Annotated in this window: 56 protein-coding genes (2 of these 56 cut by a window edge); 33 read left to right on the forward strand and 23 right to left on the reverse strand. The window is 62.7% G+C overall.

All coding sequences use genetic code 11. The features are described from left to right. Window positions 1-84, forward strand: the final stretch of a protein-coding gene (ruvX, locus tag ACODR8_RS04110; RefSeq protein ID WP_489006067.1) for a Holliday junction resolvase RuvX. It extends 387 nt beyond the left edge of the window; 84 of the gene's 471 nt are visible here — the last part of the coding sequence; its start codon lies off the left edge, out of view; its stop codon occupies window positions 82-84. 185 nt (window positions 85-269) lie between these two features. Here the strand turns inward: ruvX and ACODR8_RS04115 are convergent, their stop codons facing one another. From ACODR8_RS04115 to serB, 3 genes are all read right to left on the reverse strand, one after another. Further along, window positions 270-1,874 (reverse strand): L,D-transpeptidase family protein, encoded by a 1,605-nt coding sequence (locus tag ACODR8_RS04115; RefSeq protein WP_489006068.1) that lies wholly within the window; start codon window positions 1,872-1,874, stop codon window positions 270-272. Then, the gene (locus ACODR8_RS04120) at window positions 1,823-2,077 is read right to left on the reverse strand and encodes a hypothetical protein (RefSeq protein WP_119744250.1); all 255 of its coding nucleotides are present in this window, start codon (window positions 2,075-2,077) and stop codon (window positions 1,823-1,825) included. Before ACODR8_RS04120 ends, ACODR8_RS04115 begins: the two co-directional genes overlap by 52 nt. A gap of 181 nt (window positions 2,078-2,258) precedes the next feature. After that, window positions 2,259-3,137 carry a phosphoserine phosphatase SerB gene (gene serB, locus ACODR8_RS04125; RefSeq protein WP_489006069.1) on the reverse strand — a complete coding sequence of 293 codons (879 nt, stop codon included), beginning with the start codon at window positions 3,135-3,137 and terminating at the stop codon, window positions 2,259-2,261. On the opposite strand from serB, the gene miaA reads away from it, so the two are divergent. The 7 genes from miaA (at window position 3,136) to leuA (ending at window position 10,856) form a co-directional block, all read left to right on the forward strand. Further along, entirely contained in the window at window positions 3,136-4,080 is a 945-nt protein-coding gene (miaA, locus tag ACODR8_RS04130; RefSeq protein ID WP_489006070.1) for a tRNA (adenosine(37)-N6)-dimethylallyltransferase MiaA, read from the forward strand. The two genes, serB and miaA, sit on opposite strands and share 2 nt — an antisense overlap. A gap of 100 nt (window positions 4,081-4,180) precedes the next feature. Beyond that, a complete protein-coding gene (locus ACODR8_RS04135; protein ID WP_489006189.1) occupies window positions 4,181-5,932 on the forward strand; it encodes an acetolactate synthase 3 large subunit in 1,752 nt (583 codons plus the stop codon). Next, complete coding sequence (locus ACODR8_RS04140; RefSeq protein ID WP_489006071.1) at window positions 5,929-6,288, forward strand: hypothetical protein; 360 nt, start codon at window positions 5,929-5,931, stop codon at window positions 6,286-6,288. Before ACODR8_RS04135 ends, ACODR8_RS04140 begins: the two co-directional genes overlap by 4 nt. Beyond that, window positions 6,288-6,803 carry an acetolactate synthase small subunit gene (ilvN, locus tag ACODR8_RS04145; RefSeq protein ID WP_489006072.1) on the forward strand — a complete coding sequence of 172 codons (516 nt, stop codon included), beginning with the start codon at window positions 6,288-6,290 and terminating at the stop codon, window positions 6,801-6,803. Before ACODR8_RS04140 ends, ilvN begins: the two co-directional genes overlap by 1 nt. Before the next feature lie 220 nt (window positions 6,804-7,023). Then, window positions 7,024-8,043, forward strand: a complete 1,020-nt coding sequence (gene ilvC / locus ACODR8_RS04150) for a ketol-acid reductoisomerase (protein ID WP_489006073.1) — start codon at window positions 7,024-7,026, stop codon at window positions 8,041-8,043. A 168-nt stretch (window positions 8,044-8,211) separates the two neighbouring features. Further along, complete coding sequence (locus ACODR8_RS04155; RefSeq protein WP_489006074.1) at window positions 8,212-8,838, forward strand: YceI family protein; 627 nt, start codon at window positions 8,212-8,214, stop codon at window positions 8,836-8,838. Between the two features lie 347 nt (window positions 8,839-9,185). Next, window positions 9,186-10,856 carry a 2-isopropylmalate synthase gene (gene leuA / locus ACODR8_RS04160; protein ID WP_489006075.1) on the forward strand — a complete coding sequence of 557 codons (1,671 nt, stop codon included), beginning with the start codon at window positions 9,186-9,188 and terminating at the stop codon, window positions 10,854-10,856. 100 nt (window positions 10,857-10,956) lie between these two features. Here the strand turns inward: leuA and ACODR8_RS04165 are convergent, their stop codons facing one another. Continuing rightward, on the reverse strand, window positions 10,957-12,330 hold the full coding sequence (locus tag ACODR8_RS04165; protein ID WP_489006076.1) for a M20/M25/M40 family metallo-hydrolase: 1,374 nt from the start codon (window positions 12,328-12,330) through the stop codon (window positions 10,957-10,959). Window positions 12,331-12,519: 189 nt separating this feature from the next. On the opposite strand from ACODR8_RS04165, the gene ACODR8_RS04170 reads away from it, so the two are divergent. Further along, on the forward strand, window positions 12,520-13,824 hold the full coding sequence (locus ACODR8_RS04170; protein WP_489006077.1) for a dicarboxylate/amino acid:cation symporter: 1,305 nt from the start codon (window positions 12,520-12,522) through the stop codon (window positions 13,822-13,824). Between the two features lie 186 nt (window positions 13,825-14,010). Here ACODR8_RS04170 and ACODR8_RS04175 read toward each other — a convergent pair whose 3' ends face one another. Continuing rightward, the gene (locus ACODR8_RS04175; protein WP_489006078.1) at window positions 14,011-15,120 is read right to left on the reverse strand and encodes an SEC-C domain-containing protein; all 1,110 of its coding nucleotides are present in this window, start codon (window positions 15,118-15,120) and stop codon (window positions 14,011-14,013) included. 120 nt (window positions 15,121-15,240) lie between these two features. Further along, a complete protein-coding gene (locus tag ACODR8_RS04180) occupies window positions 15,241-15,906 on the reverse strand; it encodes a hypothetical protein (RefSeq protein WP_489006079.1) in 666 nt (221 codons plus the stop codon). Between the two features lie 299 nt (window positions 15,907-16,205). On the opposite strand from ACODR8_RS04180, the gene ACODR8_RS04185 reads away from it, so the two are divergent. Both ACODR8_RS04185 and trmFO read left to right on the forward strand, forming a co-directional pair. After that, window positions 16,206-16,388: a hypothetical protein gene (locus ACODR8_RS04185; RefSeq protein ID WP_489006080.1), complete on the forward strand. Its 183-nt coding sequence runs from the start codon at window positions 16,206-16,208 to the stop codon at window positions 16,386-16,388. Between the two features lie 355 nt (window positions 16,389-16,743). After that, window positions 16,744-18,087: a methylenetetrahydrofolate--tRNA-(uracil(54)-C(5))-methyltransferase (FADH(2)-oxidizing) TrmFO gene (gene trmFO, locus ACODR8_RS04190; protein ID WP_489006081.1), complete on the forward strand. Its 1,344-nt coding sequence runs from the start codon at window positions 16,744-16,746 to the stop codon at window positions 18,085-18,087. 19 nt (window positions 18,088-18,106) lie between these two features. Here trmFO and ACODR8_RS04195 read toward each other — a convergent pair whose 3' ends face one another. Together ACODR8_RS04195 and ACODR8_RS04200 are read right to left on the reverse strand one after the other, a co-directional pair. After that, on the reverse strand, window positions 18,107-18,571 hold the full coding sequence (locus ACODR8_RS04195) for an EF-hand domain-containing protein (RefSeq protein ID WP_489006082.1): 465 nt from the start codon (window positions 18,569-18,571) through the stop codon (window positions 18,107-18,109). Between the two features lie 35 nt (window positions 18,572-18,606). Beyond that, complete coding sequence (locus ACODR8_RS04200; RefSeq protein WP_489006083.1) at window positions 18,607-19,290, reverse strand: hypothetical protein; 684 nt, start codon at window positions 19,288-19,290, stop codon at window positions 18,607-18,609. A gap of 74 nt (window positions 19,291-19,364) precedes the next feature. Between ACODR8_RS04200 and ACODR8_RS04205 the strand changes: the two genes are divergently transcribed. The 4 genes from ACODR8_RS04205 to ACODR8_RS04220 are packed head-to-tail and all read left to right on the forward strand — an operon-like array spanning window position 19,365 to window position 22,892. Continuing rightward, entirely contained in the window at window positions 19,365-19,682 is a 318-nt protein-coding gene (locus tag ACODR8_RS04205) for a hypothetical protein (protein ID WP_489006084.1), read from the forward strand. Window positions 19,683-19,687: 5 nt separating this feature from the next. Continuing rightward, entirely contained in the window at window positions 19,688-20,350 is a 663-nt protein-coding gene (locus ACODR8_RS04210; RefSeq protein WP_489006190.1) for a TadE/TadG family type IV pilus assembly protein, read from the forward strand. Continuing rightward, window positions 20,323-21,018, forward strand: a complete 696-nt coding sequence (locus ACODR8_RS04215) for a TadE/TadG family type IV pilus assembly protein (protein ID WP_489006085.1) — start codon at window positions 20,323-20,325, stop codon at window positions 21,016-21,018. The genes ACODR8_RS04210 and ACODR8_RS04215 overlap by 28 nt, the downstream gene beginning before the upstream one ends. Window positions 21,019-21,026: 8 nt before the next feature. Further along, window positions 21,027-22,892, forward strand: a complete 1,866-nt coding sequence (locus tag ACODR8_RS04220; RefSeq protein WP_489006086.1) for a TadE/TadG family type IV pilus assembly protein — start codon at window positions 21,027-21,029, stop codon at window positions 22,890-22,892. Window positions 22,893-22,962: 70 nt separating this feature from the next. Here ACODR8_RS04220 and ACODR8_RS04225 read toward each other — a convergent pair whose 3' ends face one another. The 4 genes from ACODR8_RS04225 to eno all read right to left on the reverse strand — a co-directional run bounded on the left by ACODR8_RS04225 (window position 22,963) and on the right by eno (window position 27,284). Beyond that, a complete protein-coding gene (locus tag ACODR8_RS04225; protein ID WP_489006087.1) occupies window positions 22,963-24,315 on the reverse strand; it encodes a pyruvate dehydrogenase complex E1 component subunit beta in 1,353 nt (450 codons plus the stop codon). Then, window positions 24,315-25,391, reverse strand: a complete 1,077-nt coding sequence (pdhA, locus tag ACODR8_RS04230) for a pyruvate dehydrogenase (acetyl-transferring) E1 component subunit alpha (RefSeq protein WP_489006088.1) — start codon at window positions 25,389-25,391, stop codon at window positions 24,315-24,317. Before pdhA ends, ACODR8_RS04225 begins: the two co-directional genes overlap by 1 nt. Before the next feature lie 228 nt (window positions 25,392-25,619). Beyond that, window positions 25,620-25,931 carry an FtsB family cell division protein gene (locus ACODR8_RS04235; protein WP_119744283.1) on the reverse strand — a complete coding sequence of 104 codons (312 nt, stop codon included), beginning with the start codon at window positions 25,929-25,931 and terminating at the stop codon, window positions 25,620-25,622. 78 nt (window positions 25,932-26,009) lie between these two features. After that, window positions 26,010-27,284, reverse strand: coding sequence for a phosphopyruvate hydratase (eno, locus tag ACODR8_RS04240; protein ID WP_489006089.1), 1,275 nt, complete (start codon window positions 27,282-27,284; stop codon window positions 26,010-26,012). A gap of 231 nt (window positions 27,285-27,515) precedes the next feature. On the opposite strand from eno, the gene ACODR8_RS04245 reads away from it, so the two are divergent. The 5 genes from ACODR8_RS04245 to ACODR8_RS04265 all read left to right on the forward strand — a co-directional run bounded on the left by ACODR8_RS04245 (window position 27,516) and on the right by ACODR8_RS04265 (window position 29,780). Beyond that, on the forward strand, window positions 27,516-28,157 hold the full coding sequence (locus ACODR8_RS04245; RefSeq protein ID WP_489006090.1) for a hypothetical protein: 642 nt from the start codon (window positions 27,516-27,518) through the stop codon (window positions 28,155-28,157). 40 nt (window positions 28,158-28,197) lie between these two features. Next, the gene (locus tag ACODR8_RS04250; protein ID WP_119744286.1) at window positions 28,198-28,587 is read left to right on the forward strand and encodes a phage holin family protein; all 390 of its coding nucleotides are present in this window, start codon (window positions 28,198-28,200) and stop codon (window positions 28,585-28,587) included. Then, entirely contained in the window at window positions 28,584-28,907 is a 324-nt protein-coding gene (locus ACODR8_RS04255) for a hypothetical protein (protein ID WP_489006091.1), read from the forward strand. Before ACODR8_RS04250 ends, ACODR8_RS04255 begins: the two co-directional genes overlap by 4 nt. Then, a complete protein-coding gene (locus ACODR8_RS04260; RefSeq protein WP_489006191.1) occupies window positions 28,900-29,454 on the forward strand; it encodes a hypothetical protein in 555 nt (184 codons plus the stop codon). Before ACODR8_RS04255 ends, ACODR8_RS04260 begins: the two co-directional genes overlap by 8 nt. Window positions 29,455-29,558: 104 nt before the next feature. Further along, window positions 29,559-29,780 (forward strand): DUF4170 domain-containing protein, encoded by a 222-nt coding sequence (locus ACODR8_RS04265; protein ID WP_294137210.1) that lies wholly within the window; start codon window positions 29,559-29,561, stop codon window positions 29,778-29,780. 311 nt (window positions 29,781-30,091) lie between these two features. Here ACODR8_RS04265 and ACODR8_RS04270 read toward each other — a convergent pair whose 3' ends face one another. The 3 genes from ACODR8_RS04270 to carB form a co-directional block, all read right to left on the reverse strand. Next, window positions 30,092-30,730 (reverse strand): rhomboid family intramembrane serine protease, encoded by a 639-nt coding sequence (locus ACODR8_RS04270; protein ID WP_119744290.1) that lies wholly within the window; start codon window positions 30,728-30,730, stop codon window positions 30,092-30,094. Window positions 30,731-30,753: 23 nt separating this feature from the next. Further along, on the reverse strand, window positions 30,754-31,230 hold the full coding sequence (gene greA / locus ACODR8_RS04275) for a transcription elongation factor GreA (protein WP_006963282.1): 477 nt from the start codon (window positions 31,228-31,230) through the stop codon (window positions 30,754-30,756). 80 nt (window positions 31,231-31,310) lie between these two features. Then, a complete protein-coding gene (gene carB / locus ACODR8_RS04280; protein WP_489006092.1) occupies window positions 31,311-34,646 on the reverse strand; it encodes a carbamoyl-phosphate synthase large subunit in 3,336 nt (1,111 codons plus the stop codon). Window positions 34,647-34,824: 178 nt separating this feature from the next. Between carB and ACODR8_RS04285 the strand changes: the two genes are divergently transcribed. Next, the gene (locus tag ACODR8_RS04285) at window positions 34,825-35,157 is read left to right on the forward strand and encodes an endonuclease domain-containing protein (RefSeq protein WP_489006093.1); all 333 of its coding nucleotides are present in this window, start codon (window positions 34,825-34,827) and stop codon (window positions 35,155-35,157) included. A gap of 169 nt (window positions 35,158-35,326) precedes the next feature. On the opposite strand, the gene ACODR8_RS04290 is transcribed toward ACODR8_RS04285, so the two are convergent. The 3 genes from ACODR8_RS04290 to carA are packed head-to-tail and all read right to left on the reverse strand — an operon-like array spanning window position 35,327 to window position 37,654. Then, window positions 35,327-36,013 (reverse strand): hypothetical protein, encoded by a 687-nt coding sequence (locus tag ACODR8_RS04290; protein WP_489006094.1) that lies wholly within the window; start codon window positions 36,011-36,013, stop codon window positions 35,327-35,329. A 13-nt stretch (window positions 36,014-36,026) separates the two neighbouring features. Next, window positions 36,027-36,395 carry a ribonuclease E inhibitor RraB gene (locus ACODR8_RS04295; protein ID WP_006963288.1) on the reverse strand — a complete coding sequence of 123 codons (369 nt, stop codon included), beginning with the start codon at window positions 36,393-36,395 and terminating at the stop codon, window positions 36,027-36,029. After that, the gene (gene carA / locus ACODR8_RS04300; RefSeq protein ID WP_489006095.1) at window positions 36,392-37,654 is read right to left on the reverse strand and encodes a glutamine-hydrolyzing carbamoyl-phosphate synthase small subunit; all 1,263 of its coding nucleotides are present in this window, start codon (window positions 37,652-37,654) and stop codon (window positions 36,392-36,394) included. Before carA ends, ACODR8_RS04295 begins: the two co-directional genes overlap by 4 nt. A 157-nt stretch (window positions 37,655-37,811) precedes the next feature. On the opposite strand from carA, the gene ACODR8_RS04305 reads away from it, so the two are divergent. From ACODR8_RS04305 to ACODR8_RS04340, 8 genes are all read left to right on the forward strand, one after another. Further along, window positions 37,812-38,264 (forward strand): GatB/YqeY domain-containing protein, encoded by a 453-nt coding sequence (locus tag ACODR8_RS04305; protein WP_489006096.1) that lies wholly within the window; start codon window positions 37,812-37,814, stop codon window positions 38,262-38,264. A gap of 68 nt (window positions 38,265-38,332) precedes the next feature. After that, the gene (locus ACODR8_RS04310) at window positions 38,333-38,713 is read left to right on the forward strand and encodes an endonuclease domain-containing protein (protein WP_489006097.1); all 381 of its coding nucleotides are present in this window, start codon (window positions 38,333-38,335) and stop codon (window positions 38,711-38,713) included. Then, window positions 38,714-40,615 carry a DNA primase gene (gene dnaG / locus ACODR8_RS04315; RefSeq protein ID WP_489006098.1) on the forward strand — a complete coding sequence of 634 codons (1,902 nt, stop codon included), beginning with the start codon at window positions 38,714-38,716 and terminating at the stop codon, window positions 40,613-40,615. A gap of 77 nt (window positions 40,616-40,692) precedes the next feature. Continuing rightward, window positions 40,693-42,747 (forward strand): RNA polymerase sigma factor RpoD, encoded by a 2,055-nt coding sequence (gene rpoD, locus ACODR8_RS04320; protein ID WP_489006099.1) that lies wholly within the window; start codon window positions 40,693-40,695, stop codon window positions 42,745-42,747. A gap of 357 nt (window positions 42,748-43,104) precedes the next feature. Next, window positions 43,105-43,785, forward strand: a complete 681-nt coding sequence (locus tag ACODR8_RS04325; RefSeq protein ID WP_489006100.1) for a DUF6975 family protein — start codon at window positions 43,105-43,107, stop codon at window positions 43,783-43,785. 85 nt (window positions 43,786-43,870) lie between these two features. Next, window positions 43,871-44,716 carry an AAA family ATPase gene (locus tag ACODR8_RS04330; RefSeq protein ID WP_119744298.1) on the forward strand — a complete coding sequence of 282 codons (846 nt, stop codon included), beginning with the start codon at window positions 43,871-43,873 and terminating at the stop codon, window positions 44,714-44,716. 2 nt (window positions 44,717-44,718) lie between these two features. Next, entirely contained in the window at window positions 44,719-45,132 is a 414-nt protein-coding gene (locus ACODR8_RS04335; RefSeq protein WP_489006101.1) for a GFA family protein, read from the forward strand. A gap of 89 nt (window positions 45,133-45,221) precedes the next feature. Then, window positions 45,222-46,241, forward strand: a complete 1,020-nt coding sequence (locus tag ACODR8_RS04340) for a hypothetical protein (RefSeq protein WP_489006102.1) — start codon at window positions 45,222-45,224, stop codon at window positions 46,239-46,241. A 9-nt stretch (window positions 46,242-46,250) separates the two neighbouring features. Here ACODR8_RS04340 and ACODR8_RS04345 read toward each other — a convergent pair whose 3' ends face one another. From ACODR8_RS04345 to ACODR8_RS04355, 3 genes are all read right to left on the reverse strand, one after another. Further along, the gene (locus ACODR8_RS04345; RefSeq protein WP_489006103.1) at window positions 46,251-47,045 is read right to left on the reverse strand and encodes a sugar phosphate isomerase/epimerase family protein; all 795 of its coding nucleotides are present in this window, start codon (window positions 47,043-47,045) and stop codon (window positions 46,251-46,253) included. Next, on the reverse strand, window positions 47,042-47,839 hold the full coding sequence (locus tag ACODR8_RS04350) for an SDR family NAD(P)-dependent oxidoreductase (RefSeq protein WP_489006104.1): 798 nt from the start codon (window positions 47,837-47,839) through the stop codon (window positions 47,042-47,044). The genes ACODR8_RS04345 and ACODR8_RS04350 overlap by 4 nt, the downstream gene beginning before the upstream one ends. A gap of 96 nt (window positions 47,840-47,935) precedes the next feature. Next, on the reverse strand, window positions 47,936-48,658 hold the full coding sequence (locus ACODR8_RS04355; protein ID WP_489006105.1) for a TetR/AcrR family transcriptional regulator: 723 nt from the start codon (window positions 48,656-48,658) through the stop codon (window positions 47,936-47,938). An 87-nt stretch (window positions 48,659-48,745) separates the two neighbouring features. Here ACODR8_RS04355 and ACODR8_RS04360 point away from each other — a divergent pair, with 87 nt between their 5' ends. From ACODR8_RS04360 to ACODR8_RS04370, 3 genes are read left to right on the forward strand one after another with little or no spacing between them, the layout of a single operon-like run. Beyond that, a complete protein-coding gene (locus ACODR8_RS04360) occupies window positions 48,746-50,059 on the forward strand; it encodes an aromatic ring-hydroxylating oxygenase subunit alpha (protein ID WP_489006106.1) in 1,314 nt (437 codons plus the stop codon). Continuing rightward, entirely contained in the window at window positions 50,052-50,582 is a 531-nt protein-coding gene (locus ACODR8_RS04365) for a nuclear transport factor 2 family protein (protein ID WP_489006107.1), read from the forward strand. The genes ACODR8_RS04360 and ACODR8_RS04365 overlap by 8 nt, the downstream gene beginning before the upstream one ends. Beyond that, window positions 50,579-51,595 carry an NADP-dependent oxidoreductase gene (locus ACODR8_RS04370; RefSeq protein WP_489006108.1) on the forward strand — a complete coding sequence of 339 codons (1,017 nt, stop codon included), beginning with the start codon at window positions 50,579-50,581 and terminating at the stop codon, window positions 51,593-51,595. Before ACODR8_RS04365 ends, ACODR8_RS04370 begins: the two co-directional genes overlap by 4 nt. Window positions 51,596-51,638: 43 nt before the next feature. Here the strand turns inward: ACODR8_RS04370 and putA are convergent, their stop codons facing one another. Further along, a complete protein-coding gene (gene putA / locus ACODR8_RS04375) occupies window positions 51,639-55,238 on the reverse strand; it encodes a trifunctional transcriptional regulator/proline dehydrogenase/L-glutamate gamma-semialdehyde dehydrogenase (RefSeq protein ID WP_489006109.1) in 3,600 nt (1,199 codons plus the stop codon). Between the two features lie 92 nt (window positions 55,239-55,330). Here putA and ACODR8_RS04380 point away from each other — a divergent pair, with 92 nt between their 5' ends. After that, complete coding sequence (locus ACODR8_RS04380; protein WP_489006110.1) at window positions 55,331-55,816, forward strand: Lrp/AsnC family transcriptional regulator; 486 nt, start codon at window positions 55,331-55,333, stop codon at window positions 55,814-55,816. Window positions 55,817-55,822: 6 nt separating this feature from the next. Here ACODR8_RS04380 and ACODR8_RS04385 read toward each other — a convergent pair whose 3' ends face one another. Next, on the reverse strand, window positions 55,823-55,855 hold the end of the coding sequence (locus tag ACODR8_RS04385; protein ID WP_489006111.1) for a mannitol dehydrogenase family protein. 1,437 nt of this gene lie beyond the right edge of the window; 33 of the gene's 1,470 nt are visible here — the last part of the coding sequence; its start codon lies beyond the right edge, outside the window; the stop codon is at window positions 55,823-55,825.

Raw genomic sequence — 55,855 nt, forward strand, 5'->3', positions numbered from 1 at the left:
GCCCGGCGCGAGGTGCTGGTGGACAAGCTGGCGGCGAGTTACATTTTGCAGGGCGCGATCGACGGGCTGGTGGCGGGACTTTAGGGGCGGGCGTCCTTGCGTTCGTTTGAGCCAGCCTCATAACCGTTCGTCCTGAGTAGCCATTGAGCTTGTCGAAATGGCGTATCGAAGGACCGCGTTTGGGCGCTGCCCCTTCGATACGGGCCTTCGACTTCGCTCAGTCCCTACTCAGGACGAACGGTCGTGGTTCAAATCAATCTTGCTCTGACCTACTCCCCATCTCGCCCGTAAACATCGGGCAGAAACTGCACCCCCTGCGCCGTGGGCACCGCCGTCAGGTAGGTGAGAAACACCGGCACCGGCTGAGGCAATGGCTGATGCTGTTCCGGCGCGCTGCCGTCCGCCACCGGCTGCTTACCGAAGAACCAGCGGCCCAGACGCTGGGCATCCTCCAATCGCACGCAGCCATTGCTGAAATGGCGTGAGGGCTTGGCGAACAGGTCGCGCGAGGGGGTGTCGTGCAGGTAGATGCCAAGGTCGTTGGGGAACATGAACTTGACCCGGCCCATCGCATTGTCGCCGCCGGGCAACTGGCGAACGCGCACTTCGCTGCGCCCCGCCGCGACCGACCGCCAGTCGATTGCGCTCTGGGCCAGTGGCGCAGGATTGGCGCTCCAATCGGTCAGCGCTTCATAATGCAGGCCTTTGAGCGATGCGCCATTCAGGATTTTGGGCGCGACCCGGCTTTGCACCAGGTCGGGCGGGATGTTCCAATAGGGGTTGAGCGTGGCGTAGCGGATCATCCCCGCCATCATCGGCGTCTGCGTGTCCTTCGCGCCCACCACGACCTTCATCGTGCCGTCGAGCGAACCCTTGCTGTAATACCATAGCCGCGCCGAGGCGGCATCGACCACGACATGGCGCACCCAGGGTCCAGGGAGCAGCCGCGTCCGCTCCATATTGAGCGCCAGCAGCCGCTCATAATAGGACACGCCCCGGTTGAGCGCAATGATGGTCTGCGCGCCCGCAACGCCATCGGCATTCAGGCCATGGTCGCTCTGAAAGCTGCGCACCCGTGCCGCCAGCGCCTTGTCATAGGCGGTGCCGTCGGGCAGGCCGAGCCGGTGGCGCAGCAGCGCGATCTCCGGCACGCGGCCGCCGGGGCGCAGCTTGACGCCTTCCGGCACGGTCACGTCGGGCAGGTCGCCCCACTTCGCCTGATAGTCGGCGCGGGCGGTGCGCAACTGCATGTAGAAGGGACTCATCCAGCCTGCGGTCTGGATATAGTCGGTCAGCGACGGGGTGATGGCGGCGGCGCGCAGCAGGTCGGACGGATCGGGATCGCGCGGCTCGACCTCCGGGTCGAGATAGCGCATCCCCATGCCGCGCGCCGGGCGACGCATGTCCGCGACCAGCGCGGCGAACGCCTTGGACAGGGCCAGATCGGCGCGGGCCAGTGCCTTGGGCGTGGGACTGGCGTCGGCTTCCTCGATCAGGCGCTGGAGGCCGCGCGGGTCATAGTCGCGCGGGTCGAGGCCATCGACATCGACGCTGGCGATCAGCGCCAGCAGCGCGTCCGCCTGCGGCCCGATCGCGTCCTTTTCGACCCAGAGCGGCCAATAGCCACGGGGGGCGTAAAATTCCTTGAGCTTGCCGCTGACGCCTGCGCGGATTTCGGTCGCGACGCTGGACTTCGCGGCCTCGGCGGGCGCTGCCGGTTGGGCGCGCGCGGCCAGCGGCATGACGGCGCACGCGGTCAGCAGCAGGGCGAGGGGCAAGGTGCGGGCGCGGCGGTGGTGCCGCGCCCGGTTCAACTTACGGATCAGCCGCGTTCTCCGCGACGGGGCGCTGGCGGCGGGGGTGGCGGCGGGCAAGGCGGACCCTGCACGGCATGATACATGCCGTCCGACGTATAATAGCCATCGACATAGCCGTCGCCATCGCGGTCGGCGGCAACGGTGCCAGCGATCGCGCCGGGGCCGACGGGCGGCGCGACGGTGACGGGGGCTTCATTCGTCGCGCAGGCGCTCAGTGCGAGCAACCCGGCAGCAGCCAAAGCCATATGGTTGATTTTCATATCTTCTCCCTGGGCGCGATGGCGGGGATCGCCGGACGCCGCGTTGAACCTCTTGCCGCAGCAACTGCGACAGCAGCTACGACGCGGGGCCAACGTGCGAACCGCGCAAAAAATCCATTACCGGAGCGAAATGACGGCGAATAGTGGCTTAACCACGATAATGTGCGGACAGTGCCGAAAATCAGTCCTGCATCCAGTCGGCGGATGCAATGCCCTGCGCATAAAGCAGCACCGACAGGTCGCCATGGACGATCTCCGCCGCCGCCGCCGCGCGGGTCTTGGGCTTGGCATGATAGGCAACGCCCAGCCCTGCCCCTTCGATCATCGGAATGTCGTTCGCGCCATCGCCCACCGCCAGCGTCAGCGCCCGGTCGATACCGCCAGCGATCATGGCTTCGAGTTCCGCCCGCTTGCGCGCGGCGTCGACGATCGGGCGGGAGACGGTGCCGAGCAGCGCGCCATCGGCAATCTCCAGCACATTGGCGACGGCGGCATCGAAGCCGATTTCCTCCGCCACTGGTCCTGTAAAACGGGTGAAGCCGCCCGACACCAGCAGCGCCCGTGCGCCGCGCGCCTTCATCGTGCGGACCAGCGCCTTGGCCCCCGGCATGATTTTCACCCGTTCGGCGCGGCAGCGGTCGATGGCGCTGTCGTCCAGTCCTTTGAGCAGAGCGACCCGCTCGTCCAGCGCGCCTGCAAAGTCCAGTTCGCCGCGCATCGCCCGTTCGGTAATCTCGGCGATCTGCGGCTTGATCCCGGCATAGTCGGCCAGTTCGTCGATACATTCGACGGTGATCATGGTCGAATCCATGTCGGCGATGATCAGCGCCTTTTCGCGGGTGGCTTGCGGCTGGACGATGATGTCGATCCCCTGCCCCAGACCCATCAGCGCCGCGCGGGCCGCGACGGAATCGGCGGCGAAGAAGATGTCGGCGGCCTTGTCCGCGTCCAGCCAGATGGTATCGCCCGGCTGGCAACCCGCTTGGGCAAGCCGATCGAGCGCCTCTGCAATATCCCCCTGCCCCATCGAGGCGCTTGCCACTAAGGTCGCGACGAACATGCTACACTCCGAACCAAGAACCGGCGAATCCCGCCCACGGGTCGCGCTTATTGCCGGGCCGACCGCCAGCGGCAAGAGCGCGCTTGCCATTGCACTGGCCAAGGCCACGGGCGGCGTCGTCATCAATGCCGATGCCAGCCAGGTCTATGCCGACCTTGCCATCCTGTCCGCCCGCCCTTCGCCAGAGGAAATGGGCGATGTCCCGCACCGGCTGTTCGGCCATATCGACGGGGCGGAGGCCTGCACCGCACCGCGCTGGGCGGCGGAGGCAAAGGCGGAGATTGCCGCCGCCCATGACGCCGCCCGCCTGCCGGTGCTGGTTGGCGGGACCGGCCTCTATATTCGCACGCTGCTGGACGGGATCGCCCCGGTGCCGGAGATCGACCCGGAGATTCGCGCGACGGTGCGGGCGCTGCCGGTCGCAGACGCCCATGCGGCGCTGAGCGTCGAAGATCCCGAAGCCGCCGCGCGCCTCGCCCCTGCCGACACGACGCGGGTGGCGCGGGCGCTGGAGGTGGTGCGATCGACCGGCAGGCCGCTCAAAGCCTGGCAGCAGCATAAGAGCGGCGGGATTCGCGACACCATCACCCTGTCGCCGATGATCCTGCTGCCGCCGCGCGACTGGCTGATGGAGCGGTGCGACCGGCGGTTCGGGCTGATGATGGAGCAGGGCGCGGTGGCGGAGGTGGAGGCGCTGCTGGCGCGTAACCTGCATCCCGACCTGCCGGTAATGCGGGCGATCGGCGTGCCGGAAATCCGCGGCTGGATCAAAGGCGACACTGAGCTGGACATAGCAATTGAAAAAGGTCGGCTGGCGACGCGGCAATATGCCAAGCGGCAATATACCTGGTTCTCCAACCAGCCCCCGCCGGGCTGGGAGCGGGAGAGACAGCATATTGATGACAAAATTATCGAAGAATTAGCAATTAAATTACAACAATAATATTTGACACGTCATTTTATGTCAGATAGTGGCCGCCACCTTGCCATTTCGCGTCGCTTGACGCAAAGGGCGCAGCTTGAACAATGCGAAGGAATCTATCGTGGCCGAAAAGAGCGGCGCGGACATTTTGGTCGAATGCCTGCTGGATCTGGGCGTCGAAGTCGTGTTCGGCTATCCGGGCGGCGCGGTGCTGCCCATTTACGACGCGCTCTTCAATCATCCCACGATCAAGCATGTGCTGGTCCGCCACGAACAGGGCGCGACCCATATGGCGGAGGGCTATGCCCGGTCGACCGGCAAGCCCGGCGTCGTCCTGGTCACGTCCGGCCCCGGCGCGACCAATGCCGTCACCGGCATCACTGACGCGCTGATGGATTCGATCCCCATGGTCGTCATCACCGGCCAGGTTCCAACGCAACTGATCGGCACCGACGCTTTTCAGGAAGCGGACACGGTCGGCATCACGCGCCACTGCACCAAACATAATTATCTGGTGAAGGACCCGGCCAAACTGGCGGGCGTCATTCATGAGGCGTTCCATATCGCTACCACCGGCCGCCCCGGCCCGGTCGTCATCGACATTCCCAAAAATGTCCAGATCGCCACGGCACCCTACAAGCGTCCCGAACCGGTCGCCCATGCCAGCTATCGCCCGCAGACAAAGGCGGACGCCGCCGGGATCGACGCAGCGGTCGAGATGCTGGCGGCCGCGGAACGCCCGATTTTCTACACCGGCGGCGGCGTCATCAACAGCGGACCGGAAGCCTCCACCCTGCTGCGCGAACTGGCCGCGATGACCGGCGCGCCCGTCACCTCCACGCTGATGGGTCTGGGCGCCTATCCCGCAACCGGGCCGCAATGGCTGGGGATGCTGGGGATGCACGGCACCTATGAAGCCAATTTTGCGATGAATCAGGCCGACCTGATCGTCTGCGTCGGCGCGCGCTTCGATGACCGGGTGACTGGCCGTCTGGATGCCTTCGCGCCCAACAGCCGCAAGGTCCATATCGATATCGACCGCAGCAGCATCAACAAGATCGTCGATGTCGACGTCGCCATCGTCGCCGACGTTGGCAGCGCGCTGACCGATATGGTGGCGCTGTGGAAGGCCCGCGGCCATGAAGCCGCCGACCTGTCCGCCTGGTGGGCGCAGATCGACGGCTGGCGCGCGAAAAAGTCGCTCGACTATGCCGAAAACGCGACCGAGATCATGCCCCAGCGCGCGATCGCGGATCTTTACAAGGCATGCACCGCGACCGGCAAAGACATCATCATCACCACCGAAGTCGGCCAGCACCAGATGTGGGCGGCGCAGCATTTCGGTTTTGATGCGCCCAATAAATGGCTGACGTCCGGTGGCCTTGGCACGATGGGCTATGGCTTTCCGGCAGCCATCGGCGCGCAGATGGGCAATCCCGACAGTCTGGTCATCTGTATCGCTGGCGATGCGTCGATTCAGATGAACATTCAGGAAATGGGGACCGCGACCCAGTACCGTCTGCCGGTCAAGATTTTCATCCTGAACAATGAATATATGGGCATGGTCCGCCAGTGGCAGGAACTGACCTATCAGAGCCGCTATTCCAACAGCTATTCCGACAGCCTGCCCGATTTCGTGAAGCTGGCGGAGGCCTATGGCTGGACCGGCATCCGTATCGACGGACCCGCCGATCTGGAAAGTGGCATCCGCGCTATGATCGACACGCCCGGCCCGGTGATCGTCGATTGCCGCGTGGCCAAGCTGTCCAACTGTTTCCCGATGATCCCGTCGGGCGCGGCGCATACCGAGATGCTGCTCGATCCCAGTCAGGTGAAGGGCAGCATGACGGACGAAGCCAAGGCGCTGGTGTGACCCAACACCTCAAGCTTCGCATCCACGTTACGGAACCATGGGATTTCGAGCGGAACGCGGGCAGCGCCGAGCTGACCGGATGGACCATCGACCATGCCGACCCGGACAATGAGGAATGGGAAGTGCATCTGGACCATGGGTTCGAACATCATGGCGACCATATCGGCACGCTGCTGATCGGGCCGCGCTATGTGGGCGAGCATCTGAGCCGCATGTTCGATGCGGTGACGGGCTTTCCCGTCCGCCTCGCCCACCGGCAGGATGGTAGCTGGCATTATGCCTTTACGGCGATGATTTCGCAGCGCCCCGACAATGCGGACGGGCACGCTGAACAGGATAACGGGACAAGCATCTGATGCATATTCAGGAAGAACTGAGCCAGCGGCACGTCCTGTCGCTGACCGTCTCCAACGAGGCGGGCATATTGGCGCGCATCGCCGGGCTGTTCACCGCGCGCGGCTATAATATCGACAGCCTGACCGTGGCCGACATCACCCCCGACCATGGCGTGAGCCGCATCACCATCGTCACCAGCGGCCCGCCCAAGGTGATCGACCAGATCATGGCCCAACTCGATCGGCTGGTTTCGGTCCACAAGGTCACCGACCTCACCGAAAGCGGCCCCTTCGTCGAGCGCGAACTGGCGCTGGTCAAGGTCGCGGGCGTTGGCGAGGACCGGATCGAGGCGCTGCGCCTGGCCGATGTGTTCCGCGCCAAGGTGGTCGACACGACCATCGAAAGCTTCATTTTCGAGATTACCGGCACCACCGACAAGGTGGACAATTTCGTGGGGCTTATGCGCCAGATCGGCCTGGTCGAGGTTGGCCGCACCGGTGTGGTCGGCCTGATCCGGGGGAAAGAAGCGATTTAACCTGAATTCTCCTCTCCCCGGCGGGGAGAGGAAGCGAGACTTGGCAGTCGATTCAGAGGCACGTGACTCTGATCGACTGCCTAGTCGCAGCTGGAGAGGGGGCCGGCACAGCGGTCCCCCTCTCCAACTTCATCTAGGCACGGCTTCGCCGCGCCAAGATTTCGTATCCTCTCCCCTGAAGGGGCGAGGAAAATGGCACGGTTCGAGGGAAGAGACACTCATGAAGGTTTATTACGATCACGACGCGGACATCGGCCTGATCAAGGGCAAGAAGGTCGCCATTCTGGGTTACGGGTCGCAGGGCCATGCCCATGCACAGAATCTGCGTGACAGCGGCGTCGCTGAAGTCGCCATCGCGCTGCGCCCCGGTTCGGCGTCGGCCAAGAAGGCGGAAGGCGCGGGCTTCAAGGTATTGCCCAACGCGGAAGCTGCCGCCTGGGCCGACGTCCTCATGATCCTGGCCCCCGACGAGCATCAGGCCGCCATCTATGCCGACGACATCCACGCCAATCTGCGCCCCGGCGGGGCGCTGGCCTTTGCCCATGGCCTGAACGTCCATTTCGGCCTGATCGAAACCCGCAAGGACGTGGACGTCATCATGATCGCGCCCAAGGGTCCGGGCCACACTGTCCGTTCCGAATATCAGCGCGGCGGCGGCGTCCCCTGCCTGATCGCGGTCCATCAGGACGCGACCGGCAACGCGCATGATATTGCCCTGTCCTACGCCAGCGGCGTCGGCGGCGGTCGCAGCGGCATCATCGAAACCAACTTCCGCGAGGAATGCGAAACCGACCTGTTCGGCGAGCAGGCCGTGCTGTGCGGCGGCGCCACCGCGCTGGTCCAGGCCGGTTTCGAAACGCTGGTCGAGGCGGGCTATGCGCCGGAAATGGCCTATTTCGAGTGCCTGCACGAACTCAAGCTGATCGTCGACCTGATGTACGAAGGCGGCATCGCCAATATGCGCTATTCGATCAGCAACACCGCCGAATATGGCGACATCAAGACCGGCCCGCGCATCATTACCGAAGAAACCAAGAAGGAAATGAAGCGCGTGCTGGCCGACATCCAGTCGGGCCGCTTCGTCAAGGACTTCGTCCTCGACAACCGCGCCGGCCAGCCGGAACTGAAGGCCAGCCGCATCGCCGCCAAGCGTCACCCGATCGAGGAAACCGGCGCCAAGCTGCGCGCGATGATGCCCTGGATCGGCGCCAACAAGCTGGTGGACCAGGAAAAGAACTGACGGCCAAGCATTGGCCGTCACCCCGGCGAAGGCCGGGGTCCAGGGCGGCTAAAGCGCAGGTGGCATAGCGCACGCACCGGAACGATCCGTTTCCGGTTACGGCTCTGGAACAATTTAGGGGCGTAGCTTATTCAAGCTGCGCCCCTTGATCGTTTTGGAGAGTCCCCCATGCAAAAATATCTCATTCCCGCCGCCGCCCTGATCGCCCTGACCGGCGGCACCGTCCTGATCGCGCAGGGGCCGATGACCGCGCCCGGCACCAAAGATGCCGCGAAGGTGACCGGCGGCACTTACACCGTCGATCCGGGCCATACCCAGGTCGTGTTCGCTTGGGACCATATGGGTTTCACCAGCAATATGGGCACCATCGCCGAACCGACCGGCACCCTGACCCTGGACAAGGCGAACCCGGCCGCGTCCAAAGTATCCGTCACCTTCACGATCGCCAATCTGCGCACCGGTGTGCCCAAGCTGGACGAGCATCTGATGAAGGCGGATTTCTTCGACGCCGCCAAATTTCCGACCGCAACCTTCGTATCGACCAGCGTGAAGCCCGACGGCGCGACCGGCGCGGACATCACCGGCAATCTGACGATCAAGGGCGTGACCAAGCCGGTGACGCTGGACGCTGAACTTTACGGCGCGGGCAAGGCCCCGGCGATGGCGGGCGGCAAGGAAAATGTCGGCTTCGTCGCGACCGGCGCGATCAAGCGCAGCGATTTCGGCATGGGCTATGGCGTGCCGATGGTCGGCGATACTATCGAACTGAAGATCGTCGCCGCGTTCCAGAAGTAAGACGACTACCTACTCCCTCTCCGTCACCCCGGACTTGCTCCGGGGTCCAGGGCGTCGGGCGCTGTGTGCCGGACCCTGGATCCTGACTTTCGTCAGGATGACGGATCTGGGTTGGGCAATAAGCACTGGACGCCCCGCCCCAAAAGCGGCTATGCCGACCCCATCATGCAGAGCGCGACGCTTCTTTCCCTGCTACGACTTACACGCCCTTAGGCGTGGTTTTTGCGCTGCCTTTCGATTATGGGCAGCAACGATACGCCTAAGGGCTTCCTTTTCGCTGATCATCGTTAACCGGGCCGCGCGCCATTCATAGCTGCGCGCCCGTTCGCAAAAGAAGTAGCTGTCCCATGATGCTGACCGATCCGTCCCAGAAATATCGCGCCTTCCCCCAGATCGACCTGCCCAATCGCCAATGGCCCGGCAATGTCATCACGTCGCCCCCGCGCTGGCTCTCGACCGACCTGCGCGATGGCAATCAGGCGCTGATCGACCCGATGAATGCGGAGAAAAAGAGCCGCTTCTTCGACCTGCTGGTCAAGGTTGGCGTCAAGGAGATTGAGGTCGGTTTCCCCTCGGCCGGTGCGACCGAGTTCGACTTCATCAGCGGGCTGGTGAAGGATGGGCGCATCCCCGACGATGTGATGGTGCAGGTGCTGACGCAAGCGCGCGAGGATCTGATCGCGACGACGTTTGAATCGTTGCGCGGCGCGAAGAAAGCCATCGTCCATGTCTATAATGCGGTGTCGCCCGCCTGGCGGCGGATCGTGTTCGGGATGGAAAGGCCGCAGATCAAGGAGATCGCCGTCACTGCCGCCAAGCTGCTGCGCGACAATGCGGCGGCCCAGCCCGACACGGACTGGCATTTCGAATATTCGCCCGAAACCTTCTCCACCGCCGAGCTGGATTTCAGCCTGGAGTGTTGCGAGGCGGTGATGGACATACTGATGCCCACGCCGGACAAGCCGCTGATCCTGAACCTGCCAGCGACCGTCGAATGCGCCACGCCCAACATCTATGCCGACCAGATCGAATGGATGTGCCGCCATATTTCGCGCCGCGACAGCGTCGTCATCTCGCTCCACCCGCATAATGATCGTGGCACCGGCGTGGCGGCGGCGGAACTGGGGCTGATGGCGGGCGCGGACCGGGTCGAAGGCTGCCTGTTCGGCAATGGCGAACGCACCGGCAATTGCGATCTGGTGACCGTCGCGCTCAACATGTACACGCAGGGGATCAACCCCGGTCTGGACTTCAGCGACATTGACGAGGTGATCCAGACAGTCGAATATTGCAACCAGTTGCCCGTCCATCCGCGCCACCCCTATGCTGGCGAACTGGTGTTCACGGCGTTTTCCGGCAGCCATCAGGACGCGATCAAGAAGGGTTTTGCCGCGCAGGAAGCGCGCAACGACCTGATCTGGGACGTCCCCTATCTGCCGATCGATCCCAAGGATCTGGGCCGCGATTATGAGGCGGTGATCCGCGTCAATTCGCAGTCGGGCAAGGGCGGCGTCGCCTGGGTGTTGCAGCAGGACAAGGGCTTCAAACTGCCCAAGCGGATGCAGGCCGATTTCAGCCGCGTGGTGCAGGGCATGGCCGACAGCAGCAGCCGCGAACTCAACGCCGCGGACATCTGGACCGCCTTCCAGGACCATTATCGCCTGGGTGGCGAGCAGGCCTATCGCCTGATCGACTATCAGGAGGGCGGCGCGGCGGGCGACCGCATCTTCACCGGCAAGATTGCGCACAAGGGCGGCGAGCGGAGCATTTCGGGGCGCGGCAACGGCCTGCTCTCGTCGGTGCTGGCGGCGCTGCGCGACGAACTGGGCGTCGAGCTGGAGATTGCCGACTATAGCGAACATGCGATCGGATCGGGCAGCGACGTGAACGCCGCCGCCTATGTCGAATGCCGCACGCCCGACGGGCGCACGGTGTTCGGCGTGGGGACGGATGCGGACGTTGCGACCGCTTCGGTGCAGGCAGTGCTGTCGGCGGCGAATGCGGTGGCGCGAGGGTAAGCAAATATGGTGTTCCCGCGCAGGCGGGAACCCAGTCCAGACCTTGCGAGACGATCCGAGGTCGGAACTGGGCTCCTGCCTGCGCAGGAGCACGGTTTTTCTACTTCGCCAAAGCCCGCACCACCGCGTCCCACTGCACCAGCGACTCCCCGATCCCCGCGACCGGCACCCGCTCGTTCAGACCGTGGGCGAAGCCGTCCTCGGCCTTCATGAACAGGCTGGACACGCCGTAACTTGGCACGCCCAGCGCGCGGAAATACAGGCTGTCGGTCGCGCCCGCCGACATGCCGGGCATTACGGTGATGCCCGGCGAACGGGCGGTCACCGCGTCGCGCACCGCCTTCATGACGTCAGCGCGCAGAGGCGACGCATCGCTGGCCAGCGGATCGCCCAGCGTGGTCACGGCCGCGCTGCTGTCCGCCACCACTTTCACCAGTTCCGCCTTCACCGCGTCGATCGCCACGCCGGGGAAGATGCGGCAATTGACCATCACCTTGGCGCTTTGCGGCAGGGCGTTGAGCGCATGGCCCGCTTGCGCCATGGTCGCGACGCAGGTGGTGCGGACCTGGCCGACAAATTCCGGCTTGGTCGACAGCAACTCCGCCGCCGCCATGTCGCCCGTCTCCGCATAACGCTGCATCGCCGCGCCGACCTCGCCGCCGATCCGGCCCGCCGACAGCGACAGCGACGCCTTTGTCAGTTCATTGCGCATCGGCGGGAATTGATAGGCGGCGATCCTGTCGATCGCCTTCGCCAGCCGGTAGATGGGATTGCCCGGCGTCGGCGCGCTGCTATGCCCGCCCGGATCGGTAAAGCCGATCTCGAAATCGGCATAGGTTTTCTCGCCCGCCTGCAATTGGTAGAGGACGGGCTTCCCTTCCTCATTCAGCAGCCCGCCGCCGCCATCGCCGTTCAGCAGCAATTCGGCATCTTTATACTGCGCCGCCAGCGCCTTGGTCGTCACCATCGCGGTCTCTTCGTCGCCCGACAAGAGCAGGGTGACGGTGCGGCGGGGGGTCCAGCCCTGTTTCTTCAGCTGCGCCAGCGTCGCGACCATCATCGCGACGTCATATTTATTATCCTCCGACCCGCGCCCGAAAATATAGCCATTTTCTTCGACCGGCACGAAAGGATCGCGGGTCCAGTCCGCCCGGTCGGCTGCCACCACATCCATATGGCCGATCATCAGCAGGGGTTTGAGTTTGGCATCGCGCCCCTTGATCGTCGCGGCCAGCGTCGCCGTTTCGCCCATCGGCGTGATGACGATGTCGGCGTCGGCAAAGCCCGCCGCCTTCAACACCGACGCATAATAAGCCGCCAGCTTTGGCACCTGCCCTGCCCCCTCCACCGTGCGAAAGGCGACCGAGCGCATCAATATGTCCTTCGCCACTGCCGGGTCCGCCGCCGCCATCGCGCCATGGGGCAGCATCAACGCCGCGCCCGTCATCGCCACTGTCATGCGCCGCAACATCATCTATTTGCACTCCCTGATGGACCGTTACGCCCTGTGTGGCATAGCGGATTGCGTCGGCCAATGCGTTTGACCCGACGACAAGCGGAAAGAGGGCCACCTTATCCACCTTGTCCCCCCTCAAGATTTGCTTGCGCGCAATCGGCCCGGTCGATCCCATATCACCGGCCGATCGCCAAAGGACGGTACAACATGGCCCTACCCTATCGCAGTTTCGGATTTCAGGTGCTGGTCGGCATGGTCGCGGGACTCGCGCTGGGCCTTGTCGCACGCCAGATCGGCGCGGGGCCGGATGGCGATCTCAACTGGCTGGCGACCACGCTCAAGACGGTCGGATCGATCTTCGTCTCCTTGCTCAAGGCCATCGTGCCGCCCCTGGTGTTCGCGGCCATCGTCGCGTCGATCGCCAATCTGCGCGCGCTTGATAATGGCGCGCGGCTGGCGGGGCAGACATTGTTGTGGTTCGCCATCACCGCGCTGATCGCGGTCCTCATTGGCCTCGCCATCGGTATCGTCACCCAGCCGGGCGTGGGCCTGAGCAACGTCGCGCTGGTCGCCAAGCCGCCATCGTCGGTCGGCGGCTGGCTCGATTTCCTCAAAGGGCTGGTGCCGGGCAACAGCCTGGCGTTGTCAGGCAGCACCAAGATCGGCGAGGATGGCGCGGCCAGCACCAGCATCAGCTTCAACATATTGCAATTGCTGGTCATCGCCATCGCGGTGGGCCTGGCGACGCTGAAAGTCGGGGAGAAGGCCGACCCCTTCCTCGCCTTCATCCGCTCGCTGCTGGCGGTAGTGCGTGCGCTGCTCGGCTGGGTCATTCGCCTGACGCCGATCGGGTCGGCGGGGCTGATCGGGGCGGCGGTCGCCACCTATGGCTGGGACGCGCTGGCGCGGCTGGGTGTGTTCACCGGCGCCATCTATCTGGGTTTGGCGATCGTCCTGCTGATCGTTTACCCAACGCTATTGATCGCCCATGGTTTGAAGCCCCTGCCCTTCTTCGCCAAGGCCTGGCCCGCGATCCAGCTGGGCTTCGTCTCCCGCTCCTCGGTCGGCACCCTGCCCGTCACCGAAGCCGTGACCGAGCGGCTGGGCGTCGACAAAAGCTACGCCGCCTTCGCCATTCCGCTGGCCTCCACCACCAAGATGGATGGCTGCGCGTCGATCTACCCCGCGCTGGCGGCGATCTTCGTCGCGGGCTTTTACGGCATCCCGTTAGGCGTGGTCGATTATGCGCTGATCGCGGTGGTGTCGGTGATCGGCTCGGCGGCAACGGCAGGCCTGACCGGCGCGACCGTGATGCTGACGCTGACCCTGTCGACGCTGGGCCTGCCACTGGAGGGCGCGGGGCTGCTGCTGGCGATCGACCCGATTTTGGACATGGGCCGCACGGCGGTGAATGTCGCGGGGCAGGTGCTGGTGGGCGTGGTCGTCGCCAAACGCGAGGGGATTTTGGACGAGGGCGCTTATTATGGCGAGGGGGCGTTGGTGGCTGGGTAGCGCCAATCCTCGCCGTTCGTCGGCGGTTTTCCTGCACCTGAAAGCGGTCGTTCAGATTATGACAGAGTCTGGGACATCTCGGGACGGCAGCAACCGAAAAGCGATCTGGTCAAAGTAGCCTCTCGGTCAAACGGTAGCCTGGGACAGAGGTGCGACTTAACAAAGATAGCCTTTTTTGACTGAAGATCAGATCCACGTCGAACGGATAGCTTTGGGGAGCACAAATCCAATATCTGGCTTGAGGGCGACAGCGGGTGCTGCACCCAGATTGTCAACGCCACTAAAAGCAAGGCTGTCGAGAAGAGTGCGCTGCCCTCGGTTCAGCCCTTCAAACCACGTCGGGTTAAAGAAGATATTTTCGACATGTTTGACAACGAACTGAAGGCAGAGACTTGCCCTCTGGTCTCCGGATACCAGATCGATTTGATCGGCGATGATCTTCGCGGGCGCATCTGGAGTGTCGCGCCAAGACACGCAGATGTAGTCTCCTGGATCGCCTACAAAGGATGCGAAGAAGATCTGCTGAAGCAACTCGTCGCCATACCCGTTCTGAAGCGTTGCGCCATGGAGATCGCTGAGGGGGGACCAAGCCCCAGCGAACATGAAGGGAAGCCGACCATCAAGTTCGATGACGAGCGAACGCAGCACCCCGAACTGCTGATGAACGACCGCGTTTGTGATGACTTGGTACGTCGCGCGCAATTCCCGTCTCGCGGCCTCATTCCCCTGATCCAACTGCTGAATAATAGCCTGAATCATGATCTGAGTCTGCAAGTCTCGCCCTTTGTCTGCGTCGCGCAGAATAGTCTTCAGTTCTGAAGAGGCATCCTTGCCGAAAAGTTCGCGACTTAATGTCCGATAAGCGACTGCCAAATTTTGATCGGCACGACCGGCATACGGCTCGTTCTCGATGCAAGAAAAAATGCGCCGATCATGATCGGCGCAGAAGCCGTTGAAAACAGAAGCGTCTTTGATACCGATTGATTTAACCCGCAACTTTCCGCCGTTCTTATTAAGATCGGCTACGCTCGCACCGTAGTGCAGTACATGGCCATTTTTCGCAATTTTGCTAAGATTGGGCCCCTTGGATACAGTGTGAGCTCGGATGATCGCCCCTTTACACGGGCCAAACCCAGCATTCAGGGCCCAGCACGTTTTCTTCTGGAAAGCTCTGTGGTTTGCGGCGACAGCATCCCATGCGTTCCCTCTATCCTGCTCTTCGCGATTGAGGTGACATTTCTTGTACTTTAGCCCGGACCCGCACCAACATGGTCCATTTCTGTCTCGCCCTTTCATCCCTGCCCATTCATCCTTTGGCTAACGCGGCTTCGTATTCACACACCTCATGCGGATGCAAACGAGCTTGATGAAGTGGCAGTTGTGAACGAAATTCTGCAATTTCTGTGATGAGACCTGCTATATAAGCGGCCCAGCGTAGTTCTTCCAATTGCTCGTGTCCGACGCCTGCTTCAGATGGGTACCGAAGTCGACAGTGTTTCGTAGTCGCCGACGCCAAGGATTTTGCAAAATCTCTTCTGCCTTCACAAGCGGAAACGCAGTCGATGCATCTACAAGTGCAGACGCCTCCGGAACATTCCAAACGACACATGGATGAAGTGCAATCGCGCCAGCCTTGAATGGTGGAGGATAACAAACCAGTCCATCCTTCCCCCAGCAACTTTCAGCGTCTGGTAGTTGACTGCTACAAGCAACGCCAATCCAGTCTTGCGACATCTCTAACTCATGTGCGGCAATCACGGCTTTGCCGTAGGTCAGCCTACCCCACTGGTAAGGACCGAACGTGATCGCCCCCCGTATGAGTATGGACTGCTTAACACCTTCATTGAGTAGATGACGAGCAAAGGCTATTAAGCTCATGAGCCCCGCCCTACCCTCATTTGCCTTACAGAAAACAGTATCGGATATAAGTTGCGGCTTAATTCTTGACTTTGAAACTTCAGCAGCCTCATCAACCAACCTAAGCCAAGCGTCCACTTTTCCGTCTAATTGGTGACCTTTAGAGTTATTAACAATATTTTTAAAACCTAAAACATCACCAATGAAAAAATAGCCATTTTCCATTATCGCCCCGCAATATTTCTTTCTGCATGCGTGCATTATGAGATTAAAAAGAGCAACCCAATCCGTGCTGAGAGCGCTGATAGGCCGATAGTTCTGAGCCGGTTGGTGAGTTGACTACCCAGTTGCAGAGATTGAAAATCGGCAAATGAGGGATTCGGTGCGGTCGGCAGTCGAAGCCGCGTGAATGGCGACTATGCTCACATCCAGGCTCCGTACCGGACATTCCACAATCGGCCAATAGCCACGCCTCCTGCGCAAAATGTGCGTGCCATGACAGCCCTGTTGAAGGAGACATCGCGATGAAGAGTGCGGATTTCGACGGGATCATGGCCGGTCTGGCCGATGCGGTTGCCTATGCCAAGGGTGATGGCGCGCGCGGTCGCATAGTCGCTGGCCCGGATGTCAAGGCGATCCGTCAGATGACGAAGCTGGCACAGGATCCGTTCGTCAAGGCCGCTATATCCCCTTCTTCGTCATCCTGAACTTGTTTCAGGATCCATTTCTCGTCACGAGCCGAGGCTTTTGGGGCACGATGGATGCTGAAACAAGTTCAGCATGACGTTGGAGGGATAACGAAAGGGTCAGCTGCAATTCGCTTGCCCTTGGGGGAGATAAAACTGCCCCCCCCCGTGCTACCCCAATCCCAACACAAGCCCCCACTTCGCAAAACCCTCTTACTACAAAATCCGCCCTGCAAAGCCGCACCCACGCAAAACCAAACCCTAGGACACTCTATCCTTCGCAACTTTCGCACCCTCACGCCGCCCTGTCCTACCACGCCTCTATCGGCTATAGGCCGTGGCCCGAAGGGCAGAAGTGCGACATCAAGGCGAAGCAGTGGCAGACTATCAGGTGCATATCATCGGCGGCGGGCTGGCCGGTTCCGAAGCGGCGTGGCAATTGGCGCAGTCGGGGGTGAAGGTGCGCCTGTCGGAAATGCGGGGCGCGGGCGATATGTCCCCGGCGCATCAGACCGATGGCCTCGCCGAACTCGTTTGCTCCAACAGTTTCCGGTCCGACGATGCCGACAAGAATGCCGTGGGGCTGCTGCATCAGGAAATGCGTCGGCTCGATTCCGTCATCATGGCGCAGGCGGAGCCGGCCAAGGTGCCGGCAGGCTCCGCGCTGGCGGTGGATCGGCATGTCTTTTCGGGCGGCGTCACCCGCGCGCTGGCCGAGCATCCCAATGTGGAGATCATCCGCGAACGGATCGACACGCTGCCCACCTCCGGCATGACCATCGTGGCGACCGGGCCGCTGACCGCACCTGCGCTGGCGACCAGCATCGGCCAGGCGGCGGGGATGGAGCATCTGGCCTTTTTCGACGCGATCGCGCCGGTCATCCACCATGACAGCATCGACATGGACCAGTGCTGGATGGCCAATCGCTGGGACAAGATCGGCCCCGGCGGTGGCGAGGGGAAGGATTATATCAATTGCCCGATGAACCGGGAGCAATATGAGGCTTTCGTCCAGGGGCTGATCGACGGCGAAAAGACCGAATTTAAGGAATGGGAGGCCAACACCCCCTATTTTGAGGGCTGTATGCCGATCGAGGTGATGGCGTCGCGCGGGCCGGAAACGCTGCGCCACGGGCCGATGAAGCCGATGGGGCTGGACAATCCGCGCACCGGCCGCTGGCCCTATGCGGTGGTGCAGCTGCGGCAGGACAATGCCAGCGGGACGCTGTGGAACATGGTCGGCTTCCAGACCAAGCTGAAACATGGCGCGCAGGTGGAACTGTTCCGCACCATACCGGGGCTGGAGAAGGCGGAATTTGCGCGGCTGGGCGGGCTGCATCGCAATACCTTCATCCAGTCGCCCAAATTGCTGGATGCGACTTTGCGGCTGAAAAGTGCGCCGCATATCCGCTTTGCCGGGCAGATGACGGGGTGCGAGGGCTATGTCGAGAGCGCGGCGATCGGCCTGCTTGCCGGGCGCTTTGCCGCGGCGGAATTGCAGGGCCGGGTGATGACGCCCCCGCCCGCCGATACGGCGCTGGGCGCGCTGCTGGGCCATGTAACCGGCAATGTCGTGAGCGCGGACTATCAGCCGATGAACGTCAATTTCGGCCTGTTCCCGACGCTGGACGATGTGAAGAAGAAGCAGCGGAAAGAGGCCTATACGGCGCGGGCGCGGGCTTCGTTGGGGGCGTGGTTGGGGGAGATGGTGGGGGCGTAATCTCCCCACCCCCGTTGGATCAGCATTTGCACTTCGGCTTGAGGCTGCGTTTCGGCGCGGTCGCCGCGAATTCCACCGGGGTCAGTTTGCCATCCTTGTTGCCGTCCGCCGCGCCGAAGCGGTCCGATGTCGCCACCGCCCATTCCTCGAACGACAGCAGATTGTCGCCATCCTTGTCGAGCGCCTTGAACGCCTTGGTCCGGCTGCCCAGCATTTCGATCCGGGTGATGACGCCGTCGCGATTGCGATCGTAACGGGCGAAGCGCCGTTGTTCGCGGCTTTGCGGGCTGGCTTCGGCAGGCATGGGCGGGGCGTCGCCAGTGGCATCGGCATCACCTTCGGGCAGGCCCTCAATCTGCGGAGGCGGTGGCGGAGCGAGGGCCAGTTGCGGGACAGGCTGTTGGTTCGCCCGCCCCTGCCACCAGAACAGGCCGCCCGCGACCAGCAGCAGCATCGCCATCGCGCCCGCCAGCAATCGCCCCATGCCCTGTTCTCCTGTCGCCGCTTCGTCAGCCCATCCTAGCGCCCGAACAGCGCAACCCGCAACAGCCGCAGCGCCAGGGCGCGCGGCATCCCGACCGGGGTGCGGCGTCCGGCCAGCACATCCCGTCGGGCGAGTGTATAAACGATCCGCAATGGCTTCCACCGGCGCGGCCAGGCTGGCGGCGCGTCCGTCACGAGAGCGCGGGCCAGCGCCAGCGCTTCATCGGCCAAACGCTCATCCCCGACATGGCCCGACAGGTCCCACAGCGCCCAGACCTGCCCCGCCTGCACCAGCCAGTCAGGCGCATCCGCCTCCCCCGCCAAGGCGCGGAACAGCCCCCCACCCCGACCTACCGCATAGGCGCGCAGCTCCTCGACGTCGATCTCCGGCTCCACCACCAGGATTTCCCAGCCGTCGATCATCGCGATCAGCCCCGGCGCGGCAATGGCCCCCGTCGCCCGCATCGCGTCGATCACCGGCTCCCCCTGCCCTTTGACCCCGGCAGCATCATCGATGACGTCATTCCACCAGGCCAGCCGCATCTGACCGATCGTGGGTTCGCGGGTGGAGCGCGCGATATGCGCAAGCCGCGCGTCATAGGCCCAGATCGCCCGATGCCACGCCGCATCCGCCCCGGCATGGGCGCTCAGCAGCGCGGCAAGCGGGGACAATGCGTCATCGGGTGCGGGGATTATCGATCCTTTAACCATGTTCCTCATACACATTCTAACCAGCGCGCCTGCATAGGCGAAAAGAGTTGCCCTGCCCGGACATGGGGGGTGTTGGGCGCGACATGGGTGATTGCGGACAGATGGGCAAGCGGCACGGACATTTTACGAGCTTTCTGCCACGGTTGGCAGAGAACCAGCCCTGCGACACGCTTGCCATCGTCGCGGGAGCGATGCCCCCGTGGGCGGCATTGATTGCCAGCCTATTTGAAAGATGCCGGCTTTACTGGGCTGCGACAACGCCTTGGCCATCAAGAGAGATGATGATGCAGGGGAAGGTTCTGTCGATCGAAATCCCCCGGCTTTTCCTGCGCCGGGCCAGCGACTGTGCGAAAAACCCCAACTTTGGACAGCGCGAATGGCCTCTAGGAGGCCGCCAGTGACGATTATGTTCAGTACAGTTTCCGCATGGAGGGTCGTCCGCCAATTTGGCACGAGCCTGCGGAAAAACCGTAAAGGTATGGCTGCGTTGGAGTTCGCAATAGTCGGACCGGCCTTCCTAGCGCTGCTCCTTGCGATCTTGTACACGATGCTCATCTTCCTGGCGCAACAGATGCTCGAAACTGCGGCTCAAAGCGCAGGACGCCTGCTGTTGACCGGCTCCGCTCAAACGATGCGGTTGGCCAACGGGAATGTCGGCATGTCCGCGAACGACTTCAAAAACGCCATTTGTAACGGCACGTCCGCTACCGACGTCAATGGCCAAACGATCACTATCCCCTCATTATTGCCTTCGATGCTCTCCTGCGCCCGGCTCACGGTGAACGTGGCCACGGCGACCGCCTACAACACCAGCAACACAGCGGCGCCGACATTTATCTATGACAGCAATGGCGTATTGATCTCAACCGGTACCGGCTACAATTATCAGTCAAGCGGCAGCGGCAAGAACCGCATCATCGTCCTGCAACTGGTCTATCTGTGGCCGACAGGAAAAGGACCGCTGGGTCTCAATCTATCCAATCAGCCTAATTCCAGTCGCCAACTTGTTGCAACGTCCGTGTTCACGACTGAAGATTATTCATGCAACGGGTCGCAGGCATCATGCTGACGCGGTTCAAACAAGATACGCGCGGAGCGGTGATCATAGAATTCGCCTTCTGCCTGCCGGTGCTTTTGCTCCTGTACACAGGTGGATACTGTATATCGGACATGATCGCTTGCAGCCGCAAGGTCACTATTGCGACCCGTTCGCTGGCCGACCTCGTCAGCCGAACCATGTCTCCCGCGATCATCTACAGTGACCCGCCGAGCGCCAACGCGACATCCTATCTTAGCGCCAGTGCGGTCGTCCTGTCGCCCTACAAGCTGAATAACGCGACCGAGCAGGTTTCGCTGCTCAGAGTCTGCGATGCCACACATGCCTATGTCGTCTGGACCCAGGCCCAGACGCAGAATGGCAATGGCAGCACAGTCACCGCGACGACGTCGAGCCATACAGCCGGTACGCTCCCAACAAGCGAGGCGCAGTTGGCCAGCAACGTCGTCTCCATTCCTAGCAACATGATCACCGCAACGATGGTGCCGACTTCGCCGGACGGCTCGAACGTGTGTGGAAACCTTGCTCAGGGCAACAATAACAAGACCCAGGTCGGCACGGCTGGCGGCTGGCTGTACATGGCGACGATCACCTACAACTTCACGCCAACAGTCAGCTTCATTCCACTCGATACCCAAGCATTAACCCACACCATCTACATGGTTCCTCGCCTTTACTAGGTGCTTATATGACCAAGAAACTGCTCTCGCTCACGTCCCCAATAACATTGCCCAAGCCCATTGCTCGGCTGAAAGCCGATCAACGAGGCGGGGTGATGATGATCATGGGGTTTGCGGTCATTCCTCTGACCTTCGTGGTCGGGTTCGGGGTCGATTATTCCCGCGCCATGAGCCTGCAAACGCACCTGAACGCCGCTGCCGATGCTGCCGCATTGGCGGCTGTCGCCCCTTCGATGATCCTTCAGTCGAACAGCCAATCGACGTCTGCCGCGAGGAGCATGTTTGCAGCGCAGGCCTCCCTGGTGACGGGTTATGAGGATTTGCAGATCACTCCCACAGTTACTGAAGGCTCATCCGGGAGCGGTGGCGCCCTGGGCTATCTGCGCAAGGCTACCGTGAGCTATACGGCCAAGTCGATCAACCTATTCGGCGGGATTCTGGGCGCGGACACCATGACTGTCAGCGGAACATCCACCGCAAGCGCCGCACAGCCCCCCAATGTCGATTTCTACCTGGCGATGGACAATTCGCCATCGATGCTGCTGCCCGCAACGTCGGACGGGATTAGCAAGATCATCGCGGCGACGAAAACGTCCGAGAATGCGAACGGCTGTGCCTTTGCGTGCCATGCGCAGATTCCGAAGTCCGATAAAATCCACATCAAAGACACGCAAACGCGCAATGTGCTGCTGTCGACCCAATATTATACTGCGGGTGCCGCCAACCAGAATGTCTGGTATCGCTACAAAAGTACTTCGCCCACTGAACTCTTCGATAGTAACGGCAATACTATGCACAGCTCATCGACAATGGTCGGTGCAACGACATCGAACGGAAAGACTGGAAACAAGCGCGTTGATCAATATGTTTCAACGGAGACCGTTGTTACATATACGATCACGAACGATAATAATAACGGCCCGGTTACAGTCAACAAAGTCGTAAAAACTACGCCAACGACATACACGATTACTTATAAAAGCAATGGTACTGCCAATGCGCCGACCAGCTCTCCAGGGCAGACAAGTACCGCAACGACTACGCATGACACCGGATATTGGGCAGACGGATACTGGCTCACGCACAATTATGGAAAAATCTATGGTAGCCCTTCCAGCATTATCCTGCGCAAGGATGATGTTGTTACGGCCGCAACCCAGTTAATCCCCTTCGCGTCCAACCAGGCTTCCCAATATCAGGTGACGTACCAGGCGCAGATGTTTTCGTTCGACTGGACACGGCCTGGCGGCACCACGCCGGTCAAGACACTTAACAGTCTGACCAATGTCGCGTCTTACGGAAGCGGTTTTTCGGCTGCTTCCCTGTTCCCGGCCGATGATTATTGGTGGAAAAACTCAATGCCCACCAGCAGCACGAACATCGATGATAAAGCCACCGAAGTGACGAATATGCTCACCACGATGAAAAACCTCATTCCCAATGCGGGAACGGGTGCGCCGGGTGCTACGCCGCAAAAAATATTGTTCATCATTACGGACGGAATGTTGGACCAGCCCAATGGTGGTGGGCGCTATTTCGGCCCGATTCGGACCAGTGACATTTCGGAATGCACGGCCATCAAGGCCAAGGGGATCAAGATCGCTATCCTCTATACCCAATATTTGCCGGAATCCCTGGTCGGCGACGGTTGGTCGCAGACAAATATCGCTCCGTTTTTGCCAGCCCCGCCCTCGCCCTATCCCAGGGGCAATGCGGGAAGTTCCGATCAGGTTCTCACAGGCCTGAAAAGTTGCGCATCATCGGGCACCAACGGTGCGCCGCTGGTACAAACGGTGACGGCGAATGACAACATCACCACCGCGCTCCAGCAACTATTCTCGACGGCTCTCCAGACTGCGCGCCTCGTGCAGTAAAAGGGTAATCTGGCCACAACGGCCAGCACCGGATGGCATAGGGGCGGCCCGTTGAGCCGCCCCTTTCCTATTATTTGTAGCAGACCTTCCTGGCCGCCGCGACGACGCGGGCGGCGTCGATCAGGGCTGCTTTTTCCAGGTTGGCGGCATAGGGCAGCGGCACATCCTCATTGGTGACGCGCAGGACCGGGGCGTCGAGATCATCGAAGCCCTGTTCCATCACCACGGCGGCGATTTCCGACGCGATCGAGCAGGTCGGCCAGCCTTCTTCGACCACGACGAGGCGGTTGGTCTTTTTGAGGCTCTCCAGCACCGTGGCCGTGTCGAGCGGGCGCAGTGTGCGCAGGTCGATGACTTCCGCGTCGATGCCCTCTGCCGCCAGCGTTTCGGCAGCTTCGAGCGCAAGGCCGACGCCGATCGAATAGCTGACCAGCGTGACGTCGCTGCCCGACCGCATGATCCGCGCCTTGCCGATCGGCAGGACATAATCATCGACCTTGGGTACGTCGAAGCTGCGGCCGTAGAGCAGTTCGTTTTCGAGGAACACGACCGGATCCTGGCTGCGGATCGCGGCCTTGAGCAGACCCTTGGCGTCAGCCGCGTCATAGGGCGCGATGACGATCAGGCCGGGGACGGCGGCATACCAGGGGGCATAATTCTGGCTATGCTGCGCGCCAACGCGGCTGGCCGCGCCGTTGGGACCACGAAACACGATCGGGCAACGCATCTGGCCGCCCGACATATAGTTGGTCTTGGCCGCCGAGTTGATGATGTGGTCGATTGCCTGCATAGCGAAGTTGAACGTCATGAACTCGACGATCGGGCGCAGGCCGCCCATCGCCGCGCCGGTGCCGATACCGGCAAAACCATATTCAGTGATCGGCGTGTCGATAACCCGCTTGGCACCAAATTCATCGAGCAGACCCTGGGTCACCTTATAGGCGCCCTGATATTCGGCGACTTCCTCACCGATCACGAACACGCGCTCGTCGCTACGCATTTCCTCGGCCATCGCGTCGCGCAGCGCTTCGCGGACAGTGGTTTTGACATATTCGGTGCCGGCAGGCAGGCTGGGATCAGCCACGGTCGCCTTGACCGCGACCGGCTTTTTCGGCGCTTCAGGGGCGGTTTCGGCTTTGGCGGGCGCGGCGGCCTTGGGGGCGGGCGCAGCTTCTTCGCCACCTTCGCCCGCCATTTCGGCGATGACAGTGCCGACCTTCACGCCTTCAGTGCCTTCGGCGATCATGATCTTGCCGATCTTGCCTTCGTCGACCGCCTCGAATTCCATCGTCGCCTTGTCGGTTTCGATTTCGGCCAGGATGTCGCCCGAACGGACGTCATCGCCTTCCTTGACCAGCCATTTCGCCAGCGTACCCTCTTCCATCGTCGGCGAGAGCGCCGGCATCTTGATTGCGATACCCATTAATATTGCTCCACCAGCACGTCTGTATAGAGTTCGGCCATGTCCGGCTCAGGCGAGGTTTCGGCAAAGTCCGCCGCTTCGCTGACGATCTTGCGGATGTCCTGGTCGATCTTCTTGAGTTCGTCCTCACCCACGCCTTGCGCGGCGAGATAGGCTTTGACGCCTTCGATCGGGTCGGACTTGTCGCGCATCGCCTGCACTTCCTCACGCGACCGATATTTGGCCGGGTCGGACATGGAATGGCCACGATAGCGATAGGTTTTCATTTCCAGCAGGATCGGGCCATTGCCGCCCTGCACCCATTTCAATGCTTCCTCGGTCGCGCCGCGCACGGCCAGCACGTCCATTCCGTTGACCTGGATACCGGGAATGCGGAAACTTTCGCCCCGGCGATAGAGCTGGTCCTCGGCCGATGAGCGGTTGACGCTGGTGCCCATCGCGTATTGATTATTTTCGATGACGAAAATGATCGGGAGCTTCCACAATTCGGCCATGTTGAACGATTCATAGACCTGGCCCTGGTTGGCCGCGCCATCGCCGAAATAGGCGACGCACACGCCGCCATCGTCATTATATTTGTGGGCAAAGCCGAGGCCTGCGCCCAGCGACACCTGCGCGCCGACAATGCCATGGCCGCCGAAAAATTTATGTTCGACGCTGAACATATGCATCGAACCGCCCTTGCCGCGGGAAATGCCCGCTTCACGGCCCGTCAGTTCGGCCATGATGACGTTGGGATCGATGCCGTAAGCGAGCATATGGCCATGGTCGCGATAGCCGGTAATCACGCTGTCCTTGCCGGGCTTGAGCGCCGACTGGATGCCGACCGCGACCGCTTCCTGGCCGATATAGAGGTGACAGAAGCCACCGATGAGGCCGAGGCCGTAAAGCTGCCCGGCCTTTTCCTCGAAACGGCGGATGAGGACCATCTGCCGGTAGAATTCCAGCAACTCTTCCTTGGATGCCTTGTAATCAGTGGGAGTTTCAGGGCGAGGCCGGTTATGGTCCGCGCCGGCAGCGGGTGCAGCCGCCTTTGCCGTTGCGCGTGAAGGACGCGGCGTCGTTGGTTTCGCCAAGGCTCTTATCCTTTTGCGTGGGGTAGGATGGAAGGAAGGGCGATATAGCGGCAGAACCGCCAATAATGCAACGGCGGACCCCGTGGAATCGGGGCATAACCAATGGCAGACGCAAAAATATGATGGCTCGGAGCGCGCTGCGTCAAATGTGAGGCAGTCGCGCGCTCCAACTTTTTATTGTCGCATCGTTTCAGGCGGAAACCCGGTTCCCACTTTTCCGCACGATGCTCAGTTGAGTGGAACGATCACTTCATCATGATGGATGACGCCAAGCTGACGGCGGATCAGTTCGTCGGCCAGGTCGGGATCGACGCGGCGGGGATCAAGCGCTTCGACGCGGTTGCGCAGTTCTGCTTGCGCTGCCTTGGTCGTTTTCAGTTCCGCCTTGGCCGCGCGCAGCTGGCGCGAATAGTCGCCCCACGCCAGCACCCCATTCGACCCCAGCACGACATAACCGGCAAAGACGAGCAGGAGCAGCAGCGCGACCGCCGGGCCAAAGGCCGAGAAAAGAAGGGAACGAAGCTTCGCGATATGCGCCATGGCCAAGATGAATCACAGGGAGGGGCTGGCCGCAAGTAAAAAATGGTTAACTTGCGGCCAACCGAATCCTGACGGATTTTAGCGGAAGATCGAGCGCCCGGCGTAAACCGCGATGTCGCCCAATTCTTCCTCGATACGGATGAGCTGGTTATACTTTGCGAGCCGGTCGGAGCGCGCCAGCGAACCGGTCTTGATCTGGCCGCAGTTGGTGGCGACGGCCAGGTCGGCGATGGTCGCATCCTCGGTCTCGCCCGAACGATGCGACATGACGGCGGTGTAGCGCGCGCGATGCGCCATGTTGACCGCCGCCAGCGTTTCGGTGAGCGTGCCGATCTGGTTGACCTTGACCAGCAGCGAATTGGCCAGCCCCATGTCGATGCCCATGGCCAAACGCTTGGGATTGGTCACGAACAGGTCGTCGCCGACCAGCTGGACCGAACCGCCAATCTTGTCGGTCAGCGCCTTCCAGCCCTCGAAATCATCCTCGCTCATGCCATCCTCGATCGATTTGATCGGATAGTCGGCGCACAGCGCAGCAAGATAATCGGCCATTTCGACCGGGCTGAGCGACAGGCCTTCACCCGAAATCTCATATTTGCCGTTCTTGAAAAATTCGGTCGCGGCGCAATCGAGCGCCAGCACGACGTCGTCGCCCGGCTTGTAGCCCGCCTTCTCGATCGACAGCATGATGAAGTCGAGCGCGTCGCGGGTCGATGCGATGTTGGGGGCAAAGCCGCCCTCGTCACCGACCGAGGTTGCCAGACCCTTGTCATGCAGGCCTTTTTTCAGGGTGTGGAAGATTTCCGACCCGATCCGCACGGCGTCCGCGATGCTTTCGGCCCCCACCGGCATGATCATGAATTCCTGAAAATCGATCGGGTTGTCGGCATGTTCGCCGCCATTGATGATGTTCATCATCGGCACCGGCAGGACATGCGACGACACGCCGCCAACGTAGCGATAGAGCGGCAGGCCGCGTGCGTCGGCAGCCGCCTTCGCCACCGCCAGGCTGACGCCCAGGATCGCGTTCGCACCCAGGTTCGATTTATTGTCGGTGCCGTCGAGTTCGATCATGGCTGCATCGACTTCGCCCTGATCTTCGGCATCATAGCCGACCAGCGCGTCGGCGATCTGGACATTGACCGCCTCGACTGCGCCCAGCACGCCCTTGCCCATGTAGCGCGACTTGTCGCCGTCGCGCTTTTCCACCGCTTCATAGGCGCCGGTGGATGCGCCCGATGGCACGGCGGCGCGGCCGAAGCTGCCATCCTCAAGGCTGACATCGACTTCGACGGTGGGGTTGCCCCGGCTGTCGAAGATCTGGCGGGCGTGAATGTCGAGAATGGCGGTCATGGTCGCTCCCTGAAATATGGCCTGCGCTGCGGCAGGACGCCTATTTTCGCGCTCCGCTTAGCCAGCGACCCGGTACTTGGCAATGCAGAGGGGCTTGCATGGGCCGAAAAAATGCCGATGGTCGAAATTGGAACGGCTACGGAACTGTGAGCGACCACAAAGCATTTGACCAATGTATCATTTGCCGCGTCGCGCGCCCCAGCCGCGCAACCGAAAGGGAGACTTAGGACCATGGCCGACACGCCCGAAACCCCGCCCGTCAAGAGCGCGACGAAGAAGTCGGTCGGCAGGCCGCGCAAGGCCAAGCCGGTCGAAGCCACCGCCGCCAGCGTTCCTGCGGTGAAGCCCGTCAAGGCTGCGGCGGTGCGCAAAACGCCCGTGCGCAAGACTCCTGCGGCCAAGACGGCCAAAAAGCCGGGCAATGGTGCAGCCTCCACCGGCTGGGCCGCGCAGATCGCGCCGATCAAGGCGAAGGCCGAGCAAGCCGCCAAGTCCGCGACCGATGCGCTGGGCGCTGTCGATTGGAAGTCGCATATCGACCCGATCAAGGAACAGGCGGGTAAAACCGCCAAGTCCGCCGCTGGCGTCGCCAAGGAAAAGACCGGCACGGCCATGCAGAGCCTGGCCAAGCTGATCGCCGATACGGCAGGCACAGTCGATGCCAAGCTGGGTCCGCAATATGGCGACTATGCCCGGCAGGCGGCCGAATCGGTCGCAGGCGCTGCGGACTCGCTAGACAGCAAGGATGTCGACCAGCTGATGACCGAAGCGCGCGACTTCGTGCGCAAAAGCCCGGCGGTCGCGATCGGCGCGGCGGCGGTGGTTGGCTTCGTGCTGATGCGCCTGGCCAAGGGTTCGGACAGCGACGCCTGACATCTGCGCAAAAGCTCTTACAAGCGGGGCGGAGGGTGATTTGACAGAGATGCCAGCGGAAACGGCGGTGACGCCGCACGCCGACGGGCCGGACGATAGCGCGCCCGATGAATCGGTGCGCGACGTCTTTGCCCGTCTCTATGCCGATGGCCGTGCCTATGCGGCGGCGGAAGCGGACAAGCAGAAGGCGCGCGCTGGGCTGATCGGCGCAGGGGTGCGCGATGCGGCGATCTTTGCCGGGGTTGCGATCATGCTGGTCTTTGCCACGCTGGTCGCGTTCCTGATCGGCCTGATCATCGCGCTGGCGCCACAGCTTGGCCCGCTTTGGGCGACCTTCGCCGTGCTGGGTGCCAGCCTGCTGGTGGCGATCGGCCTGTTGCTGCTGGCGAAGGCACGGATTTCCCGCATGAAGAAAGCGATTACGCCATGAGCGGTGCAGGGCGCTATCAAGAGGCTGCCGCGCGGGCGGAGGCGGCGAAACAAAGCCTGATTTCCAGCGCTCACGCGGCCAAGGCGCGTATCACGCCTGCCCGGCTGAAGCAGGATGCCACGGCCAAGGTGGTGGATGTTGCCATGGATGGGATGGCCTATGCCGCCGCCACCGCGCGGCAGCGGCCCGCCATGGTTGGCGCGGCTGGAGCGGCCCTGCTCCTCTTCCTGGCCCGTCGCCCGCTGGCGGCACTTTTCGGTCGGCTGGGCGTTCAAAATGACGACACAAACCCCGACCATTCGGAGACTGATGATGGCTGATATTCGCGCCCAACTGAGCCGCGTCCGCGAAGCGGCGAATGATGTCGCGACGAGCGCGACCGACAAGATCAAGGATGGCACGGAAAAGGCGCGCGAAGGCGCGGGCGAACTGATCCAGACCAGCCGGGAAAAGGCAAGCGAAGCCTATGGCGACGCACGCGACCGCACGCAGAAGGTCGCAGCGCGTGCCAACCAGATCGTGCAGGAGCATCCTGTCGTTGCTGTCGCTGGCGCAGTCGCGGCGGGCGCGGTGATCGCGTGGATGTTCCCCAAGAGCCGCGCGGCGATGAAAGCCCTGCCGGGCCTGGCCAGCACAGCGGGTGCGCGGTTGGTCGAGGCAGCGCTGGCTGCGCGGTCGGTCGCGTCGGATGGCGCGGAGACGATCAAGCAGGGCGCAAGCGACCTGGCCGCCACCGCGCGCAAGACCGCTGCGTCGAGCGACCTGCCCGCCAAGGCATCGCACATGACCGACGATGTGGTCGCGATGGTCAGCGCCAAGGTCGATGCCCTGGCCGATGCGATCAAGGCGCGATTGCCGAAAAACTAATCGCAACGGCGGCAAAAGCACGCCGCTGCGGCCTCTGCCCCCCTTGGATGGACGCTGCACCGCTGCTAGGAGCGGCGTTCACCCACAGGAGGACAGATAACGCCATGAGCAAAATGCATCTGGTGATGGGCGGTCGCGTTACCGATCCACAGACACTGGAATTTCAGGACCTGAGCAAGGTCGATCTGGTCGGCGTGTTCCCTGACTATGCGTCCGCCGAAAAGGCATGGCGCAGCGCGGCACAGCGGACGGTCGACGACGCGGAAATGCGCTATGTAATCGTGCATCTGCACCGGCTGCTGGAACCGGACCTGCCATCGGCTTGAACTTTCATGCTAGCTTTGTTGATTGCGACCGATAAAGCCACTCTCCTCTGAGGATATGGCTTTTCGTCATTCCTTCACCGTCATCCTGAATTTATTTCAGGATCCATCGTGCGCCAAAAGCCGCCGCTGGGGACGAGAAATGGATGCTGAAACAAGTTCAGCATGACGGTGAAGGAGGGGGCAGTTCCATATGCGATAGCCCTTCTCGTGAAGGGACGTTAGGTGGAGGTGTACTGCCGACGCTCAGCTTCGCCTGGCTTCACCTCCTCCCCGCCGGGGAGGAGTGGAGGGACCCATGATCGGATTTGGGGTTAATTCAGGGGCTGGGGCGGTTTGCGGAAGCGCCAGCGCAGCAGCGGGCGCGTCAGCACCAGCCCCACCAGAAAGCCGCCAATATGTGCGGCGATGGCGATTTGGCCCAGGTCGCCAAGCCCGCCCGCGGTCGCGATGCCGATCATCAGTTGCAGGCCGATCCACGCCGCCGCCAGCCAGAGCAGGCGCACGATATTGGCCGACAGTGGCCCGATGCGGCGCACCGTCTGCTGGCTGTAGAGCAAGGCATAGGTCGCCATGATCGCCGAGATCGCGCCGCTCGCGCCAACCATGGGGTTGGTCGATCCGGGGTCGATCGCCCATTGCGCCGCGCAGGCACCATAAGCGCCGACGAGGTAAAGGCAGAGCGTACCCCCCTTCCCCAGCACCTGTTCGACCTGCCGTCCGCAAAAGACCAGCATCAGCAGGTTGAAGCCGATATGCAGCCAGCCCGCGTGGATCAGCGCGCAGCTGAGCGGCGTCAGCCAGGCCGGGACCGCCGCCATGCCTTCCAGCAGAGCAGGGTCGCCAATCCGCGCCGGGATGAAGCCGCCAATGATGGCGGCGTCATCGGTGCGGCCGGTGAAATGGAGCAGCAGGAATGCGACGAAAGTGATCGCCGCAATCCCGTTGGTCATCCTGCCTGCGGGTAATTTCACGGTCAGATGAAGGCGATTTTTTCGACCTGGTAGAATTTGTCGCCCGCCGGGACCGACACTTCCACATCCTCGCCCACCGTGCGGCCGATCAGCGCGCGGCCAAGCGGGCTGTTATAGGAAATCATGCCGAGCTTGGCATCCGCTTCAGCCTGACCCACGATCTGATATTTGACCGGCTTGTCATCCTCATCGAGCAAGGTGACGGTCGCGCCGAACACGATCTTGTCGCCCGACAGGCTCTTGGGATCGATGATCTGCGCGCGCGACAGCTTGTCCTCCAGATCGGAGATGGTCGCTTCGACCTGGCCCTGCCGTTCCTTGGCGGCGTGATATTCGGCATTTTCCGACAGATCGCCATGGGCGCGCGCCTCTTCGATGGCGTCGACAATCAATGGCCGTTCAGCCTTGAGTTCGCGGAGCTGCGTCATGAGCTTGTCATAGCCCATCTGCAACATCGGCATCTTCTCAACGGTCGCCATTATGCAAATCCTTCGTCAAAACTTCCCTTTGGCGGCGACCAACATGGTGCCACCCGCAGCGTGTGTCCTTGTGCAGGGGATCAGGCTTGCGACAGGGGATAATAGGACTGGAGCGACCGCACTTCAAGGGGATGGTCCCGTAAAGCCTCGATCGCGTCAGCGGCGGCGACGCTGGCGGCGGCGGTGGTGAAACTGGCAATCTTCGCCCGTAGAGCCGATGTGCGGATCGCCTTGCTGTCCTTGAGCGACTGCCAGCCTTCGGTGGTGTTGAAGATCAGCTGCACGTCGCCGTCGGTGATCCGGTCGACAATGTGCGGGCGGCCCTGCGCCACCTTGTTGACCGTTTCCACCGCCAGGCCATTATCGGCCAGGAATGTGGCGGTGCCGCCGGTCGCGATGATGCGGAAGCCCATGGCGGCCAGCTTCTTGGCAGCGGGCAGGATGACCTGCTTGTCACCATCCTTCAGCGAGATGAACACCGTGCCGCTGGTCGGCAACATGGTGCCAGCGCCGATCTGCGCCTTGGCAAAGGCGGTCGCGAAATCGCTATCGATTCCCATGACTTCGCCGGTGCTTTTCATTTCCGGTGAGAGGACCGGATCGACGCCGGGGAAGCGACCGAAGGGGAATACCGCTTCCTTGACCGCGACATGGTTGATGGCGTTGCGGTCGATCACGGGCAGGTTTTCGAGCATCTCGCCCGCCATCACCCGCGCCGCGATCTTGGCGATGGGGGTGCCGATCGCCTTGGCGACGAAGGGGACGGTGCGGCTGGCGCGCGGGTTGACCTCGATCAGGTAAACCGTGCCATCCTTGACCGCGAACTGGATGTTCATCAGGCCGCGGACCGACAGGGCGTGGGCCAATATTTCGGTCTGCCGTTCGATTTCCGCGATGATCTCATGGCTCAAACTATAGGGCGGCAGCGAGCAGGCGCTGTCGCCCGAATGGACGCCGGCTTCCTCGATATGCTGGAGCACGCCAGCCACCACGACATCGACGCCATCGCACAGCGCATCGACATCCACCTCGATCGCGTCGCGCAGATATTGGTCGATCAGCACGGGCGATTCGCCCGATACCAGCACGGCGGTGGTGATATATTCTTCCAGTTGCGCCTGCCCGTCGACAATCTCCATCGCCCGGCCACCCAGCACATAGCTGGGACGCATGAGGACAGGATAGCCGATGCGGTTGGCGACGGCGATCGCCTCCTCCCGGCTGCGGGCAATGCCATTGTCTGGCTGGCGCAGCTTGAGCTTGTCGATCAGCGCGGCGAAACGCTCACGATCTTCGGCCAGGTCGATGGCGTCGGGCGACGTGCCAAGGATCGGGATGCCCGCATCCTCCAGCGCCTGTGCCAGCTTGAGCGGGGTCTGGCCGCCAAACTGGACGATGACGCCCTTCAACGTGCCGTTCGACTTTTCGATGTCGAGGATTTCCAGCACATCTTCCGCGGTCAGCGGCTCGAAATAGAGGCGGTCCGACGTGTCATAGTCGGTCGACACGGTTTCCGGGTTGCAGTTGACCATGATCGTCTCATAGCCGACGTCGCTCAGCGCGAAGCAGGCATGGACGCAGCAATAATCGAACTCGATCCCCTGCCCGATCCGGTTCGGTCCGCCGCCAAGGATCACGACTTTCTCGCGGTCGGTCGGGGCGGATTCATTCTCCGCCTCCCCGAAGATCGGCGCTTCATAGGTCGAATACATGTAGGGCGTTTTCGCCTCAAACTCGGCGGCGCAGGTGTCGATGCGCTTGAACACCGGGCGCACGCCCAGCTTGTGGCGCAGGGTGCGGACCTCATCTTCGGTCACGCCGCCGGTCATCGCCTTGACCGCATCGTGGATCAGGCCGGACCCGCGCGCAATGCCGCGTTCCATGCCGCGCAGATTGGCGGATTTGAGAGCGAGATAGGCGAGGCGCTTGTCGGAAAAGCCCATGGATTTGAGGCGACGCATCCCGTCCGCATCGCGCGGCAGGCCGTTTTCGATGACTTCGCCTTCCGCCTCGACAATTTCCTTGATCCGTTCCAGGAACCAGGGGTCGAACTTGGCGATAGCGTGGATTTCCGCGACGGTCAGCCCTTCGCGCAGCGCCTGCGCCGCGACCAGCAGCCGGTCGGGCGTGGGCTGAGACAAGGCCGCGATGATGTCGTCCTTGGGCGCGCCGACCAGATGATCGACATCGTTGAAACCGCACAGCCCGGTTTCCAGACCACGCAGCGCCTTCTGCATCGATTCATGGATGTTGCGGCCGATCGCCATGACTTCGCCGACCGATTTCATCGCGGTGCCGAGCAGCGGCTCTGCGCCCTTGAACTTCTCGAACGCAAAGCGCGGGATCTTGGTCACGACATAGTCGATGGTCGGCTCGAAGCTGGCAGGCGTCGCGCCGGTAATGTCGTTGGTGATCTCGTCCAGCGTGTAGCCCACGGCCAGCTTGGCCGCGACCTTGGCGATCGGGAAGCCGGTCGCCTTGGACGCCAGCGCCGAGGAGCGCGAGACGCGCGGGTTCATCTCGATCACGATCAGGCGGCCATCCTTTGGATTGACCGCGAACTGTACGTTGGAACCGCCTGTTTCAACGCCGATTTCACGCAGCACCGCAATGGATGCGTTGCGCATGATCTGATATTCCTTGTCGGTCAGCGTCAGCGCGGGGGCGACGGTGATGCTGTCCCCGGTATGGACGCCCATCGGATCGACATTTTCGATCGAGCAGATGATGATGCAATTGTCCGCCCGGTCGCGGACCACCTCCATCTCATATTCTTTCCAGCCGAGCAGCGATTCCTCGATCAGCACTTCGGTGGTGGGCGAAGCGTCCAGGCCACCGCGCACGATGGTCATGAACTCGTCGCGATTATAGGCGATGCCGCCGCCGGTGCCGCCCATGGTGAAGCTGGGGCGGATGATGGAAGGCAGGCCGGTGAACTCCAGCGCCTCCAGCGCCTCCTCCATGGAGTGGGCGATGCGCGAACGGGCGGATTCCAGGCCGATCTTGTCCATGGCGTCGCGGAACTTGATCCGGTCCTCCGCCTTGTCGATGGCTTCGGCGTCCGCGCCGATCATCTGGACGCCGTACTTCTCCAGCGTGCCGTCATTGAACAGGGCCAGCGCGGTGTTGAGCGCGGTCTGGCCGCCCATCGTCGGCAGCACCGCGTCCGGCCGCTCCTTCTCGATGATCTTCGCCACGATTTCGGGCGTGATCGGCTCGACATAGGTGGCGTCGGCAAATTCCGGGTCGGTCATGATCGTGGCCGGATTGCTGTTGACCAGGATGATGCGATAGCCCTCCTCTTTCAACGCCTTCACCGCCTGCGTGCCCGAATAATCGAACTCGCACGCCTGGCCGATGATGATCGGCCCAGCGCCGATAATGAGGATGGAGGAGATGTCTGTACGCTTAGGCATGGTTGCTCCAGACCTTCTCCCTTGAGGGAGAAGGATATGCAGGCTTGGCGGCGAAGCCGCTTAGCCGAAGTTGGATGAGGGTGCAGGGGCGTCCGTCAAATTGACGGCGATGCCCCCTCACCCTATCCCTCTCCCCGGCGGGGAAAGGGGACTTATGGTCGAAAAGCGATTGACCGGCATGGCGCGCAAACTGCGCAGCGACCCGACCGAGGCGGAAAAAACGTTGTGGGCGCGATTGCGCGCCGGGCAGGTCGACGGATGCAAATTCGTCCGACAGTTTCCGATCGGCGCGCATGTCGCCGACTTCGCATGTCGCAGCGCGAAGCTGGTCATCGAACTGGATGGTGGACAACACGCGACCAGCGACACCGACGCGGCGCGAACCCGCGCAATCGAAGCGCATGGCTATCGGGTGGTGCGGTTCTGGAACCATGATGTGCTGTTCAACATGGACGGCGTGCTGGAAAGTATCCGATCCGAACTGCGGCTCTCCCGAAACCTTCTCCCTTAAAAAGCCCTCCCCCTTGAGGGGGAGGGTTGGGTGGGGGTGTGCGGCGTCAATTGCATGTCCCATCAGCGCCGATCCCCCTCACCCCAACCCTCTCCCCGCCGGGGAGAGGGAGTCCGAGCGTGTCCAGCACCGATGCTGAGGGTGGTGGAAATGTCGGTGCGTTTGGGCATTAATTCAGCCATGAGATTATGAGTTTCAGGATTGTTTTTGCGGCTTCAGTCACAGTGGTTTCGCCTGCTTTTTTGGCGATCCATCCAAGCGTACTTTTGGCTTGAGAAAGGACTGCGCTAGCTCGCACGCGAGTTTTAGAAAGTAAGTTTCTTAGTGCGCCGATCTCGGCTGAAGCTGCTACCCGATCTTCTGGAAGCAAGTCACCCACATCATTCGCAGTAAGAATATCTTGCTCAAGCGACGTTAAATTCTCAACTATTTCTGCTACTTCTGGCTGATTGTGGTCAAATTCGACAATTCGATCAGACGCGGGTGCCTTATCTTTTATATCGAAAGTCACTCCCACCCAATCTTCGTGAAAAGACTCGAATTCCCCATCCCGAAACAGCGCAGGGGCAGACTCCTCCTCTTCGCTTAATCGTTGCTCGATAAGTTCTACGCCCTCGTCAGTGAGCATAAAATGCCTTATCTCGAAGTGAGGACGATCACTATCGAAAGGGTCTCGAACTAGTTCCCTTTCAAGCAAACTATTCAGTGCGAGGCGAAGCTGTGGCGGATTCGCGAAACTGCCGAGCCCTTCTAGAATTTGTTTTTCGTCACAAATGGTAAATCCATCGACCATCGCGGTACGATAAATGACGTAGAGCGCAAGCTCTCTATACTCCCTGGTGCGCAGCACTTTCATGGGTTGACAGTCATCAATGCACCGCCCCCGTCCGAGCCTCACACCCCCAGCCGTCATATTCGACGCCGCACAATATCTCGATCTGGAGGCACTTCTTGGTCAGCGCGCGGATAGACGCCTCATCCACTGCCTGTTCGCATTCCAGGAACAGGAACAGGTCGCCATCCTCATCTTCTTCGCGGTCGAGTTCGACCATGCCGAACTGGCTGGCGATTTCCAGGACGCGGTCGAAATCCTTGTCATTGCCCTTGAAGCTGACGTCCACGGCGCGCGGGATCATCGCCTTGTCGCCATTGGCGGCGAGGTTGGCGAGGACTTCGCGGTCCGCTTCCCATTCGGCGGCCAGCCGCGCTTCATCGACGGGGGGCAGCTTGATGCTCATGCCGCCACCGCTTTTTTCAGGCCATCGACGAAGCGCTGGAACAGGTAGAAACTGTCCTGCGGGCCGGGCGAGGCTTCGGGGTGATATTGGACCGAGAAGGCGTTTTTGTCGGTCAGCGCAATGCCGCAATTGCTGCCGTCGAACAGCGAGATGTGGGTGGAGCGCACATTGGCGGGGAGCGTAGCGGCATCGACCGCAAAGCCATGGTTCATGCTGGTAATCTCGACCAGCCCGTCCTCCAGCCGCTTGACCGGATGGTTCGCGCCACGATGGCCCTGATGCATCTTGATGGTCTTTGCACCCACGGCAAGGCCGAGCAACTGGTGGCCAAGGCAGATGCCGAACACGGGAATGTCCGCGTCCAGCACCTGCCGGATCACCGGCACGGCATAAACGCCGGTCGCGGCGGGATCGCCCGGACCGTTGGACAGGAACACACCGTCGGGGCCGAGGGCCGACACCTGATCGAAGGTCGCAGTGGCGGGCAGCACGGTGACGCGCGCGCCGGCCTTTACCAGATTGCGGAAGATATTGTTCTTCGCGCCATAGTCGATGGCAACGACATGGGGGCGGCTATCATCCCCCTCCCGCTTGCGGGAGGGGTTAGGGGAGGGCATGTCCGGGGTGTCGGCTGTAACAGCCCCTCCCCCGACCCCTCCCGCAAGCGGGAGGGGAGAAGAATAGCCCACGCCCAGCGTCCATGGTCCGCCTTCCCACAACCGGCTGTCCTTGCCGGTGACTTCGATGGCGAGGTCCATGCCCTCCAGACCGGGCCAGGCTGCGGCCTTGGCGGCCAGCGCGGCAATGTCGAACGCGCCGTCGGGATCATGGGCGATGACGATGTTGGGCGCGCCCTTTTCGCGGATCATGCGGGTCAGCGCGCGGGTATCGACCCCCGACAGGCCGATGCGGCCATGGTCGCGCATCCAGTCGTCGAATGGCTGGACGTTGCGGAAATTGCTCGGCTCCGTCACGTCCTGCCGCACGACGCAGCCAAGCGCGAAGGGGGTGTCCGCCTCGACATCGTCGGCATTGGTGCCGACATTGCCTATATGGGGGAAGGTGAAGGTCACGACCTGGCCCGCATAGCTGGGGTCGGTCATGATTTCCTGATAGCCGGTGATCGCAGTGTTGAAGCAGAGTTCGCCCACCGCTTCGCCCACAGCGCCAAAACCACGGCCGAATACGGCGGAACCATCGGCAAAAACCAATACCCCTGTCGCTCCTTTAGGCACAATGAGGGTCTTGGCGTCAGCCATGGTCGGGTGGTCCTTTTTTGCTTTTGCGGGGTCCCGTCTGGTGCGGGTTAAACGGCCGGTCACCTATGCCTGTGCGGCGTCGCGGTCAACGCCTGTTAAAAATCTCTTTTGGCACTATATCTGCTCCTTTCCGAATAACGACAGGATTCGCTTCGCCATGATTCGCGATACCATCAAGAGCGCCCAGATCACAGCCATGAAGGCGGGCGACAAGGAACGCTTGGCCGCCGTGCGCCTGATCATGGCCAAGCTGAAGGACCGCGACATCGAACTGCGCGTGGCCAGCAACGTGCCGGACGACGATGTGGTGGTGGTCGAAGTGCTGCAAAAGATGGTCAAGCAGCGCCGCGAATCGATCGACATGTTCAAGAGCGGCGGGCGCGAGGAGTTGGCCGCCAAGGAACAGAGCGAGCTGGAAGTGATCGAAAGCTTCCTGCCGCAACAGCTGAGCGAGGACGAGACGAAAGCGGCGATCGAGGGCATCAAGGCCGAGGTCGGCGCGGCGAGCGTCAAGGATATGGGCAAGGTGATGGCAGTGCTGAAGGAACGGCACGGCCAGGTGATCGACATGAGCAAGGCCAGCGCGCTGGTGAAGGCGGCGCTTAGCTGAACTGAACTGGCGCTTGTGGTTCCCCTCCCGCTTGCGGGAGGGGTCAGGGGAGGGCATGTTTGACCCCAATGGACAAAGGCTATGCCCGCCCCACCGCAAGAGCGCGCGCCCTGCGCAACAATGCGACGGACGCCGAGCGCGTGCTGTGGCAGGCGATCAGCGCGCGCAAACTGTCCGGCATCCGGTTCAACCGCCAGGTGCCTGTCGGCCCTTTCATCTGCGACTTCGTGGCGCGATCCATTGGTCTGGTGATTGAGGTTGATGGCGGCCAGCATGACGATGCCGTTGATGCCGAACGGACGCGCTATATCGAAGCACAGGGATTTCGCGTCATTCGCTTTTGGAACAATGAAGTGTTGGGCAATTTGGACGGGGTGATCGAGGACATTATGCGCGTCTTGGCGGACATGCCCTCCCCCAACCCCTCCCGCAAGCGGGAGGGGAGTTAATTGTCACTAACCCCTGCCTTTCTCGACGAATTGCGTGCGCGCACGTCGCTGTCGACGCTGATCGGGCGCACCGTGAAGGTGCAGAAGGCGGGCCGCGAGTATAAGGCGTGCTGTCCGTTCCATAACGAGAAAACGCCCAGCTTCACGATCAATGACGAGAAGGGTTTTTACCACTGTTTCGGCTGCGGCGCGCATGGCGATGCTATCCGGTGGATGACGGACCAGCGCGGCCTGCCCTTCATGGAGGCGGTCAAGGAATTGGCGCAGGCGGCGGGGATGGATGTGCCTGCGCCCGATCCCCGCGCGGCACAGCGGGCGGAGGCGGCCAAGGGGCTGCATGATGCAATGGCGGCGGCGCAGGGCTTTTTCGAGGAGCAGCTGGGCGGGATCGACGGGGCGGAGGCTCGAAATTACCTGCAAAAACGCGGGATCAGCGATGCGACGCGGCGGACCTTCGGCTTTGGCTATTCGCCGGACTCACGCGGCAAGCTGAAAACCGCGCTGCGTGACTTTGGCGAGCCGATGCTCGTTGAAGCGGGCCTCCTGATCAACCCAGACGGTGCCGAGCCGGATGGCGGTAAAACCAAAAAGCGCGACACCTATGACCGTTTCCGCGGGCGACTGATGCTGCCGATCCGCGACATTCGCGGGCGGGTGATCGCGTTTGGCGGGCGGATTTTGGGCGCGGGGGAGCCGAAATATCTCAATTCCCCCGACACGCCTTTGTTCGACAAGGGGCGCACGCTCTACAATATCGACCGCGCCTCCCCCGCCAGCCGCAATACGGGGCGGGTGATCGTGGTCGAGGGGTATATGGACGTGATCGCGCTGGCCCAGGCGGGCTTTGCCGATGCGGTCGCGCCGCTGGGGACCGCGCTGACCGAGCATCAGATCGAGCGACTGTGGAAAATGGTCGAGGTGCCGATCCTGTGCTTCGATGGCGATTCGGCGGGGCAGAAGGCGGCGATCCGCGCGGCGATGCGCGCCCTGCCGCTGCTGCGCCCCGGCCACAGCCTGGCCTTTGCGACGCTACCCGCGGGCAAAGACCCCGACGATCTGATCCGCGCCGAAGGGCCAGCGGCGATGGACGCTGTGCTGAACGCCGCGCAGCCGCTGGTCGATCGGCTGTGGAGCCATGAACAGAGCGTCGCCCCGCTCGACACGCCGGAACAGAAAGCCGCGCTCAAGCAAAGGCTGGCCGCGATTACCGAGGCGATTGGCCATCCCGACGTGCGCGCCCATTATGCCCATGCGTTTCGCGAACGCTATGACGCGCTGTTTTTCGCTCGCCCCGCCTTCAACAGCGCCCCGCGCGGGCAAGGCGCCAACAATGCCGGGCGGTGGCAGCGCGACAAGAAGGGCAACTGGAAAGCGCCGATCGCCCCGGTCGGGCAGGAAGCGCGCGCGATCGGCGCAACCGGCATGGAACAGCGGCTGCTGCGCGCGATTCTGGCCAGTTTGCTGCGTCACCCGGAGCAGATTGTCCGCCACCGCGAGACGCTGGCGAGCCTGCATGTGGCCGATCGGGCGCTGGGTCAGCTGCTCGCCGCGATGATTGCTGCTTCCTTTCGCAAAGAAACAGTTGAAACTGATGGCCTCCTTACCATATTGGGGCCAGGTGAAGTGTATAATATGGCGAAGGGGATGCTTCGGGCCGACACGTTCACATTCACCCCCCACAGGATGATAACCGACGCCGATCGCGTGACCCGCGATCTGGAAGAGGCCATTCGGGTGATGGCGCAGGGACCGGAGCTGGACGCTGCGCTGGCGGAGGCGACGAGACGGGCGAGGGATGACCTCAACGAGGAAAGCTATGCCGAGCAGCAACGGGTCCATCGACTGAAAATGGACCATGAAAGCCGCCTGGCGGAACTGGCGCAGTCCGACGACATTGAATGAGATGGTCGTTCCGATATGGAACGAGGGATTTATATGATCGCTCCCGCAAGAGGGGGCGGCGGAGTTAAGGCGAATAGATGGCGACCAAGGCGAACAGCAAAAGTGCGGGTGCGGGCGATGGCGGGGATGAAGGCGGCGATGCCCCCCTGCTCGACCTCAACGAAGCCTCGGTCAAGAAGCTGCTCGCCCGTGCCAAGAAGCGCGGCTACATCACCTATGACGAGCTGAACAACGCCCTGCCGCAGGACCAGATGTCCTCCGAGCAGATCGAGGATGTCATGTCCGCGCTCAACGACATGGGCGTCAACATCGTCGAAAATGAAGAAGCCAGCGAGGATGGTGAGGACCAGCAGCGCGAGGATGATAATGACGACGCCAATGAGGCGGCGGAGGACGATGACGGCTCGCCCCGGCTGATCACCGAGAAGAAGAAGGAAACGGTCGATCGCACCGACGATCCCGTTCGCATGTATCTGCGCGAAATGGGCGCGGTGGAGCTGCTCAGCCGTGAGGGCGAAATCGCCATCGCCAAGCGGATCGAGGCCGGCCGCGACACCATGATCCTGGGGCTGTGCGAAAGCCCGACGACCTTCAACGCGATCATCGAATGGTCGACCGCGCTCAACAATGGCGAAATGCAGCTGCGCGAGATCCTCGATCTCGACGCGATGCTGTCCAAGGACCCAGCGCCTGAAAGCCTGGAGGAAGGCGCCGAGGATGACGATGGCGAGATAAGCGAAAAGACCGCTGGTCCGAGCTTCAAGGAAGAGGAGGAGCCTGAAGAGGAGTCTGCCGACGCCGACGAGGATGAGGACGGCAACGAACGCCGCCCCCGCCGGGTCGAAGAGGAAGAGGAGGAGGACAACACCCTCTCCCTTGCCCAGATGGAAGAAACGCTCAAGCCGATGGCGCTGGAGAAGTTTGCGACCATCACCGAGATTTTCCGCGCCTTTTCGAGCATCCAGGCCGCGCGCATGTTGGCCATGGGCAATGGCGACGCGCTGAGCCAGGCGGAAGAGGACAGCTATCACGAGCTGCGCGAAAGCCTGACCGCGCAGGTCGAAAGCGTGCAGTTCCACCAGCAGAAGATCGAATATCTGGTCGATCAGCTCTATGCCTATAACCGGCGCCTGACCGCGCTGGGCGGGCAGATGTTGCGTCTGGCCGAACGGCACAAGGTGCCGCGCAAGGACTTCCTCGACCGCTATGTGAACCATGAGCTGGACGATGGCTGGATGGACCGGGTCGCGGGCCTCGACAAGAAATGGACCGCCTTCGTCGCTGCCGAAGGGCGCGCGGTGGAACGCATCCGCACTGAAGTCAGCGAAATCGCGCAGGCGACCGGCATGTCGCTCAGCGAATTCCGCCGCATCGTCAACATGGTGCAGAAGGGCGAGCGCGAGGCGCGGATCGCCAAGAAGGAAATGGTCGAGGCGAACCTGCGCCTGGTCATTTCCATCGCTAAAAAATATACGAACCGTGGCCTGCAATTCCTTGATCTTATTCAGGAAGGCAATATCGGCCTGATGAAGGCGGTCGATAAGTTCGAATATCGCCGCGGCTACAAGTTCAGCACCTATGCGACCTGGTGGATCCGGCAGGCGATCACCCGATCGATCGCCGATCAGGCCCGCACGATCCGTATCCCGGTCCACATGATCGAAACGATCAACAAGCTGGTGCGCACCAGCCGCCAGTTCCTGCACGAGCAGGGCCGCGAACCGACCCCGGAGGAGATGGCCGAGCGCCTCTCCATGCCGCTGGAGAAGGTGCGCAAGGTGATGAAGATCGCCAAGGAGCCGATCTCCCTCGAAACGCCGATCGGCGACGAGGAGGACAGCCATCTGGGCGACTTCATCGAGGACAAGAATGCAATCATCCCGGTGGACGCGGCCATTCAGGCAAACCTGAAGGAAACCGTCACCCGCGTGCTGGCGTCGCTGACGCCGCGCGAGGAGCGCGTCCTTCGTATGCGCTTTGGTATCGGCATGAACACCGACCATACGCTGGAGGAAGTGGGCCAGCAGTTCAGCGTGACCCGCGAACGTATCCGCCAGATCGAGGCGAAAGCGCTGCGCAAGCTCAAGCATCCGAGCCGCAGCCGCAAGATGCGCAGTTTCCTCGACCAGTAAGCTGCTGCTTATCGGTGTTTATCAAAGGGCGGTCTGCACAGGCCGCCCTTTTTTATGGCGATGATATTTCTTGCTGACCCGCCACCAAAAATCCTCCCCTGCAAGGGGAGGGGGACCGTTTGCGTAGCAAATGGTGGAGGGGTGTTACCCTATCGAGACGGCGACACCCCTCCGTCTGGCCTACGGCCAGCCACCTCCCCCGCCGGGGGAGGATGAACGCTGTTCAAAACGCCAATAACTATTTTGCGAACGACATAGCCGCCCTTTTTTCTCGTCCGTAAACCGCTCCTTTACCCCGTTGCCCTAGCTTGACCGTCAAATCCCCGCTGGCGGACCGGGGTTGATAGGGAATGGCATATGAGCGAAGCGGCACCACGCTATCAATTTGGCGATATATCGCGGATATTGGAGGCGCTGGTCGCTGCCGATGGCACGGCGGCTCATGCCTATGCCAATCGGGCGGGCGCCAGCGTGGCGCGCGATTCGCTGCTGTCGCTCGGCGACCTTGCCGATGGCGCTTATTATCTGTGTCTGCTCCATGGCCGCCATCCCGGCGTGATCGATCATGCTGCCACCCGATCGGCCGACAATGCCGCCCGTGCCTGGTTGATCGAAGCTGCCGATTCCTTTGCCACCGAACGTGCCTATCTGACCCAGGTTTCCGTCGCCGTCGGCCCTGCCCCCAGCACGGCGGGCCAGGCCGATTGCGAAACCACCGTCGGGCAGCAACGCCATGCGCTCGACATGCTCGCCCAGTCCGACCGGCGCGGCTGCGCCATGGGCGCGGCGATGGCGCTGGTGCTGGACTGGCGCGCAGTGCGCCATATCCTGGACATGGCGGCGATCCGCGCGGGGCTGGAGCCGCATCGCTGCACCCTGCCCGACCGCGCCGCCACGCTGGAGGTCGCGCGCGCGATCGGCGGCGATGAAGTGGTTGACCGGGCGATCCAGTTTGGCGCGCGCCAGTTGCTGAACCAGCATCGCGGCCTGTGGGATCTGCTCGCCGCCCGCGCCGACGTGCGCGCACGCCAGCTCTGACCCCTCACCGATAACGCCAGCGCGGCTTGCGTCCCTGCCCCGCTTTGCCTAGTCCGAAAGCAGGACAGCAAGGCGGACCAAAAATATGCGTTTCGAAGGCACCCAGGATTATGTCGCCACCGACGACCTGAAAGTCGCGGTCAATGCCGCGGTGCTGCTGCGCCGCCCGTTGCTGGTGAAGGGGGAGCCGGGGACCGGCAAGACCGTGCTGGCGCAGGAGATTGCGACGGCGCTCGGCGCGCCGCTGATCGAATGGAACGTCAAGTCCACGACCAAAGCGCATCAGGGCCTGTATGAATATGACGCCGTCGCCCGGCTACGCGATGGCCAGTTGGGCGACGAGCGCGTCCACGACATTTCCAACTATATCCGCAAGGGCAAGCTGTGGGAGGCGTTCACCTGCCCCACTTTGCCCGTGCTGCTGATCGACGAGATCGACAAGGCCGACATCGAATTTCCCAACGACCTGTTGCAGGAACTCGATCGCATGGCGTTCCATGTGTACGAGACGGGCGAGACGATCGCGGCGAAGGATCGCCCCATCGTCATCATCACGTCGAACAATGAGAAGGAATTGCCCGACGCCTTCCTGCGTCGCTGCTTCTTCCACTATATCAAATTCCCCGATCGCGAGACGATGCAGGCGATTGTCGACGTGCATTTCCCCGGCATCCAGAAAATCCTGGTCAGCAAGGCGATGGATATTTTCTACGAGATCCGCGATGTGCCGGGCCTGAAGAAAAAGCCCAGCACCAGCGAGTTGCTCGACTGGCTCAAGCTGCTGCTGAATGAAGATATGCCGCTCGACGTCCTTCAGAATAGCGACCCGACCAAGGCGATCCCGCCGCTGCACGGCGCGCTGCTTAAAAATGAGCAGGATGTGATGATGTTCGAGCGGCTGGCCTTCATGGCCCGGCGACAGGGGCGCTGACGATGGCGCATGAAGGCGGATGTCTGTGCGGTGCCGTCCGCATCACGATCGACGCGGAACCGATGGCGGCGCGCCAATGCTGGTGCCGCCTGTGCCAATATCTGGGCGCGGGATCGGGCACGGTGAATGTCGTTTTTCCCACCGATGCCGTAACGATAACGGGCGAGGTCCGCTGGCACGCCAGCACCGCCGACAGCGGCAATGCGATGCGGCGCGGCTTTTGCCCGCAATGCGGCACGCCTATTTTCAGCCTGGCCGAATCGCGCCCGCACCAGACGATCATCCGGGCCGGTGCGCTGGACGATCCGGGGCTGATCGGGCCGCAGGCGGTGATCTGGACACAGGCCGCGCCGCACTGGGCGTTGCACGACCCCGACCTGCCCCATTATCCGGCGCAAATCCCGCTTACGACGTAAAAGGCGCTTGCGCGCACGCGCTTTGTCTGTAGCCTTTCCTTCACATTCAAGACCGCGCCAAGACGGTCTGGATCTGGAGAAGGATGCCGATGCCCAAGCGCGCCCTCACTATATTTTCCGTCGCCCTCTGCCTCGCAGTGCCTTCATTGGCGCGCGCGGCGGATGAGGCGGAGGCCTGGACGCCTACCGAAACCGCGATCCGCGCCACCACGGCAGGGATCAGCCTGCCGCAGACGATCGCCAGCCTGTCGCTGACCAAGAGCGGCGAGGCTTCCAATGGCGGGCGGGCGGTGGACAATTATGCGCAATATCTCTCAGACGATGGCGCGATCCAGGCGACGCTCTACGTCTATCTGCCAACCTATGCCGACGCATCGCTGGCTGCTTACATGACCGACAAGGCGATCATGGAGCGGTTCGGATCGCGCACGCGGCGCACCGCCTATGCCAGCGCGCCGGTCGCGGGCAAGGCCGACAGCGCGATTCGCGCGGTGTATGACGATGCCGCCGATGGCGCGCTGACGACCGCGGCGGGCTTCGTCCATGCCGGGCGCTGGATCGTCAAGATCCGCGTGACCGGGCCGACCGAACGCCGTGCCGAGGTGCTGGCCGGGCTGGACGGGATGCTGGCAGGGCTGGCAGTGGACGATCCGGCGTCTTTGCACGCGACCGGGCCTGCCAAGTTCGATAGCTGTCCCGTAGCCGACACCCATGATGCGCGCCTGACGAAGGACGACGCTGCTACCGCCGCCCCGCAGGATGTGCGCATCCCGCGCGAGGGCAAGGATGCCCTGTGCGTGCGCGGATCAGTGACCACCGCCGACGGTAGCTATGACATGCTCCAGCAGGCCGGGCGCAGCGACGGCGCGATCATCGTGCCGGTGGATGACAGTGGCACGGTGCTGGCGTTCGATCCGGCGGCGCAGGGCAAGGGCTATAAGCTCTCGATCCATATGGTCGGGCAGACCGACCTCTATGGCGTCTATGATCGCGTCCCCAGCCCGCGCCAGATCGCCGCGATCCTGGACGGCAAGGATCCGCAGACCGCCAAGGCCGAGGCGACCGCCGCCTATGCCGCCAATGGCGTCGTCACGATGGTGCGGCACTGACGCGCGCCATCAGGCTTGCGCGGCGATCCATTGACGGGTCGTCGCCAGCATCCGCGCGGCACGGGCGTTAAGATCGGGATAGGCGTCGCGCAACGCTTTCGATCGTTCTTCTATCGCGATCGGGATACCCGGCGGCAACGCTTCGTAGAGCGCCGATAGCGGTAGGCCGCCCGCCCCCATAGCCATACGACCGTCGATAGCTTCGGTCAGGATCGCGGCGAGATCGTTCGGGTCCGCACCGGGATCGGGGGCGTCACAGAGCTGGACATAGCTGAGCCAGCTCGGCGGCACGGCGGCAATCTCCGCCAGCGTGCCACCCGACCGCCGCCAGTGCAGCGCGTCGATCAGCAGCGCCATGGCGGGATGGTCGATCCGGCGCAGGATGGCGCAGGCCTGTGCGATCGTCCTGACCTGCGTGAACAGGCCGAATTCCAGATTGATGCGCAGGCCGTCGCCCGCCTGCTCCGCCAAGGCGGCCAGTTTCGCAGCCGTCGCGCCGGCATCGGGATCGCTGCTGACGCACAGGACGTTACGCGCGCCCAGTTCCAGCGCGGCATCGACCAGCCGGGCATGGTCGGGATCGGGCGGACCGGGCTTGATCCACACCACTTCCATGTCGAGCAGCGGCAGGCCGGTGTCGCGCAATGCAGCCCGCACCGCGCGCGTCGTCGCCGGGGTCCAGGTCGCCGCATCACACCACATGCCGCCATAGTCGAAGCCCGCCCGCGCCGCCGCCTCCACCAGTTGCAGCGGGGTCGCTTCGGGCATGATGCCCGACGCCATGGCGATCGGGTTGCGCCTCACCCCGCGGCCATGGCGGCGGCGACCGATGCCTCTATATCCGCCTTGCTCGGATTGGCGCGCAGGGTCAGGCCGCCGCTCACCTGGAGATTCTGGCCGGTCATGAAACATTCGTCGCTGGCCAGAAATACGCAGCTGGCCGCAATATCTGCCGATGTGCCGTAGCGCCCCAGCGGATAGCCTTTTTTGAACGCTTCCATCAGGCCCGGCACGGCGGCGGCATCAGCGGTCATCGGGGTTTCGGTGAGGCCGGGCGACACGCTGTTGGCGCGGATGCCCAGATGGCCAAATTCATTGGCGACGGTGCGGATCATGTGATCGGTCCCGGCCTTGGTCGCCATATAGGCGGCATGATCGTGGAACATGATCGTTGCGGTGGCAGAGCTGATCTGGATGATCGACCCGCCGCCGCGCCGCTCCATCACCGGGATCAGCGCCTGCGCCAGCTGGAACGGGCCGCGCAGTTGCAGCGCATACATGGCGTCCAGTTCGTCCTGCGTCGTTTCGAGGAAAGGCTTGAGCAGACCCCAGCCGGTGGCGTTGACGGCAATGTCGATGCCGCTCAGCGCCTGTTCGGCGGCATCGACCATGGCGAAGATACTGGCGCGATCGGTCATGTCTCCGGGAATGGCGACGCCGCCAATCTCGTCGGCCAGAGACTGCATGGCGTCGATCCTGCGCCCGGCCAGGGCGACGCGCGCGCCTTCGGCAGCGAAGCGGCGGGCGATGATCTGGCCCATATTATCCTTGCCAGCCGCGCCGACCACCAATGCCGTCTTGCCTTGCAGACGCGCCATATCATCCTCCCTCATCAGCCGTCCGGCACGCCGCGACGGCCGGGTCATTATGCCGTAGATGAAGGGATTAGGGCCGTGGGCCAACTCGGCTTTGTGCTAGGCGTCCGCGCCCAGACCCGTGAAGCCCGCCGCGACGAAATCGACCAGCCGGTCGACCATGGCGTCCAGATCGCTGGAGCTGAAACGCCCGCCCGATTGGCGGTCGAGCATCCCGCTTTCGACCAAAATGTGCGTGGTCATCGCCTGAAAGAAGAAGAAGCACCAATGGACGTCGCCTTCATCCATTTCCGGGTGAAGCGCGTGGAGGGCGTGGACATAGGCCGCGATCAGATCGTCGAAATGCTGGCGGAAGGGAGACACGAACGCCTCCCCCTGCGGCAGGTTCGCGACAAGGGCCATCAGCCGGATATAATTTTTCCATCCCGGCCCGCCGCGCATCGATCGATCGACGATCGGGGTGATGAAGGCGCGGATGATGGCGCGGCGGCGGTCGGTGCGACTGCCATCCAGCGTCACCGCCTGCGCCAGTGATTGCGCCATGCCGTCGGCATGTTCGTCCGCCCGGCGATCGATCACGGCGCGGAACAGATCATCCTTCGACCCGAAATGATAATGGGTCAGCGCGACCTGAACCCCCGCCTCGGTGGCGATGTCGCGCAGCGAGACGCCGTAGAAACCGCGCTGCGAAAAGAGCGACTCGGCGGCGTCGAGGATACGGGCTGCGGTCTCCGGCGCACGGCGGCGGTCGGGCTTTGGCGTCGCCTTTGCGCCTGTTTCGGCACCTGACGTTTCCGCTAGTTTTAACGTATTTCCGCCCATTTCAGACCTATGCCCGACGAATTGACAGGCGACAAGCCGGGCCGATATATTTAGTCGATCGTTCAAATAATAAACGAGAGGCATGTTATGACGGTGGAATCCTTTCTGGGTCGCGCAATCGCGGACTATGATCCGCCTGTCCGTGGCGACCGCATTACCGGCGAACGCTATTATGCGCAGCGCTGGGCGGATGCGGAATGGCAGCATGTCTGGACCAGGACCTGGCATATTGGCGGCATGGCGGCCGATCTGGAGGAAGCGGGCGATTTCCTGACCCATGCGATCGGGCGGGAATCGATCGTGATGCTCTGTCAGGAAGATGGTTCGGTCAAAGCCTTTTACAATGCCTGCAAGCATCGCGGCTACCGCCTCGCCTGGACCGAGGTGGGCGGCGCGCCGCTGCTGACCTGCGGCTATCATGGCTGGAAATATGCGCCCGACGGCACGCTGGCCCATGTGCAGGACCCCGATGATTTTCCCGGTGGTTCCCCCTGCGGCAAGGTGAAGCTGGAGGAAATTCCCTGCACGGTTTGGGGCGGCTTCGTGTGGTTCACCATGGATCGCGACGCAGCCCCGTTAAGCGAATGGCTGGGCGCAGCGGGCGTGCAGCTGGAACAGTGGCAGATGGACAAGATGACGCGGGTGATGGCGCTCAAGTCCGACGTCCCATGCAACTGGAAGATCATCCGCGACAATTTCAACGAAAGCTATCATCTGCCCACGCTCCACCCGCAAATTGCCGGGTCGATCGACGATGCGCTGGACGGCACCATTTTCGAGATGAACCCTGAAGGCCATAATTGCATGGTGATGCGGGGCTTGAAGCCATCGGGCCGCTATCCGACTGCCGACATATTGGAAATGCCGCTGGCGCAGGCGCTGGACTATTGGGAGCTCGACCCCAGAGATTTCGAAGGCCGCGCCAGCCAGGCGCGCGAGGCGATATTGGCGCAGAAGCGCAAACTGGGCGCGGCGAAGGGCTATGCCCATTATGCGGCCATGGGCGACAGCGAGATTATCGACTATCACCATTATACCCTGTTCCCCAACATCACCCTGACCATGTGGCCGGACGGGTTCCAGTTGTTGCGGTCGGAGCCGCACCCGACCGACCCGGAACGCTGCATTTTCGACCATTGGTTCATGGCGCATGAAATCCCCGGTAGCGATGTCGTGTTCGGGCCGATGGGACCGACACCATTCGAGCAGGTCGAGCGTGAGACGGTGGTGTTCGGCACCAAAACGCTGGGCGATGTCGCGGATCAGGATATGAGCGTGGCGATCGGCCAGCAGCAGGGGCTTCATTCGCGCGGCTATACCGGTGGTATGCTGGCGGGGCAGGAAAAGCGGGTGCAGATGTTCCATGAACGGCTGAACGACCTGTGCGACATCCATGACTGAGGTGGAGGCTGTTGCGGTCCTGATCGCCAAGCAGCAATTGGCCGAACTGACCATGGCCTATTGCCGGGGTGTCGATCGGGCCGATGTCGCCCTGCTCCGGTCGATCTTCCATGCGGACAGCGTCGTGGAAAGCGGCGTGTTCAACGGCAGCGGGGCGGACTTTGCCGTGGAGATTTGCGCCATCGTCCAGTCCGCCTTTCACCAGACATCGCATATGACGACCAACCAATGGTTCCGGGTCGATGGCGACGAGGCTGTCGGCGAATCCTATGTGTTCGGGGTGGCGACGCCGCGCAGCGAAGCCGACCGGTCGGTGCAGATGCTGTCGGGCGGGCGCTATCTCGATCGCTTTGCGCGGCGGGACGGCGTGTGGAAATTCAGCGCGCGCCGCTATGTCAGCGACTGGGCTATCCACCAGCCGTCGGGCGGCCCGGACGATATGCTGCGCGCACCCTATCCGTTGCGCGGCGCGCAGGGGGCGGACGATCCCGTCCATGATCTTTGGAAAGGACCGGGCCAATGAGCGCCACCATGAACCGCCGTTTCATACTGGCGGCGCGCCCGGACGGGCTGCCGCAGGAAAGCGATTTCCGACTGGAGGATAGCCCCCTGCCCGCGCCCGGCCCCGGCCAGATCGTCATCCGCAACCATTATGCCTCGCTCGACCCTGCCATTCGCGGCTGGCTGGACGATGCGCCAAGCTATTTGCCGCCGGTTGCGCTGGGGGACGCGGTGCGGGCATCGACCATCGGCACGGTCGAAGCGAGCAATGTCGATCGGTTCCAGCCCGGCGACTGGGTGATGGGGTTGAACCGGATCGAGCACTATAGCGTCGTGACGCCGGACGATTTCATGCACCCGATCGACGTGTCGCTGGCCCCATCAGTGACCAGTTACCTGTCGTCCATGGGCGCGGTCGGGCTGACGGCCTGGTTCGGTGTCAGCGAGATTATGAAGCCTAAAGCGGGCCAGACCGTATTGGTCAGCGGCGCGGCGGGCGCGGTTGGCTCCATGGTCGGGCAGCTGGCGAAATTGCAGGGCGCGCGGGTGGTCGGCATCGCCGGGGGCGCAGCGAAATGCGCCAGGCTGATCGACCATTATGGCTTTGACGCAGCGATCGATTATCGCGGCAAGGATGTCGCGGCGCTGGCGGCGGACATTGGGGCCGCCTGCCCGCAGGGGATCGACCATGTCTATGAGAATGTCGGGGGCGTCTGCCTCGACGCCACGCTGCTGCATATCAACACCCAGGCGCAGATCATCCTGTGCGGGCTGATCGCCGAATATAATGGCGAGCCGCAGGGCGCGCGCAATATCTGGCAGCTGATCGTCAAGAGCGCGACGATGCGCGGCTATCTGCTGATGGAATTTGTCGATCGCTTTCCCGAAGGCAGCCGCGCCATCGCGGCGCTGATCGCGCAGGGCAAGCTGGTCTTTGACGAGCATATCGAGGAGGGGATCGACCGCGCCTATCCCGCCTTCATGCGCTTGTTCGATGGCAGCAATGAAGGGAAGATGATCCTGAAACTCGCCTGAGACGATTTTGCCGACAGTAAGCCATACATAGTGAAACGACTGCTCAGCCGATCATCATCAGGCTGGCATTCCCCCCCGCTGCGGTGGTGTTGATGGACGTGGAGACCTCCTCCATCAGCCAGTCGAGGCAATAGCCGTCCTGCCCCGGCGCATGAACCGGGACGATGCGGCCGGGCCAGTTGGCGACGTCCTGCACCATGGCGGAGACTATGTCCGGCTCACCGTCGACCAGCACGGCGGCTATGGGCGTGTTGGCGGGAATGGCGAAGCGGGCGGCGACGTCCGTCGGCAGACCGGGGGGCAGCGCCATGCCCTGCACCAGCGCGTCATTGCCGGTCGCGAGGATCGCGGCCATCTGGCGGAACAGGCCCGCGCGGGTGGTGGGGCGCAGCAGCATCGTGCCGCGCGGGTGGAGCGTGTAGAGATTACGCTCCCCCACCGGGCCGGGCAGCGTCAACTCCAGCCCCAAAGCGGACATGTCGCCGGTGCGGCGGGCGTGGGTGGCGGCGTCCCCCTCCCCCTGCGCGTCGAGCCAGTCGGCAAAGCTGTGGAGCGGGGAGACGAGCGGCGTGACCTGCGCCGCGCTGGCTGGCGGGTTGGTGACGAGGCGCCCTAGATAGAGCGGGCCGCCAGCCTTGGGACCAGTGCCGGACAGGCCGCAGCCGCCAAAGGGCTGGACCCCGACGATCGCGCCGATGACGTTGCGATTCACATAGATATTGCCAACCTTCACCCGCGATGTGACCCGCGCGATGGTCTCGTCGAGGCGGGTGTGGAGGCCGAAGGTCAGGCCGTAGCCGGTGGCGTTGATCGCATCGACCAGCGCGTCCAGCCCGTCCCGTTTGAACCGCAGGACGTGGAGGACCGGGCCGAAAATCTCGCGGTCGAGGTCTGTCAGGCCGTCAATCTCGATGATGGTCGGCGCGACGAAGGTGCCATATCTGGTTTCGGGCGGAAGCGGCTGTTGCTCCACCTTGCGGCCCAGTGCGCGCATCGCGTCTATATGGGACGTGATGCCGTCGCGGGCTTCGGCGGTGATGACCGGGCCGATGTCCACCTTGAGCGCGTCAGTTCGACCGATGCGCAGTTCTGCCAACGCACCCTTGAGCATCGTCAGGGTGCGGTCGGCGACTTCCTCTTGCAGGCACAGGACACGCAGCGCCGAGCAGCGCTGGCCCGCGCTGTCGAAGGCGGATGCAATGACGTCGGCGACGACCTGTTCGGCCAGCGCGCTGCTGTCCACGATCATCGCATTCTGTCCGCCGGTTTCGGCGATCAGCGGGATGGGATGGCCAGTGGGGGACAGGCGGGTGGCAAGCTGGCGCTGGATCAGGCGGGCGACTTGCGTTGAGCCGGTAAACATGACTGCGGCGGTCTGCGGCGCGGCGACGAGGGCTGCGCCGATGCTGCCATCGCCGGGGACCAGATGGAGTGCGTCGGTCGGAACGCCCGCTGCATGGAGCAGGCGGACGGCTTCGGCGGCGATAAGCGGCGTTTCCTCGGCAGGCTTGGCGAGGACGGCATTGCCCGCGACCAGCGCCGCGGCGACCTGCCCGGTAAAGATGGCCAGCGGGAAGTTCCACGGGCTGATGCAGGTGACGACGCCCAGCGGCTGTTGCTGAGGGCCGAAGCGGGTGCGGGCCTGCTGCGCGTAATAGCGCAGGAAATCGATCGCCTCGCGCACTTCGGCGATGGCGTTGGGGATGGACTTGCCCGCTTCACGGACGATGAGGCCGAGCAGGATGGGCATCCGCTCCTGCATCGCGTCAGCCGCGCGATCGAGCGCGGCGGCGCGGTCGGCGACTGGGGTATTGGACCAGACGCAAGCAGCTGCACGGACAGCGGCGGCCTGGGCTTCTTGCGGCGTGGCGTCGATGACGGTGCCGACAATGTCGCGATGGTCGGCGGGGTTGCGGACGGGACGCGCCTCCCCTGCCCCGCCTGCTGGCGCGGCGGTCCAGTCGAGCGTGGCGCTATGCCGGAGCGCCTGAGTCAGGGTGGCAAGCGTCGTTTCGTCGCTCAGGTCGAGGCCAGCCGCGTTGCGGCGGTCGGGGTAGAGGTTCGCGGGGAGCGCGATCAGATCATGATGCGCGCCGGGATTTGGCATGGCTTTGACCATGTCCACCGGGTCGGCGATCATCTCCTCGACGGACACCGCGGGGTCCGCGATGCGGTTGACGAAACTGCTGTTCGCGCCATTTTCCAGCAGGCGGCGGACGAGATAGGCGAGCAGTGTCTCATGCGTGCCGACCGGCGCATAGATGCGGCAGGGTCGGTTCAGTTTGCCCGCGCCCACCACCTGTTCGTAGAGCGGTTCGCCCATGCCGTGGAGGCACTGAAATTCATAAGAACCGATGCTGAAATCCGGGCCGGCCATCTGGTAGATGGTCGCCAGCGTCTGGGCATTATGGGTGGCGAATTGCGGGAACACCGCATCGGGCGCGGCAAGCAATTTGCGGGCGCAGGCGATATAGGCGATGTCGGTATGCAGCTTGCGGGTATAGACCGGGAAGTCGGCCAGGCCATCGACCTGCGCGCGCTTGATTTCCGCGTCCCAATAGGCGCCCTTCACCAGCCGCACCATGATGCGGCGGTCGGCGCGGCGGGCGAGATCGACGATCCAGTCGATGACGAAGGGGCAGCGCTTGCCATAGCCCTGCACGACAAAGCCGAGGCCGTTCCAGTCCATCAGCGCCGGATGGAGCGCGAGGCTTTCGAGCAGGTCGAGCGAGAGTTCGAGGCGATCGGCTTCCTCCGCGTCGATGTTGAAGCCGATATTATAGCGCTTGGCGAGGGCGGCGAGTTGCTGCACGCGGGGCAGCAGTTCGGCCATGACCCGGTCCGCCTGGGCGCGGGCATAGCGCGGGTGGAGCGCGGACAATTTGATCGAGATGCCGGGACCGGCGTAGATGCCGCGCCCCGCCGATGCCTTGCCAATGGCGTGGATGGCCTGCTCATAATCGGCATAATAGCGCGCGGCATCGGCGGCGGTGGTCGCCGCTTCGCCGAGCATGTCATAGCTATAGGCGAACCCCTTGGCCTCCATCGCCTTGGCGCGTTTGAGCGCTTCCTTGATGGTTTCGCCGGTGACGAATTGTTCGCCCATCATTCGCATAGCGAGGTCCACGCCGCGCCGGATGACCGGTTCGCCCGCGCGGGCGACGAGGCGGGTGAGCGCTGCGCCAAGACCGCGATCGTCCACGCTGCCGACCAGCTTGCCGGTGACGACCAGACCCCATGTAGCGGCATTGACGAACAGCGACTTGTCGCTGCCCAGATGCGATCCCCAGTCGCCGTCGGCGATCTTGTCGCGGATCAGCGCGTCGCGAGTGGCCGCGTCAGGGATGCGCAGCAGGGCTTCGGCGAGGCACATCAGCGCGACGCCCTCCTGACTGGAGAGGGCATATTCCTGCACCAGCCCTTCGACGCCGCTACCCTTGTGATTGGCGCGGAGCGCGGTGACGAGGGCGCGGGCGGTGTCGCGGGCAGCGGCGCGGATTGCGTCCGGAAGGGGCGCTGCTTCGATCAGGGGCGCAAGCGCCTCCGCCTCGTCCCGGCGATAGGCGGCGGTGATCGCCTGGCGCAGGGGGGATTGCGCGCGGATGGCGGGGGCGAAGGCGGCGAAGGGGAGCTGAGCGGTCATGGCGCGCAGAATATCGCATTTGCGTAAGTCGATCCGACTTTTCAAACGGGTATTCATGAGCGATATGACTTTTAATTCTACTATGTTAGGTCATGTGGGTGGATAAATTGCTACAAACAGTCGATCTGGATGATTTCGATCGCAAGATCATCGCCGCGCTGGTGGAAGATGGGCGGATGACCGTCACCGATCTGGCCGTCGCGGTCGGGCTGTCCAAGACGCCCTGCCAGATGCGGCTGCGGCGATTGCAGGAGAGCGGGGTGATCCGGGGGTTCCGGGCGATGGTCGATCCGGCCAAGCTGGGGATGGACCATGTCGCCTTTGCCGAGATCAAGCTGTCCGACACGCGCGAGAGCGCGCTGGCCGAATTTAACGATGCCGTGCGGCGCATCCCCGAAGTCGAGGAATGTCATATGATCGCCAGCAGTTTCGACTATCTGCTCAAGGTACGGACGGCGGATATAAGACGCTATCGCACCGTGCTGGGCGAGAAGATTTCCAGCCTGCCGCATGTCGCCAGCACATCGACCTTCGTGGCGATGGAAACGGTGCTGGAGGCAGGCGGCAGACGGAAATAGGCCGCGTCAGTTTGGGCGGAAGGTGGCCAGCGCTGCGCG

Source organism: Sphingobium sp. FG58 (assembly GCF_057809055.1).

What these genes read in the sequence shown, in the direction of transcription:
- ACODR8_RS04290 (WP_489006094.1), bottom strand. Translation starts at nt 36,013, where the DNA reads ATGAAAGTGCTGCGCACCAGGGAGTATAGAGAGCTTGCGCTCTACGTC.
- ACODR8_RS04340 (WP_489006102.1), top strand. Translation starts at nt 45,222, where the DNA reads ATGCCCAAGCGCGCCCTCACTATATTTTCCGTCGCCCTCTGCCTCGCA.
- ACODR8_RS04260 (WP_489006191.1), top strand. Translation starts at nt 28,900, where the DNA reads ATGGCTGATATTCGCGCCCAACTGAGCCGCGTCCGCGAAGCGGCGAAT.
- ACODR8_RS04165 (WP_489006076.1), bottom strand. Translation starts at nt 12,330, where the DNA reads ATGATGTTGCGGCGCATGACAGTGGCGATGACGGGCGCGGCGTTGATG.
- putA (WP_489006109.1), bottom strand. Translation starts at nt 55,238, where the DNA reads ATGACCGCTCAGCTCCCCTTCGCCGCCTTCGCCCCCGCCATCCGCGCG.
- ACODR8_RS04210 (WP_489006190.1), top strand. Translation starts at nt 19,688, where the DNA reads ATGTTCAGTACAGTTTCCGCATGGAGGGTCGTCCGCCAATTTGGCACG.
- ACODR8_RS04245 (WP_489006090.1), top strand. Translation starts at nt 27,516, where the DNA reads ATGGCCGACACGCCCGAAACCCCGCCCGTCAAGAGCGCGACGAAGAAG.
- ACODR8_RS04270 (WP_119744290.1), bottom strand. Translation starts at nt 30,730, where the DNA reads ATGACCAACGGGATTGCGGCGATCACTTTCGTCGCATTCCTGCTGCTC.
- ACODR8_RS04185 (WP_489006080.1), top strand. Translation starts at nt 16,206, where the DNA reads ATGAAGAGTGCGGATTTCGACGGGATCATGGCCGGTCTGGCCGATGCG.
- ACODR8_RS04155 (WP_489006074.1), top strand. Translation starts at nt 8,212, where the DNA reads ATGCAAAAATATCTCATTCCCGCCGCCGCCCTGATCGCCCTGACCGGC.
- ACODR8_RS04355 (WP_489006105.1), bottom strand. Translation starts at nt 48,658, where the DNA reads ATGGGCGGAAATACGTTAAAACTAGCGGAAACGTCAGGTGCCGAAACA.
- ACODR8_RS04295 (WP_006963288.1), bottom strand. Translation starts at nt 36,395, where the DNA reads ATGAGCATCAAGCTGCCCCCCGTCGATGAAGCGCGGCTGGCCGCCGAA.
- ACODR8_RS04195 (WP_489006082.1), bottom strand. Translation starts at nt 18,571, where the DNA reads ATGGGGCGATTGCTGGCGGGCGCGATGGCGATGCTGCTGCTGGTCGCG.
- ACODR8_RS04380 (WP_489006110.1), top strand. Translation starts at nt 55,331, where the DNA reads ATGTGGGTGGATAAATTGCTACAAACAGTCGATCTGGATGATTTCGAT.
- greA (WP_006963282.1), bottom strand. Translation starts at nt 31,230, where the DNA reads ATGGCGACCGTTGAGAAGATGCCGATGTTGCAGATGGGCTATGACAAG.
- ACODR8_RS04255 (WP_489006091.1), top strand. Translation starts at nt 28,584, where the DNA reads ATGAGCGGTGCAGGGCGCTATCAAGAGGCTGCCGCGCGGGCGGAGGCG.
- carA (WP_489006095.1), bottom strand. Translation starts at nt 37,654, where the DNA reads ATGGCTGACGCCAAGACCCTCATTGTGCCTAAAGGAGCGACAGGGGTA.
- rpoD (WP_489006099.1), top strand. Translation starts at nt 40,693, where the DNA reads ATGGCGACCAAGGCGAACAGCAAAAGTGCGGGTGCGGGCGATGGCGGG.
- ACODR8_RS04370 (WP_489006108.1), top strand. Translation starts at nt 50,579, where the DNA reads ATGAGCGCCACCATGAACCGCCGTTTCATACTGGCGGCGCGCCCGGAC.
- carB (WP_489006092.1), bottom strand. Translation starts at nt 34,646, where the DNA reads ATGCCTAAGCGTACAGACATCTCCTCCATCCTCATTATCGGCGCTGGG.
- ACODR8_RS04265 (WP_294137210.1), top strand. Translation starts at nt 29,559, where the DNA reads ATGAGCAAAATGCATCTGGTGATGGGCGGTCGCGTTACCGATCCACAG.
- ACODR8_RS04360 (WP_489006106.1), top strand. Translation starts at nt 48,746, where the DNA reads ATGACGGTGGAATCCTTTCTGGGTCGCGCAATCGCGGACTATGATCCG.
- ACODR8_RS04335 (WP_489006101.1), top strand. Translation starts at nt 44,719, where the DNA reads ATGGCGCATGAAGGCGGATGTCTGTGCGGTGCCGTCCGCATCACGATC.
- ACODR8_RS04120 (WP_119744250.1), bottom strand. Translation starts at nt 2,077, where the DNA reads ATGAAAATCAACCATATGGCTTTGGCTGCTGCCGGGTTGCTCGCACTG.
- ACODR8_RS04310 (WP_489006097.1), top strand. Translation starts at nt 38,333, where the DNA reads ATGGACAAAGGCTATGCCCGCCCCACCGCAAGAGCGCGCGCCCTGCGC.
- ACODR8_RS04205 (WP_489006084.1), top strand. Translation starts at nt 19,365, where the DNA reads ATGGGTGATTGCGGACAGATGGGCAAGCGGCACGGACATTTTACGAGC.
- ilvN (WP_489006072.1), top strand. Translation starts at nt 6,288, where the DNA reads ATGCATATTCAGGAAGAACTGAGCCAGCGGCACGTCCTGTCGCTGACC.
- ACODR8_RS04235 (WP_119744283.1), bottom strand. Translation starts at nt 25,931, where the DNA reads ATGGCGCATATCGCGAAGCTTCGTTCCCTTCTTTTCTCGGCCTTTGGC.
- ilvC (WP_489006073.1), top strand. Translation starts at nt 7,024, where the DNA reads ATGAAGGTTTATTACGATCACGACGCGGACATCGGCCTGATCAAGGGC.
- ACODR8_RS04170 (WP_489006077.1), top strand. Translation starts at nt 12,520, where the DNA reads ATGGCCCTACCCTATCGCAGTTTCGGATTTCAGGTGCTGGTCGGCATG.
- leuA (WP_489006075.1), top strand. Translation starts at nt 9,186, where the DNA reads ATGATGCTGACCGATCCGTCCCAGAAATATCGCGCCTTCCCCCAGATC.
- ACODR8_RS04325 (WP_489006100.1), top strand. Translation starts at nt 43,105, where the DNA reads ATGAGCGAAGCGGCACCACGCTATCAATTTGGCGATATATCGCGGATA.
- eno (WP_489006089.1), bottom strand. Translation starts at nt 27,284, where the DNA reads ATGACCGCCATTCTCGACATTCACGCCCGCCAGATCTTCGACAGCCGG.
- ACODR8_RS04180 (WP_489006079.1), bottom strand. Translation starts at nt 15,906, where the DNA reads ATGGAAAATGGCTATTTTTTCATTGGTGATGTTTTAGGTTTTAAAAAT.
- serB (WP_489006069.1), bottom strand. Translation starts at nt 3,137, where the DNA reads ATGTTCGTCGCGACCTTAGTGGCAAGCGCCTCGATGGGGCAGGGGGAT.
- ACODR8_RS04365 (WP_489006107.1), top strand. Translation starts at nt 50,052, where the DNA reads ATGACTGAGGTGGAGGCTGTTGCGGTCCTGATCGCCAAGCAGCAATTG.
- miaA (WP_489006070.1), top strand. Translation starts at nt 3,136, where the DNA reads ATGCTACACTCCGAACCAAGAACCGGCGAATCCCGCCCACGGGTCGCG.
- ACODR8_RS04215 (WP_489006085.1), top strand. Translation starts at nt 20,323, where the DNA reads ATGCAACGGGTCGCAGGCATCATGCTGACGCGGTTCAAACAAGATACG.
- ACODR8_RS04225 (WP_489006087.1), bottom strand. Translation starts at nt 24,315, where the DNA reads ATGGGTATCGCAATCAAGATGCCGGCGCTCTCGCCGACGATGGAAGAG.
- ACODR8_RS04305 (WP_489006096.1), top strand. Translation starts at nt 37,812, where the DNA reads ATGATTCGCGATACCATCAAGAGCGCCCAGATCACAGCCATGAAGGCG.
- ACODR8_RS04175 (WP_489006078.1), bottom strand. Translation starts at nt 15,120, where the DNA reads ATGAAAGGGCGAGACAGAAATGGACCATGTTGGTGCGGGTCCGGGCTA.
- ACODR8_RS04350 (WP_489006104.1), bottom strand. Translation starts at nt 47,839, where the DNA reads ATGGCGCGTCTGCAAGGCAAGACGGCATTGGTGGTCGGCGCGGCTGGC.
- ACODR8_RS04220 (WP_489006086.1), top strand. Translation starts at nt 21,027, where the DNA reads ATGACCAAGAAACTGCTCTCGCTCACGTCCCCAATAACATTGCCCAAG.
- ACODR8_RS04200 (WP_489006083.1), bottom strand. Translation starts at nt 19,290, where the DNA reads ATGAGGAACATGGTTAAAGGATCGATAATCCCCGCACCCGATGACGCA.
- ACODR8_RS04330 (WP_119744298.1), top strand. Translation starts at nt 43,871, where the DNA reads ATGCGTTTCGAAGGCACCCAGGATTATGTCGCCACCGACGACCTGAAA.
- ACODR8_RS04285 (WP_489006093.1), top strand. Translation starts at nt 34,825, where the DNA reads ATGGCGCGCAAACTGCGCAGCGACCCGACCGAGGCGGAAAAAACGTTG.